Annotated in this window: 52 protein-coding genes, 2 tRNA genes and 2 pseudogenes (2 of these 56 running past the window's edge); 38 read left to right on the top strand and 18 right to left on the bottom strand. The window is 58.2% G+C overall.

Annotation, left to right across the window (positions count from 1 at the left end):
- Positions 1-91, top strand: partial view of a transcription elongation factor GreA gene (gene greA, locus MXF20_RS08460; RefSeq protein WP_021507709.1) — the end only. Its footprint begins 386 nt before the window's first position; 91 of the gene's 477 nt are visible here — the last part of the coding sequence; the start codon falls outside the window, past its left edge; its stop codon occupies positions 89-91.
- A gap of 128 nt (positions 92-219) precedes the next feature.
- On the opposite strand, the gene yhbY is transcribed toward greA, so the two are convergent.
- Entirely contained in the window at positions 220-513 is a 294-nt protein-coding gene (gene yhbY / locus MXF20_RS08455) for a ribosome assembly RNA-binding protein YhbY (RefSeq protein WP_325968777.1), read from the bottom strand.
- Positions 514-639: 126 nt separating this feature from the next.
- Between yhbY and rlmE the strand changes: the two genes are divergently transcribed.
- From rlmE to MXF20_RS08375, 17 genes are all read left to right on the top strand, one after another.
- Positions 640-1,269: a 23S rRNA (uridine(2552)-2'-O)-methyltransferase RlmE gene (rlmE, locus tag MXF20_RS08450; RefSeq protein ID WP_325968776.1), complete on the top strand. Its 630-nt coding sequence runs from the start codon at positions 640-642 to the stop codon at positions 1,267-1,269.
- 174 nt (positions 1,270-1,443) lie between these two features.
- Positions 1,444-3,372 carry an ATP-dependent zinc metalloprotease FtsH gene (ftsH, locus tag MXF20_RS08445; RefSeq protein WP_021507707.1) on the top strand — a complete coding sequence of 643 codons (1,929 nt, stop codon included), beginning with the start codon at positions 1,444-1,446 and terminating at the stop codon, positions 3,370-3,372.
- Between the two features lie 85 nt (positions 3,373-3,457).
- Positions 3,458-4,291 (top strand): dihydropteroate synthase, encoded by an 834-nt coding sequence (folP, locus tag MXF20_RS08440; protein ID WP_325968774.1) that lies wholly within the window; start codon positions 3,458-3,460, stop codon positions 4,289-4,291.
- A 4-nt stretch (positions 4,292-4,295) separates the two neighbouring features.
- Entirely contained in the window at positions 4,296-5,630 is a 1,335-nt protein-coding gene (gene glmM / locus MXF20_RS08435; protein WP_325968773.1) for a phosphoglucosamine mutase, read from the top strand.
- Positions 5,631-5,847: 217 nt separating this feature from the next.
- Positions 5,848-6,183 (top strand): preprotein translocase subunit SecG, encoded by a 336-nt coding sequence (secG, locus tag MXF20_RS08430; protein ID WP_010617340.1) that lies wholly within the window; start codon positions 5,848-5,850, stop codon positions 6,181-6,183.
- A 46-nt stretch (positions 6,184-6,229) separates the two neighbouring features.
- Positions 6,230-6,316: transfer RNA gene (locus tag MXF20_RS08425), tRNA-Leu, on the top strand.
- 59 nt (positions 6,317-6,375) lie between these two features.
- Positions 6,376-6,452 (top strand) — tRNA-Met (locus MXF20_RS08420).
- A gap of 212 nt (positions 6,453-6,664) precedes the next feature.
- Positions 6,665-7,117, top strand: coding sequence for a ribosome maturation factor RimP (gene rimP, locus MXF20_RS08415; RefSeq protein WP_031279732.1), 453 nt, complete (start codon positions 6,665-6,667; stop codon positions 7,115-7,117).
- A 24-nt stretch (positions 7,118-7,141) separates the two neighbouring features.
- Positions 7,142-8,629, top strand: coding sequence for a transcription termination factor NusA (nusA, locus tag MXF20_RS08410; RefSeq protein WP_325968771.1), 1,488 nt, complete (start codon positions 7,142-7,144; stop codon positions 8,627-8,629).
- A 17-nt stretch (positions 8,630-8,646) separates the two neighbouring features.
- Positions 8,647-11,337, top strand: a complete 2,691-nt coding sequence (infB, locus tag MXF20_RS08405) for a translation initiation factor IF-2 (protein ID WP_021507702.1) — start codon at positions 8,647-8,649, stop codon at positions 11,335-11,337.
- A gap of 64 nt (positions 11,338-11,401) precedes the next feature.
- Positions 11,402-11,809 carry a 30S ribosome-binding factor RbfA gene (gene rbfA / locus MXF20_RS08400; RefSeq protein WP_325968770.1) on the top strand — a complete coding sequence of 136 codons (408 nt, stop codon included), beginning with the start codon at positions 11,402-11,404 and terminating at the stop codon, positions 11,807-11,809.
- Complete coding sequence (truB, locus tag MXF20_RS08395; protein ID WP_325968768.1) at positions 11,809-12,753, top strand: tRNA pseudouridine(55) synthase TruB; 945 nt, start codon at positions 11,809-11,811, stop codon at positions 12,751-12,753. The genes rbfA and truB overlap by 1 nt, the downstream gene beginning before the upstream one ends.
- Before the next feature lie 132 nt (positions 12,754-12,885).
- On the top strand, positions 12,886-13,155 hold the full coding sequence (rpsO, locus tag MXF20_RS08390) for a 30S ribosomal protein S15 (RefSeq protein ID WP_010615981.1): 270 nt from the start codon (positions 12,886-12,888) through the stop codon (positions 13,153-13,155).
- 307 nt (positions 13,156-13,462) lie between these two features.
- A complete protein-coding gene (pnp, locus tag MXF20_RS08385) occupies positions 13,463-15,595 on the top strand; it encodes a polyribonucleotide nucleotidyltransferase (protein ID WP_325968766.1) in 2,133 nt (710 codons plus the stop codon).
- 190 nt (positions 15,596-15,785) lie between these two features.
- The gene (nlpI, locus tag MXF20_RS08380; RefSeq protein ID WP_021507697.1) at positions 15,786-16,670 is read left to right on the top strand and encodes a lipoprotein NlpI; all 885 of its coding nucleotides are present in this window, start codon (positions 15,786-15,788) and stop codon (positions 16,668-16,670) included.
- 105 nt (positions 16,671-16,775) lie between these two features.
- Entirely contained in the window at positions 16,776-16,832 is a 57-nt protein-coding gene (gene yrbN / locus MXF20_RS23420; RefSeq protein ID WP_098053093.1) for a protein YrbN, read from the top strand.
- A gap of 16 nt (positions 16,833-16,848) precedes the next feature.
- Entirely contained in the window at positions 16,849-18,735 is a 1,887-nt protein-coding gene (locus MXF20_RS08375; protein WP_325968764.1) for a DEAD/DEAH family ATP-dependent RNA helicase, read from the top strand.
- A gap of 65 nt (positions 18,736-18,800) precedes the next feature.
- Here the strand turns inward: MXF20_RS08375 and MXF20_RS08370 are convergent, their stop codons facing one another.
- Positions 18,801-19,547, bottom strand: a complete 747-nt coding sequence (locus tag MXF20_RS08370; protein WP_021507695.1) for an SDR family NAD(P)-dependent oxidoreductase — start codon at positions 19,545-19,547, stop codon at positions 18,801-18,803.
- A gap of 181 nt (positions 19,548-19,728) precedes the next feature.
- Here MXF20_RS08370 and MXF20_RS08365 point away from each other — a divergent pair, with 181 nt between their 5' ends.
- Positions 19,729-20,643, top strand: coding sequence for an AraC family transcriptional regulator (locus MXF20_RS08365; protein WP_325968763.1), 915 nt, complete (start codon positions 19,729-19,731; stop codon positions 20,641-20,643).
- 3 nt (positions 20,644-20,646) lie between these two features.
- Here MXF20_RS08365 and MXF20_RS08360 read toward each other — a convergent pair whose 3' ends face one another.
- The 3 genes from MXF20_RS08360 to ubiU form a co-directional block, all read right to left on the bottom strand.
- Positions 20,647-21,657 (bottom strand): luciferase-like monooxygenase, encoded by a 1,011-nt coding sequence (locus MXF20_RS08360; protein WP_021507693.1) that lies wholly within the window; start codon positions 21,655-21,657, stop codon positions 20,647-20,649.
- A gap of 116 nt (positions 21,658-21,773) precedes the next feature.
- Entirely contained in the window at positions 21,774-22,658 is an 885-nt protein-coding gene (locus tag MXF20_RS08355; RefSeq protein ID WP_325968762.1) for a U32 family peptidase, read from the bottom strand.
- A gap of 9 nt (positions 22,659-22,667) precedes the next feature.
- On the bottom strand, positions 22,668-23,663 hold the full coding sequence (ubiU, locus tag MXF20_RS08350; protein ID WP_325968759.1) for a ubiquinone anaerobic biosynthesis protein UbiU: 996 nt from the start codon (positions 23,661-23,663) through the stop codon (positions 22,668-22,670).
- Positions 23,664-23,867: 204 nt separating this feature from the next.
- Between ubiU and ubiT the strand changes: the two genes are divergently transcribed.
- Entirely contained in the window at positions 23,868-24,392 is a 525-nt protein-coding gene (ubiT, locus tag MXF20_RS08345; protein ID WP_325968758.1) for a ubiquinone anaerobic biosynthesis accessory factor UbiT, read from the top strand.
- On the top strand, positions 24,386-24,892 hold the full coding sequence (locus MXF20_RS08340; RefSeq protein WP_325968757.1) for an N-acetyltransferase: 507 nt from the start codon (positions 24,386-24,388) through the stop codon (positions 24,890-24,892). Before ubiT ends, MXF20_RS08340 begins: the two co-directional genes overlap by 7 nt.
- Here the strand turns inward: MXF20_RS08340 and MXF20_RS08335 are convergent.
- The gene (locus MXF20_RS08335; RefSeq protein WP_325968756.1) at positions 24,876-25,163 is read right to left on the bottom strand and encodes a GIY-YIG nuclease family protein; all 288 of its coding nucleotides are present in this window, start codon (positions 25,161-25,163) and stop codon (positions 24,876-24,878) included. The genes MXF20_RS08340 and MXF20_RS08335 overlap by 17 nt on opposite strands.
- Positions 25,164-25,240: 77 nt before the next feature.
- Here MXF20_RS08335 and MXF20_RS08330 point away from each other — a divergent pair, with 77 nt between their 5' ends.
- On the top strand, positions 25,241-25,654 hold the full coding sequence (locus MXF20_RS08330; protein WP_325968754.1) for a YhbP family protein: 414 nt from the start codon (positions 25,241-25,243) through the stop codon (positions 25,652-25,654).
- Positions 25,655-25,688: 34 nt separating this feature from the next.
- Here the strand turns inward: MXF20_RS08330 and MXF20_RS08325 are convergent, their stop codons facing one another.
- A complete protein-coding gene (locus MXF20_RS08325; protein ID WP_021507686.1) occupies positions 25,689-26,210 on the bottom strand; it encodes a type 1 glutamine amidotransferase domain-containing protein in 522 nt (173 codons plus the stop codon).
- A 236-nt stretch (positions 26,211-26,446) separates the two neighbouring features.
- Between MXF20_RS08325 and MXF20_RS08320 the strand changes: the two genes are divergently transcribed.
- Complete coding sequence (locus MXF20_RS08320; RefSeq protein WP_325968751.1) at positions 26,447-27,481, top strand: permease; 1,035 nt, start codon at positions 26,447-26,449, stop codon at positions 27,479-27,481.
- Here MXF20_RS08320 and nrdG read toward each other — a convergent pair.
- Together nrdG and nrdD are read right to left on the bottom strand one after the other, a co-directional pair.
- Positions 27,476-27,940 (bottom strand): annotated as a pseudogene (nrdG, locus tag MXF20_RS08315) (anaerobic ribonucleoside-triphosphate reductase-activating protein); the annotation flags it as partial. The gene MXF20_RS08320 and the pseudogene nrdG sit on opposite strands and share 6 nt — an antisense overlap.
- On the bottom strand, positions 27,937-30,075 hold the full coding sequence (gene nrdD / locus MXF20_RS08310) for an anaerobic ribonucleoside-triphosphate reductase (protein ID WP_325968749.1): 2,139 nt from the start codon (positions 30,073-30,075) through the stop codon (positions 27,937-27,939). The pseudogene nrdG and the gene nrdD, both read right to left, overlap by 4 nt.
- A 276-nt stretch (positions 30,076-30,351) precedes the next feature.
- Here nrdD and MXF20_RS08305 point away from each other — a divergent pair, with 276 nt between their 5' ends.
- Positions 30,352-32,736, top strand: a complete 2,385-nt coding sequence (locus MXF20_RS08305) for a beta-N-acetylhexosaminidase (RefSeq protein WP_325968748.1) — start codon at positions 30,352-30,354, stop codon at positions 32,734-32,736.
- Between the two features lie 91 nt (positions 32,737-32,827).
- On the opposite strand, the gene ridA is transcribed toward MXF20_RS08305, so the two are convergent.
- The 4 genes from ridA to argF all read right to left on the bottom strand — a co-directional run bounded on the left by ridA (position 32,828) and on the right by argF (position 35,953).
- Positions 32,828-33,214 carry a 2-iminobutanoate/2-iminopropanoate deaminase gene (gene ridA, locus MXF20_RS08300; RefSeq protein WP_010615965.1) on the bottom strand — a complete coding sequence of 129 codons (387 nt, stop codon included), beginning with the start codon at positions 33,212-33,214 and terminating at the stop codon, positions 32,828-32,830.
- A 78-nt stretch (positions 33,215-33,292) separates the two neighbouring features.
- Positions 33,293-33,757, bottom strand: coding sequence for an aspartate carbamoyltransferase regulatory subunit (gene pyrI / locus MXF20_RS08295; RefSeq protein WP_325968747.1), 465 nt, complete (start codon positions 33,755-33,757; stop codon positions 33,293-33,295).
- A gap of 11 nt (positions 33,758-33,768) precedes the next feature.
- Entirely contained in the window at positions 33,769-34,704 is a 936-nt protein-coding gene (pyrB, locus tag MXF20_RS08290) for an aspartate carbamoyltransferase (protein WP_021507680.1), read from the bottom strand.
- A gap of 241 nt (positions 34,705-34,945) precedes the next feature.
- Positions 34,946-35,953 (bottom strand): ornithine carbamoyltransferase, encoded by a 1,008-nt coding sequence (gene argF / locus MXF20_RS08285; RefSeq protein WP_325968746.1) that lies wholly within the window; start codon positions 35,951-35,953, stop codon positions 34,946-34,948.
- A gap of 162 nt (positions 35,954-36,115) precedes the next feature.
- Here argF and rraB point away from each other — a divergent pair, with 162 nt between their 5' ends.
- Positions 36,116-36,535 (top strand): ribonuclease E inhibitor RraB, encoded by a 420-nt coding sequence (gene rraB / locus MXF20_RS08280; RefSeq protein WP_010615961.1) that lies wholly within the window; start codon positions 36,116-36,118, stop codon positions 36,533-36,535.
- A 56-nt stretch (positions 36,536-36,591) separates the two neighbouring features.
- Positions 36,592-37,353: a tRNA isopentenyl-2-thiomethyl-A-37 hydroxylase MiaE gene (gene miaE / locus MXF20_RS08275; protein WP_325968744.1), complete on the top strand. Its 762-nt coding sequence runs from the start codon at positions 36,592-36,594 to the stop codon at positions 37,351-37,353.
- Positions 37,354-37,515: 162 nt separating this feature from the next.
- Here the strand turns inward: miaE and MXF20_RS08270 are convergent, their stop codons facing one another.
- Positions 37,516-37,998, bottom strand: a complete 483-nt coding sequence (locus MXF20_RS08270) for a YlaC family protein (protein WP_021507677.1) — start codon at positions 37,996-37,998, stop codon at positions 37,516-37,518.
- A gap of 102 nt (positions 37,999-38,100) precedes the next feature.
- Positions 38,101-39,813, bottom strand: a pseudogene (locus tag MXF20_RS08265) (flagellar biosynthesis protein FlhA); the annotation flags it as partial.
- On the opposite strand from MXF20_RS08265, the gene MXF20_RS08260 reads away from it, so the two are divergent.
- From MXF20_RS08260 to MXF20_RS08235, 6 genes are all read left to right on the top strand, one after another.
- A complete protein-coding gene (locus tag MXF20_RS08260; protein ID WP_325968742.1) occupies positions 39,812-40,597 on the top strand; it encodes an OmpA family protein in 786 nt (261 codons plus the stop codon). The pseudogene MXF20_RS08265 and the gene MXF20_RS08260 sit on opposite strands and share 2 nt — an antisense overlap.
- 257 nt (positions 40,598-40,854) lie before the next feature.
- Complete coding sequence (locus tag MXF20_RS08255) at positions 40,855-41,457, top strand: hypothetical protein (RefSeq protein WP_325968741.1); 603 nt, start codon at positions 40,855-40,857, stop codon at positions 41,455-41,457.
- Positions 41,458-41,582: 125 nt separating this feature from the next.
- Positions 41,583-43,022 carry a circularly permuted type 2 ATP-grasp protein gene (locus MXF20_RS08250; RefSeq protein ID WP_325968740.1) on the top strand — a complete coding sequence of 480 codons (1,440 nt, stop codon included), beginning with the start codon at positions 41,583-41,585 and terminating at the stop codon, positions 43,020-43,022.
- Positions 43,016-43,945: an alpha-E domain-containing protein gene (locus tag MXF20_RS08245; RefSeq protein ID WP_325968739.1), complete on the top strand. Its 930-nt coding sequence runs from the start codon at positions 43,016-43,018 to the stop codon at positions 43,943-43,945. The genes MXF20_RS08250 and MXF20_RS08245 overlap by 7 nt, the downstream gene beginning before the upstream one ends.
- Positions 43,942-44,742 carry a transglutaminase family protein gene (locus MXF20_RS08240; RefSeq protein WP_325968737.1) on the top strand — a complete coding sequence of 267 codons (801 nt, stop codon included), beginning with the start codon at positions 43,942-43,944 and terminating at the stop codon, positions 44,740-44,742. The genes MXF20_RS08245 and MXF20_RS08240 overlap by 4 nt, the downstream gene beginning before the upstream one ends.
- A 17-nt stretch (positions 44,743-44,759) precedes the next feature.
- Complete coding sequence (locus MXF20_RS08235) at positions 44,760-45,464, top strand: proteasome-type protease (RefSeq protein ID WP_325968736.1); 705 nt, start codon at positions 44,760-44,762, stop codon at positions 45,462-45,464.
- A 44-nt stretch (positions 45,465-45,508) separates the two neighbouring features.
- Here MXF20_RS08235 and MXF20_RS08230 read toward each other — a convergent pair whose 3' ends face one another.
- Positions 45,509-46,129: a response regulator transcription factor gene (locus MXF20_RS08230; protein ID WP_325968734.1), complete on the bottom strand. Its 621-nt coding sequence runs from the start codon at positions 46,127-46,129 to the stop codon at positions 45,509-45,511.
- 273 nt (positions 46,130-46,402) lie between these two features.
- On the opposite strand from MXF20_RS08230, the gene MXF20_RS08225 reads away from it, so the two are divergent.
- Positions 46,403-48,106, top strand: coding sequence for a lysophospholipid acyltransferase family protein (locus MXF20_RS08225; RefSeq protein ID WP_325968732.1), 1,704 nt, complete (start codon positions 46,403-46,405; stop codon positions 48,104-48,106).
- A 255-nt stretch (positions 48,107-48,361) separates the two neighbouring features.
- Positions 48,362-51,205: a bifunctional diguanylate cyclase/phosphodiesterase gene (locus MXF20_RS08220; protein WP_325968730.1), complete on the top strand. Its 2,844-nt coding sequence runs from the start codon at positions 48,362-48,364 to the stop codon at positions 51,203-51,205.
- A 64-nt stretch (positions 51,206-51,269) separates the two neighbouring features.
- On the opposite strand, the gene ftnA is transcribed toward MXF20_RS08220, so the two are convergent.
- Positions 51,270-51,776, bottom strand: coding sequence for a non-heme ferritin (gene ftnA / locus MXF20_RS08215; protein ID WP_325968728.1), 507 nt, complete (start codon positions 51,774-51,776; stop codon positions 51,270-51,272).
- 458 nt (positions 51,777-52,234) lie between these two features.
- Here ftnA and MXF20_RS08210 point away from each other — a divergent pair, with 458 nt between their 5' ends.
- The 3 genes from MXF20_RS08210 to MXF20_RS08200 are packed head-to-tail and all read left to right on the top strand — an operon-like array spanning position 52,235 to position 54,480.
- On the top strand, positions 52,235-52,903 hold the full coding sequence (locus tag MXF20_RS08210; RefSeq protein ID WP_325968726.1) for a nucleoside recognition domain-containing protein: 669 nt from the start codon (positions 52,235-52,237) through the stop codon (positions 52,901-52,903).
- The gene (locus MXF20_RS08205; RefSeq protein ID WP_021507664.1) at positions 52,893-53,366 is read left to right on the top strand and encodes a YjiG family protein; all 474 of its coding nucleotides are present in this window, start codon (positions 52,893-52,895) and stop codon (positions 53,364-53,366) included. Before MXF20_RS08210 ends, MXF20_RS08205 begins: the two co-directional genes overlap by 11 nt.
- A 10-nt stretch (positions 53,367-53,376) precedes the next feature.
- Positions 53,377-54,480 carry a M20 peptidase aminoacylase family protein gene (locus MXF20_RS08200; protein ID WP_325968725.1) on the top strand — a complete coding sequence of 368 codons (1,104 nt, stop codon included), beginning with the start codon at positions 53,377-53,379 and terminating at the stop codon, positions 54,478-54,480.
- A 6-nt stretch (positions 54,481-54,486) separates the two neighbouring features.
- Here the strand turns inward: MXF20_RS08200 and MXF20_RS08195 are convergent, their stop codons facing one another.
- The gene (locus MXF20_RS08195; protein WP_325968724.1) at positions 54,487-55,101 is read right to left on the bottom strand and encodes a hypothetical protein; all 615 of its coding nucleotides are present in this window, start codon (positions 55,099-55,101) and stop codon (positions 54,487-54,489) included.
- Positions 55,102-55,415: 314 nt separating this feature from the next.
- On the opposite strand from MXF20_RS08195, the gene prfC reads away from it, so the two are divergent.
- On the top strand, positions 55,416-56,482 hold the 5' portion of the coding sequence (prfC, locus tag MXF20_RS08190) for a peptide chain release factor 3 (protein ID WP_325968723.1). 523 nt of this gene lie beyond the right edge of the window; 1,067 of the gene's 1,590 nt are visible here — the first part of the coding sequence; it begins with the start codon at positions 55,416-55,418; the stop codon falls past the right edge of the window.

Raw genomic sequence — 56,482 nt, 5'->3', positions numbered from 1 at the left:
TCTGGTGGGCAAAGAGGCCGATGACGTGGCTATCGTGAAAACCCCGGGCGGCGATGTGGAATATGAAGTACTGAAAGTGGAATACATCTAAGATATTGCTACGCTTTGAAATGCGCAGCTGCATATTGTAAAGAAAGGAAAAAGGCCGCGCTGCGGCCTTTTATCCCATGCAGGAGCATGGCACTTTCTCTGCCCGTTGCATTTACCGTAACGGTACGCTTAACGTGGCAGAGTAATTTTGCGCTCTTTGGCAGGGCGATACAGCACCAGCACGTTGCCGATAACCTGAACGTTGCTTGCTTTGGTTTCACGCACGATAGCATCGACGATCAGCTGCTTGGTTTCACGATCTTCCGAGGCAATTTTCACCTTGATCAATTCGTGATGTTCGAGCGCCAGTTCGATCTCGGCGAGCACGCCTTCGGTCAGGCCATTGCCGCCCAGCATGACAACGGGCTTCAGTGGATGGGCAAGGCCTTTCAGGTGCTGTTTTTGTTTGGTACTCAGATTCATCGTATTTTTTGCTTACTCAGGGATTGAAAACGGTTCATTCTACCGCCATCTCGGGTATATCGCCAAATCAACGCGACCCATTGCGTGCTGATTTATCGCTACGATGACGATTTAACTGGAAATATTATGACGGGTAAAAAGCGTTCGGCCAGTTCCAGTCGCTGGCTTCAGGAACACTTTAGCGATAAATATGTGCAACAGGCACAGAAAAAAGGGTTGCGCTCGCGCGCCTGGTTTAAACTGGATGAAATTCAGCAGGGTGACAAGCTGTTCAGACCCGGCATGACCGTGGTTGACCTGGGCGCGGCGCCCGGCGGCTGGTCGCAATATGTGGTACAACAGATTGGTTCCGGCGGCCGTATTATTGCCTGCGATCTGCTGCCGATGGATCCGATTGTCGGCGTCGACTTTTTGCAGGGCGATTTTCGCGATGAAGCGGTGTTGAAAGCGTTGCTGGAGCGCGTGGGCGACCAGAAAGTGCAGGTGGTGATGTCGGACATGGCGCCGAACATGAGCGGTACGCCTGCGGTCGATATTCCGCGTTCCATGTATTTAGTTGAACTGGCGTTAGAAATGTGTCGGGATGTACTGGCACCTGGCGGCAGTTTTGTAGTGAAAGTGTTTCAGGGAGATGGCTTCGATGAATACCTGCGGGAAATTCGCTCCCTGTTTACGAAAGTGAAAATTCGTAAGCCGGACGCTTCGCGATCACGTTCGCGCGAAGTGTACATTGTGGCGACAGGGCGCAAACTGTAGCCCTTGATATCGGGATCAAAGCAAGGCGAAACGGCGTTTAATCTGATGCGTAATTCTGAGTTTCAGGCTAAACAGGCAAAATCATCAGCGCCGCGATTCCAGGCATCAAGGATATATAGTACCCTACGCTGTCTGTTAACACCGTTGTAATATGAGGTTAATCCCTTGAGTGACATGGCGAAAAACCTGATTCTCTGGTTAGTCATCGCGGTCGTGCTGATGTCAGTATTCCAGAGCTTTGGGCCCAGCGAGTCGAATGGCCGTAGGGTTGATTATTCAACCTTCCTGTCGGAAGTGAACCAGGATCAGGTCCGCGAGGCACGTATTAACGGGCGTGAAATTAACGTAACCAAAAAAGACAGTAATAAATACACGACCTACATTCCTGTCAACGATCCCAAGTTACTCGATAACCTGTTGACCAAAAACGTCAAAGTTGTGGGTGAACCACCGGAAGAGCCGAGCCTGCTGGCTTCCATCTTCATCTCCTGGTTCCCAATGCTGCTGCTGATTGGCGTGTGGATCTTCTTTATGCGGCAGATGCAGGGCGGCGGCGGCAAGGGCGCGATGTCCTTTGGCAAGAGCAAAGCCCGCATGCTGACCGAAGATCAGATCAAGACCACCTTTGCTGACGTTGCAGGCTGCGACGAAGCGAAAGAAGAGGTGGGTGAGCTGGTTGAATACCTGCGTGAGCCGAGCCGTTTCCAGAAACTGGGCGGTAAAATTCCGAAAGGCGTACTGATGGTGGGCCCTCCGGGTACTGGTAAAACGCTGCTGGCGAAAGCGATCGCCGGTGAAGCAAAAGTGCCGTTCTTTACCATCTCCGGTTCGGACTTCGTGGAAATGTTCGTTGGTGTCGGTGCATCTCGCGTGCGCGACATGTTTGAGCAGGCGAAGAAAGCCGCACCGTGCATCATCTTTATCGATGAGATCGATGCGGTCGGTCGTCAGCGTGGCGCCGGTTTAGGCGGTGGTCACGACGAACGTGAGCAGACGCTGAACCAGATGCTGGTGGAGATGGATGGCTTCGAAGGCAATGAAGGCATCATCGTTATCGCCGCGACCAACCGTCCGGACGTGCTGGATCCGGCGCTGCTGCGTCCAGGCCGTTTTGACCGCCAGGTGGTGGTAGGGCTGCCAGACGTACGTGGCCGCGAACAGATTCTGAAAGTGCATATGCGTCGCGTGCCGCTGGCAACCGACATTGATGCCGCGATTATCGCACGTGGTACGCCGGGCTTCTCCGGTGCGGACCTGGCGAACCTGGTCAACGAAGCGGCGCTGTTTGCTGCGCGTGGCAACAAGCGCGTGGTGTCGATGGTCGAGTTCGAGAAAGCGAAAGACAAAATCATGATGGGTGCGGAACGTCGCTCCATGGTGATGACGGAAGCGCAGAAAGAATCCACCGCGTATCACGAAGCGGGCCATGCGATTATTGGTCGCCTGGTGCCGGAACACGATCCGGTGCACAAAGTGACGATTATCCCGCGCGGCCGTGCGCTGGGTGTGACCTTCTTCCTGCCTGAAGGCGACGCGATCAGCGCCAGCCGTCAGAAGCTGGAGAGCCAGATTTCGACGCTGTACGGCGGTCGTCTGGCAGAAGAGATCATCTACGGTGCAGAACACGTTTCTACCGGTGCCTCGAACGACATCAAAGTGGCGACCAACCTGGCGCGCAACATGGTGACGCAGTGGGGCTTCTCGGAAAAACTCGGTCCGCTGCTGTATGCGGAAGAGGACGGTGAAGTGTTCCTCGGTCGTTCGGTGGCGAAAGCCAAACATATGTCGGACGAAACCGCGCGCATCATCGACCAGGAAGTTAAACACCTGATCGACAGCAACTATCAGCGTGCTCGCCGTATTCTGGGTGAGAACATGGACATCCTTCACGCGATGAAAGACGCGCTGATGAAGTATGAAACCATTGATGCACCGCAGATCGACGACCTGATGGCTCGCCGCGAAGTGCGTCCGCCAGCGGGCTGGGAAGATCCAGGCAGCAACAATTCTGACAGCAACGGTACGCCTAAGGCGCCACGTCCGGTTGATGAACCGCGTACGCCAAACCCGGGCAACACCATGTCAGAACAGTTCGATAAATAACAGGCTTGTTGATGAGCAAAAACCCCGGCTGGTCCGGGGTTTTTTACATTCCGATATCCAGTGATTCCTCAGGGAGATTTTCGCCATGAAGTTGTACGCCCGTGATACCCATCTCGATCTGTCGTTTCCCCATGTGATGGGAATTTTAAATGTCACGCCGGACTCCTTTTCTGATGGCGGAACGCACAACACGCTGGTCGATGCGCTCACGCACACTAACAAGATGGTGAATGCCGGTGCCACGATTATCGATGTGGGCGGCGAATCAACGCGTCCCGGTGCCGATGAAGTTTCAGTGGAAGAGGAGCTGGAGCGGGTGATTCCGGTGGTGGAAGCCATCGCGCAGCGCTTTGAAGTGTGGATTTCGGTGGATACCTCAAAAGCAGAAGTGATCCGCGAAGCCGCGCGAGTGGGCGCTCACATCATTAACGATATTCGTTCGTTGTCCGAGCCGGGCGCATTACAGGCCGCCGCTGACACCGGCCTGCCGGTGTGTCTGATGCACATGCAGGGCGAACCGCGCACCATGCAGCAGGCACCTGAGTATCAGGACATCGTAAGCGAAGTGGACGCTTACTTCGCCGCACAGATTGCCCGCTGTGAAGCGGCCGGCATCAAAAAAGAGCGTCTGCTGCTCGACCCGGGCTTCGGTTTCGGTAAGAATCTCAGCCACAACTATGAGCTGCTGGCGCATCTCAGCGATTTCCACCATCACGGACTGCCGCTACTGGTGGGCATGTCGCGTAAATCAATGATTGGCCAGCTGTTAAACGTCGGCCCTGCGCAGCGCCTGACTGGCAGCCTGAGCTGCGCGGTGATTGCCGCTATGCAGGGCGCACAGATTATTCGCGTGCATGACGTTAAAGAAACTGTCGAAGCGATGCGCATCGTCGAGGCGACACGGAGAGCAAAAGGATAAAGGCATGAGCGATCGTAAATATTTCGGTACGGATGGGATTCGCGGCAAAGTGGGTGAAGCGCCCATCACCCCGGACTTTGTTTTAAAGCTGGGTTTTGCGGCCGGCAAAGTGCTGGCCCGTTCCGGTTCGCGCAAGGTATTGATTGGTAAAGATACGCGTATCTCCGGCTACATGCTGGAATCAGCGCTGGAAGCCGGTCTGGCCGCGGCGGGGCTGTCTGCCGCCTTCACCGGCCCGATGCCGACGCCGGCGATTGCTTACCTGACGCGCACCTTCCGCGCCGAAGCGGGCATTGTGATCTCGGCGTCGCACAACCCGTTTGACGACAACGGCATCAAATTCTTCTCGGCCGAAGGCACCAAGCTGCCGGACGATGTGGAAGCCGCCATTGAGCTGGAGCTGGAGAAGCCGCTGACCTGCGTGGAATCCGCTGAGCTGGGCCGCGCCAGCCGCATCGTTGATGCCGCCGGGCGCTACATCGAGTTCTGCAAAGGCACTTTCCCCAGCGAGCTGAGCCTGAACGGACTGAAGATTGTGGTGGATTGCGCCAACGGCGCGACCTATCACATCGCGCCGAATGTGCTGCGCGAACTGGGCGCGAAAGTGATTGCCATCGGCGTGCAGCCGGACGGCATGAACATCAACAAAGAGTGTGGCGCCACCGATTTACGCCAGCTGCAGCAGCGCGTACTGGATGAAAAAGCCGATCTCGGCCTGGCCTATGACGGCGACGGCGACCGCATCATGATGGTGGATCACCTTGGCCAGAAGGTGGATGGCGACCAGATTCTCTACATCATTGCGCGTGAAGCGCTGCGTCAGGGCCAGCTGCGTGGCGGCGTGGTCGGCACGCTGATGAGCAACATGGGGCTGGAGCTGGCGCTGAAACAGCTGGGGATTCCGTTTACCCGCGCCAAAGTGGGCGACCGCTACGTGCTGGAAAAAATGCAGGAGAAAGGCTGGCGCATGGGCGCGGAGAACTCCGGGCACGTGATTCTGCTGGATAAAATCAGCACCGGCGACGGCATCGTAGCAAGTTTGCAAGTGCTCACTGCGATTGTGCGCAACCACATGAGCCTGCACGATCTGTGCAGCGGTATGAAGATGCTGCCACAGGTGCTGGTCAATGTGCGCTTTAGCGGCAGCCACGACCCGCTGGAGAGCGACAGCGTCAAAGCAATGGCTGCCGACGTGGAAAAAACGCTGGCCGGACGCGGGCGCGTGCTGCTGCGTAAGTCCGGTACCGAGCCGCTGATTCGCGTGATGGTGGAAGGCGAGGATGAAGCGCAGGTGACCGAGCTGGCGCACAAAATTGCTGATGCGGTAAAAGCGGTTTAAGCGCATTGCAGGCGGACAGTTTGCCGCTTTCCGCCTGTAAAATCACCGGGATGGCGCTTTTTTCCGCAATCGCAAAACTTCGTGTAAATTGCGCTTGCAGAGGTATGCGCCTTTGGTTAGTATTCACACCCGCTTCTGATGGGTGATGACGAGACTCCCCGTCAATATTGGTTGAAGCTTTAACTGTGCGGATAACGCGCAAGGAAACAGGTTGATTATGTACGAAGCTCTGTTAGTTGTTTTCCTTATTGTAGCGATTGGCCTCGTAGGTCTGATCATGCTGCAGCAAGGCAAAGGCGCTGATATGGGAGCCTCATTCGGTGCAGGCGCTTCTGGTACGCTGTTCGGTTCAACCGGGTCTGGCAACTTCATGACTCGCATGACCGCGGTACTGGCTACGCTGTTCTTCATTATCAGTCTGATTCTGGGCAACCTGAACAGTAACAAGACTTCAAAAGGAAGCGAGTGGGAAAACCTCAGCGCGCCAGCTCAGTCTCAACAGCAGACTCAGCCAGCTAAACCGGCTACGCCGGGCAATGATATCCCGCAGTAAGATCGTCAGCGCTAAAGCGACATCGTATCGTCGCAGTCAGTGAAGTGCCGAGGTGGTGGAATTGGTAGACACGCTACCTTGAGGTGGTAGTGCCCGATTGGGCTTACGGGTTCAAGTCCCGTCCTCGGTACCAAATCTCAGTATAACTTGCATTTTTCGCAAGATCGGCGTAACATTCGCCACGTTTTCGGACGCGGGGTGGAGCAGCCTGGTAGCTCGTCGGGCTCATAACCCGAAGGTCGTCGGTTCAAATCCGGCCCCCGCAACCACTTTCCCTTAGAGTTCTTTTTCAAATATACTGTATGCATCGACGGACGCATCCGCAGTCAGTTTTGAAAAAAATTCTGCTGGATGGTGTGCCGAAGCCGCATCGCGGCATACAGGGTCCAGTCACAAAAAGCCCCGAATTTTCGGGGTTTTTTGTTATCAGGAAATCGTAACACTGGGCTTTAGGCCCTTTTTTTATGTCTTGGGGGTGGGCTTGTCCACATTAGAGCAAAAATTGACAGAGTTGATCTCTGCTCCGGTAGAAGCGCTTGGCTACGAATTGGTCGGTATCGAGTTCATTCGTGGTCGCACATCAACCTTGCGCATCTATATTGATAGTGAAGAGGGTATCAATGTTGATGATTGCGCCGATGTTAGCCACCAGGTCAGCGCTGTAATGGATGTGGAAGATCCTATTACGGTGGCTTACAACCTTGAAGTTTCCTCACCGGGTCTCGATCGCCCTCTGTTCACGGCGGAGCACTATGCGCGCTTCGCCGGTGAAGAGGTGAGCCTGGTACTGCGTATGGCCGTGCAGAACCGCCGTAAATGGCAGGGCATCATCAAGTCTGTCGAAGGCGAGATGATCACGGTAACCGTTGAGGGTAACGATGAAGTGTTCGCGCTGAGCAACATTCAGAAAGCGAACCTGGTCCCCCACTTTTAAAAGTCCGGATTGAGGCTAACCAGGATGAACAAAGAGATCTTAGCTGTAGTAGAAGCCGTTTCTAACGAAAAAGCCCTGCCGCGTGAGAAAATCTTCGAAGCGCTGGAGAGCGCTTTGGCCACAGCGACCAAGAAGAAGTATGAGCAGGAAATCGACGTGCGCGTCAGCATTGACCGTCGCAGCGGCGATTTCGATACCTTCCGTCGCTGGGTGGTTGTAGACGAAGTCACGCAGCCAACGCGCGAGATCACGCTGGAAGCAGCACGCTTTGAAGATGAAGCCTTCAATCTGGGCGACTATGTTGAAGATCAGATCGAATCTGTCACCTTCGACCGTATCACCACGCAGACCGCGAAACAGGTTATCGTCCAGAAGGTACGTGAAGCCGAGCGCGCAATGGTGGTCGATCAGTTCCGCGAGCAGGAAGGCGAAATCATCACTGGCGTGGTGAAGAAAGTGAACCGCGACAATATTTCACTGGATCTCGGCAACAACGCCGAAGCGGTGATTGTGCGTGAAGACATGCTGCCGCGTGAAAACTTCCGCCCGGGCGACCGTATTCGCGGCGTGCTGTATGCCGTGCGTCCGGAAGCGCGTGGTGCGCAACTGTTCGTTACCCGCTCCAAACCGGAGATGCTGATCGAACTGTTCCGCATTGAAGTGCCGGAGATTGGCGAAGAAGTTATCGAGATCAAAGCGGCAGCGCGCGATCCGGGTTCACGCGCCAAAATCGCGGTGAAAACCAACGATAAACGTATCGATCCGGTCGGTGCCTGCGTCGGTATGCGCGGTGCGCGCGTGCAGGCGGTGTCCAGCGAGCTGGGCGGCGAACGTATTGATATCGTGCTGTGGGACGACAACCCGGCACAGTTCGTGATTAACGCCATGGCACCTGCCGATGTGGCGTCAATTGTGGTGGATGAAGACAATCACACCATGGATATCGCTGTTGAAGCCGGCAATCTGGCTCAGGCGATCGGCCGTAACGGCCAAAACGTGCGTCTGGCATCTCAGCTGAGCGGCTGGGAGCTGAACGTGATGACCGTCGATGATCTGCAGGCGAAGCATCAGGCTGAAGCCCATGCAGCGATCGATATGTTCACTAAACATCTCGACATCGACGAAGAGTTCGCCACCGTTCTGGTGGAAGAGGGCTTCTCTTCGCTGGAAGAATTGGCGTACGTGCCAATCAACGAGCTGCTGGAAATCGACGGCCTCGATGAAGAGACCATTGAAGCCCTGCGTGAACGAGCAAAAAATGCGTTAACCACCCTGGCATTAGCGAAAGAAGAGAGCCTTGGTAATCAGGAACCTGCTGAGGACCTGCTGAATCTTGAAGGCCTGGATCGTGCGCTGGCGTATCGCCTGGCGTCAAAAGGCGTTTGCACGCTGGAAGATCTCGCTGAGCAAGGTGTTGACGATCTGACAGATATTGAAGGGCTGGATGATGAGAAAGCCGGTGCGCTGATTATGGCCGCACGTAATATCTGCTGGTTCGGCGATGACGCGTAATAACAGGAAGGAACAGCATGACAGATGTAACCGTAAAATCGCTGGCCGCCGAAATTCAGACTCCGGTCGATCGCCTGGTACAGCAATTTGCTGATGCAGGGATCCGTAAGTCTGAAAACGACGCCGTATCCCAGCAAGAGAAAGAGACCTTACTGTCCCACCTGAATCGTGAGCACGGTCAGACCGGTTCAGGCAAACTGACGTTGCAGCGCAAAACGCGCAGCACCTTGAATATTCCAGGCACCGGGGGTAAAAGTAAGTCGGTGCAAATCGAAGTCCGCAAAAAGCGCACATACGTGAAAGGTGATGCCGACGCTGAGCAAGCTCAGGCGGAAGCAGAAGCCGAGGCGCAGCGTGAAGCGGAAGAGCAGGCGCGTCGCGAGGCTGAAGAACAAGCCCGTCGCGAAGCTGAACAAAAAGCGCAACGTGAAGCCGAAGAGAAAGCCAAGCGCGAAGCCGCTGACAAGGCTAAGCGTGAAGCAGCGGAAAATGAGAAAGTGACTAATCAACCTACCGACGAAATGACCAAGGCTGCGCAATCTGACAAAGCCCGTCGTGAAGCCGAAGCCGCCGAACTGAAGCGTAAAGCGGAAGAAGAAGCGCGCCGTAAGCTGGAAGAAAATGCGCGCCGCGCGGCGGAAGAAGCCCGTCGTCTGGCCGAAGAGAAAGCCGCTGAATGGGAAAAACCAGAGGAAGAAGATAAGGGCGACTACCACGTCACCACTTCAACTCATGCCCGTCAGGCAGAAGACGAAAACGATCGCGAAGTCGAAGGCGGTCGTGGTCGCACCCGCACCACCAAGGCAGCGCGTCCGGCCAAAAAAGGCAACAAGCACTCTGAAGCCAAAACTGACCGTGAAGAAGCGCGTGCTCAGGTACGCGGCGGCAAAGGTGGCAAACACCGTAAACCAAGCACGCTGCAGCAGGGCTTCAACAAACCTGCTCAGGCGGTGAACCGTGACGTCATCATCGGCGAAACCATCACCGTTGCCGAACTGGCCAACAAAATGGCGGTGAAAGGCTCGCTGGTTATTAAAGCGATGATGAAGATGGGTGCTATGGCGACCATCAACCAGGTGATCGACCAGGAAACCGCCCAGCTGGTGGCTGAAGAGATGGGTCACAAAGTGATCCTGCGCCGCGAGAACGAGCTGGAAGAAGCGGTAATGGACGATCGTGATACCGATGCTGCGCAGGAAAGTCGTGCGCCGGTCGTGACCATCATGGGTCACGTTGACCACGGTAAAACCTCGCTGCTGGACTACATCCGCTCCACCAAAGTCGCCTCCGGCGAAGCGGGCGGGATTACTCAGCACATCGGTGCGTATCACGTTGAAACCGATAACGGCATGATCACCTTCCTCGACACCCCGGGCCACGCCGCGTTTACCGCGATGCGTGCACGTGGTGCGCAGGCCACGGATATCGTTATCCTGGTGGTGGCGGCGGACGATGGCGTGATGCCGCAGACTGTCGAAGCGATCCAGCATGCGAAAGCCGCCGGTGTGCCGGTGGTTGTAGCGGTGAACAAGATCGATAAGCCAGAAGCCGATCCGGACCGCGTGAAGAACGAGCTGACCCAGTACGGAATCATTCCGGAAGAGTGGGGCGGCGAGAACATGTTCGTTAACGTCTCAGCGAAAGCCGGTACCGGCATCGACGACCTGCTGAACGCAATTCTGCTGCAGGCGGAAGTGCTGGAACTGACCGCAATTCGTCAGGGTATGGCGAGCGGCGTGGTGATCGAATCGTTCCTCGACAAAGGTCGTGGTCCGGTAGCCACCGTGCTGGTGCGTGAAGGTACGCTGAACAAAGGCGATATCGTGCTGTGCGGCTTCGAATACGGCCGTGTGCGTGCGATGCGTGACGAGCTGGGTCGCGAAGTGCTGGAAGCGGGTCCATCGATTCCGGTGGAAATCCTCGGTCTGTCCGGTGTGCCGGCAGCGGGTGACGAAGCGACCGTAGTACGTGACGAGAAGAAAGCGCGTGAAGTGGCACTGTATCGTCAGGGCAAATTCCGCGAAGTCAAACTGGCGCGTCAGCAGAAGTCCAAGCTGGAAAACATGTTTGCCAACATGACCGAAGGCGAAGTGTCCGAGCTGAACATCGTTCTGAAGTCCGACGTACAGGGTTCGGTGGAAGCGATCTCCGACTCGCTGCTGAAACTCTCCACCGACGAAGTGAAGGTGAAGATTATCGGTTCTGGCGTGGGCGGTATCACCGAGACCGACGCTACCCTGGCCGCTGCGTCCAACGCGATCATCCTCGGCTTCAACGTGCGTGCTGATGCCTCTGCGCGCCGCGTGATTGATGCTGAAAACGTTGACCTGCGCTACTACTCCGTCATCTATAACCTGATTGACGAAGTGAAAGCGGCGATGAGCGGCATGCTGGCACCGGAGTTCAAACAGCAGATTATCGGTCTGGCCGAAGTCCGTGACGTGTTCAAGTCACCGAAATTTGGCGCGATTGCCGGCTGTATGGTCACCGAAGGCAACATCAAACGTCACAACCCAATCCGCGTACTGCGCGACAACGTGGTTATCTACGAAGGCGAGCTGGAATCTCTGCGTCGCTTCAAAGATGACGTCAACGAAGTGCGTAACGGCATGGAGTGTGGTATCGGCGTGAAGAACTACAACGACGTTCGCGTTGGCGATATGATCGAAGTGTTCGAAGTGATTGAAGTTAAACGCACCATCGAGTAATTGCTGGTCGATGTGATGCAATTTGGGAGGCCACTGGCCTCCCGAATTATTTGGGAGAAATAGTATGGCGAAAGAGTTTGGTCGCCCGCAGCGCGTGGCGCAGGAGTTGCAGAAAGAGATTGCGATCATCCTGCAGCGCGAAATTAAAGACCCGCGTCTGGGCATGATGGTTACCGTTTCTGGCGTTGAGGTGTCACGCGATCTGGCGTACGCCAAAGTGTTCGTGACCTTCCTGAACGATCAGGATGAAGAAGCGGTGAAAAACGGCCTCAAAGCGCTGAAAGAAGCGTCTGGCTATATGCGTATTCTGCTCGGCAAAGCGATGCGTCTGCGCATCGTGCCGGAGCTGACCTTCTTCTACGATAACTCGCTGATTGAAGGCATGCGCATGTCGAATCTGGTCTCTAACGTGATCAGAAACGATGCTGAGCGACGCGGTGAAAGCCCGGCGGAAGACGACAAGGAGGACTGATGAGTCGTCCTCGTCGCCGTGGTCGCGATGTCCACGGTGTTTTCCTGCTGGATAAACATCAGGGCGCATCCTCCAACGATGTGCTGCAAAAAGTCAAACGCCTGTTTCATGCTAACAAGGCGGGCCATACCGGTGCGCTCGATCCACTGGCCACCGGTATGCTGCCGATTTGCCTCGGCGAAGCCACCAAGTTTTCCCAGTACCTGCTGGATTCGGACAAGCGTTACCGCGTGATTGCCCGCCTGGGCCAGCGCACTGACACCTCCGATGCCGATGGCAATATTGTCGAGACGCGGCCGGTCACCTTCAGCCAGGCGGAGCTTGACGCGGCGCTGGACAGTTTTCGCGGCGAGACGCTGCAGGTGCCAACCATGTTCTCGGCGCTCAAGTATCAGGGCCGCAAGCTGTATGAATACGCGCGTGAAGGCATCACCGTCCCGCGCGACGCGCGCCCGATTACCGTGTTTGAGCTGCAGTTTATTCGCTGGCAGGGCGACGAGCTGGAGCTGGAAATTCACGTTTCCAAAGGCACCTACATTCGCACCATCATTGACGATTTGGGTGAGAAGCTCGGCTGTGGCGCACATGTGATTATGCTGCGCCGCTTGCAGGTGGCGCGCTATCCGATTGCGCGCATGATGACGCTGGAACAGCTGCAGGCGCTGGCGGCGCAGGTTAATGCGGCGGAAACGCCGGATTACGCGCCACTTGATGCTCTGCTGCTGCCGATGGACAGCCCGGCAGAAGCGTTTCCGCTGGTCAATCTGTCCTCCACGGTCGCGGCCAGCTTCAAACAGGGCATGCCGGTACAGGCGGTTAATGCGCCAGCCAGCGGCCTGGTGCGCGTGACCGAAGGCGAGCAGCAGAAATTTATCGGTATGGCGGAGATCGCCGCTGATGGCCGCGTGGCACCGCGTCGTCTGGTGGTGGAGTTTACCGACTGACCGCAGATTAACGCGGGTCGTTACGGCGCATTTGCGTTGCTACCGGGCGAAGAGTAGAATAGCGCGGCTTTAAAAGCGGGCTGCTGAATTAGAGATCGGCACCCATACATTCATTTTTTACTGGAGTTTATTATGTCTCTAAGCGTAGAAGCTAAAGCAGAGATCGTTGCTAAATACGGTCGTGGCGCTAACGACAGCGGTTCAACTGAAGTTCAGGTTGCTCTGCTGACTGCTCAGATTAACCACCTGCAGGGTCACTTCTCTGAGCACAAGAAAGACCACCACAGCCGTCGCGGTCTGCTGCGCATGGTATCCCAGCGTCGTAAGCTGCTGGACTACCTGAAGCGTAAAGACGTTGCACGTTACACCAGCCTGATCGAAAGCCTGGGTCTGCGTCGCTAAGTCTGAAGAATCTGATCAACGATGTAGCGCATGCAGTATGCAAAAACCCGCATCTGACGATCAGATTTGTGCGAGTTTCGCGAAAAGGGGGCCTTTATGGCCCCTTTTTTCGAGCAATCGGCAGCAATCCGGACCAAACTCATGTATTGTTGCTGAGAGTGATCTTTGCTTGCAGAGGTTCGCGCGGCTAATGAGAGGCTTTACCGCAGGGGCGGTTAAGGTTGTCATTAGTCGCGAGGATGCAACTAAAGATCGGTAATCCCCGGCGGGCCGCGCAGGCTTTGCCACGAATTTAAGGACTTAAATTTTGCTGAACCCGATCGTACGCAAATTCCAATATGGTCAGCATACCGTCACGCTGGAAACCGGCATGATGGCACGCCAGGCCACCGCAGCCGTAATGGTAAGCATGGACGACACCGCGGTATTCGTTACCGTTGTGGGCCAGAAAAAAGCCAAAGCCGGTCAGGACTTCTTCCCTCTGACAGTTAACTACCAGGAACGTACCTACGCCGCTGGCCGTATCCCGGGCAGCTTCTTCCGTCGTGAAGGTCGTCCAAGCGAAGGCGAAACCCTGATCGCGCGTCTGATTGACCGCCCTGTGCGTCCGCTGTTCCCGGAAGGTTTCGTGAACGAAGTGCAGGTTATCGCGACTGTTGTGTCCGTGAACCCGCAGGTTAATCCGGACATCGTTGCGATGATCGGTGCTTCTGCTGCGCTGTCACTGTCTGGCATTCCGTTCAATGGCCCAATCGGTGCGGCACGCGTCGGTTACATCAACGATCAGTACGTGCTCAACCCAACCGCAGATGAGATCAAACAGTCTCGCCTGGATCTGGTGGTTGCCGGTACGCAGAATGCGGTACTGATGGTGGAATCTGAAGCGGAAATCCTGACCGAAGATCAGATGCTGGGCGCTGTGGTGTTCGGCCACGACCAGCAGCAGGTTGTCATTGAGAACATCAATGCGCTGGTCGCTGAAGCCGGCAAACCACGCTGGGACTGGCAGCCAGAAGCCGCCAACGATGCGCTGATCGCACGCGTTGCAGCCCTGGCCGAAGCGCGCATCAGCGATGCTTACCGCATCACGGATAAGCAGGAGCGTTATGCGCAGGTTGGCGTGATCAAAGACGAAACCATCGCAGCCCTGCTGGCCGAAGACGAAACGCTGGATGATGCCGAAATCGGTGACATCGTACACAGCCTGGAAAAGAACGTGGTGCGTACCCGTATCCTGAACGGCGAACCGCGTATCGACGGCCGTGAAAAAGATATGATCCGTGGTCTGGACGTGCGCACTGGCGTACTGCCGCGTACCCACGGTTCTGCACTGTTTACCCGTGGTGAAACGCAGGCGCTGGTTGCTGCTACTCTCGGTACTGCGCGCGACGCACAGAACCTTGATGAGCTGATGGGTGAGCGTACTGACAGCTTCCTGTTCCACTACAACTTCCCTCCGTACTCTGTGGGCGAAACCGGCATGGTTGGCTCACCGAAGCGTCGTGAAATCGGTCACGGCCGTCTGGCGAAGCGTGGCGTGCTGGCCGTAATGCCAAAACAGGACGAGTTCCCGTACACCGTACGCGTCGTGTCAGAAATCACCGAATCGAACGGTTCTTCTTCTATGGCTTCCGTGTGTGGTGCATCGCTGGCACTGATGGATGCCGGTGTACCGATCAAAGCAGCCGTAGCCGGTATCGCGATGGGTCTGGTCAAAGAAGACGAGAAGTTCGTGGTGCTGTCTGACATCCTCGGCGACGAAGATCACCTCGGCGACATGGACTTCAAAGTAGCCGGTAGCCGTGACGGTATCACCGCGCTGCAGATGGACATCAAAATCGAAGGTATCACCCGCGAAATCATGCAGGTGGCACTGAACCAGGCTAAGGGTGCGCGTCTGCACATCCTGAGCGTGATGGAACAGGCGATCAGCACGCCGCGTCAGGAGATCTCCGAGTTCGCGCCGCGCATCTACACCATCAAGATCAACTCTGACAAGATCAAAGACGTCATCGGTAAAGGCGGCTCGGTTATCCGTGCGCTGACCGAAGAGACCGGCACCACCATCGAGATTGAAGATGATGGCACCGTGAAGATCGCTGCGACCGACGGCCTGAAAGCCAAAGAGGCGATTCGTCGCATCGAAGAGATCACCGCCGAGATCGAAGTGGGCCGTATCTACTCAGGTAAAGTGACCCGTATCGTTGATTTCGGTGCCTTCGTGGCAATCGGCGGCGGTAAAGAAGGTCTGGTACACATTTCTCAGATCGCCGACAAGCGCGTAGAGAAAGTGACCGACTACCTGCAGATGGGCCAGGAAGTGCCAGTTAAAGTGATGGAAGTGGATCGTCAGGGCCGCGTCCGTCTCAGCATCAAAGAAGCGACAGAGCAGAAGCCAGCAGAAGAAACCGCTGCGGTGAGTGCACCTGACGCTGAGTAAGCGTTTTCCTGATTAGCCGCTCCCTGCCAGCTGGCGGGGAGCGGTGTTTGTATACCCGAAATGCGTCGCGCGCTGGTCAGCGCACCAGTTAGCTGAAGCAGGACGGGTATCATCGCGAGGGCGGGAACCCTTGTGCATAGCAGGCGGATGACAGGATGGTTATCCCAATGTTTGTATTCGGGAGTGGGAAATGAAGCCTTTTTTGCGCTGGTGTTTTGTTGCGACAGCTATCACGCTGGCAGGATGCAGCAACTCCAATTGGCGTAAGAACGAAGTTCTGGCGGTACCTTTGCAGCCCACACTGCAGCAAGAGGTCATTCTGGCGCGAATGGAACAAATTCTTGCCAGTCGGGCCCTGACCGATGATGAACGCGCACAGCTGTTATATGAGCGCGGAGTGTTGTATGATAGTTTGGGTCTGAGGGCTTTAGCGCGAAACGATTTCTCGCAAGCGTTGTCTATAAGACCGGATATGCCGGAAGTGTTTAACTATCTCGGCATTTACTTAACGCAGGCAGGCAATTTTGATGCTGCCTATGAAGCGTTTGATTCTGTACTTGAGCTTGATCCAACTTACAACTATGCGCATTTAAACCGTGGTATCGCCCTCTATTACGGCGGTCGATACAAGTTAGCGCAAGATGATCTGCTGGCGTTTTATCAAGACGATCCTAACGATCCGTTCCGCAGCCTGTGGCTCTACCTCGTTGAACGCGAGATGGATGCTGACAAAGCGAAAGTAACGCTTCAACAACGTTACGACAAAGCGGCTAAGGACCAATGGGGATGGAATATTGTCGAGTTCTACCTGGGCGACATCAGTGAAAAAACATTGATGGAACGTCTCAAGGCGGACGCAACGGATAACACCTCGCTCGCTGAACATCTCAGTGAAACCAACTTCTATTTAGGTAAGTACTACCTAAGTCTGGGGGAGAAGGACGACGCGAAAGCGTTGTTCAAACTGGCGGTGGCCAACAACGTCAATAACTTTGTTGAACACCGATACGCATTGTTGGAACTGGCGCAACTCGGCCAGACACAAGACGATTTATCAGAATCTGACCAGCAATAGCTGACGAACTTTTATTGCCTGATTTACCCGTAAAGTCATCGCCTGAACAGGTGAGGGCTTTTCTGTTCGTCAAAACTTCTAATTTGAGCCGGTTCACACTTTTTGATGAAAATGACTGAAAGTTTTCACGACGAGTTATGTAGACTGGCCGCCGCAATCTAAGAGGCACGTGTACTACATGACTGATATTCAAACCACTTTTGCTGATCTGGGCCTGAACGCCGACATCCTCGAATCACTGAACGGTATGGGCTACGTTAAGCCATCGCCAATCCAGGCTGAGTGTATTCCTCACCTGCTGGCGGGCCGTGATGTGCTGGGTATGGCGCAGACCGGTAGTGGTAAAACAGCAGCGTTCTCGCTGCCGCTGCTGAACAACGTTGATCCTTCTGTCCGCGCACCGCAAATCCTGGTGCTGGCACCGACCCGCGAACTGGCGGTTCAGGTTGCTGAAGCGATGACAGAATTCTCTAAACATATGCGCGGCATTAACGTCGTGGCCCTGTACGGTGGCCAGCGTTATGACGTGCAGCTGCGCGCGCTGCGCCAGGGTCCACAGATCGTGGTCGGTACGCCGGGCCGCCTGCTGGATCACCTGAAACGCGGTACCCTTGACCTGTCTAACCTGCGTGGTCTGGTACTGGACGAAGCCGATGAAATGCTGCGTATGGGCTTCATCGAAGACGTAGAAACCATCATGGCGCAGATCCCGGAAGGTCATCAGACCGCGCTGTTCTCCGCGACGATGCCGGAAGCGATTCGCCGTATCACTAAGCGTTTCATGAAGGATCCGCAGGAAGTGCGAATCCAGTCCAGCATCACTACGCGCCCGGACATTTCTCAGTCTTACTGGACCGCTTACGGCCGTAAGTCTGACGCGCTGGTTCGCTTCCTCGAAGCAGAAGACTTCGATGCTGCCATCATCTTCGTGCGCACCAAAAATGCCACGCTGGAAGTGGCAGAGACGCTGGAGCGTAACGGCTACAACAGCGCCGCGCTGAACGGCGACATGAACCAGGCACTGCGTGAGCAGACGCTGGAGCGCCTGAAAGACGGTCGTCTGGACATCCTGATCGCCACCGACGTTGCGGCCCGTGGTCTCGACGTTGAGCGTATTAGCCTGGTAGTTAACTACGATATCCCGATGGATGCCGAATCGTATGTGCACCGTATCGGCCGTACCGGTCGTGCGGGTCGTGCCGGCCGAGCGCTGCTGTTCGTTGAGAACCGCGAGCGTCGTCTGCTGCGCAACATCGAGCGCACCATGAAGCTGACCATTCCGGAAGTTGAGCTGCCTAACGCCGAGCTGCTGAGCCAGCGTCGTCTGGCGCAGTTCGCCGCGAAAGTACAGCAGCAGCTGGAAAGCAGCGATCTGGATCAGTACCGTGCGCTGCTGGCAAAAATGCAGCCAGAAGAAGAGCTGGATATGGAAACGCTGGCCGCGGCACTGCTGAAAATGGCGCAGGGCGAACGTCCACTGATTCTGCCACCGGATGCACCGCGTCCACAGCGTCGTGAATTCCGTGACCGTGATGAGCGTGGCGGTGACCGTCCACGTCGTGACAGCCGCGAAGGTGGCGATCGTCCACGTCGCGAACGTCGTGACGTTGGCGAAATGCAGCTGTACCGCATTGAAGTGGGCCGTGATGACGGTGTTGAAGTGCGTCATATCGTGGGCGCAATTGCTAACGAAGGCGACATCAGCAGCCGTTACATCGGTAACATCAAGCTGTTTGGTACTCACTCCACTATCGAGCTGCCAAAAGGCATGCCGGGTGAGGTTCTGCAGCACTTCACGCGTACGCGTATTCTCAACAAGCCGATGAATATGCAGCTGCTGGGCGATGCACAGCCACACGAGCGCACCGAGCGTCGTAGCGGCGGTCGTGACTTCGGCGGTGAGCGTCGTGGTAACCGTGAGGGTGGCAACCGTGAAGGTGGCGCACCGCGTCGCTTCTCCGAGCGTCGCGAAGGCGGTCGTGAAGGCGGACGTTTCAGCCGTGAAGGTGGCCGTGGCCCACGTCGCGACGAAGGCGCTGCTGCACCACGTCGCCGTGATGCATAAGCGTTAATCGCTTAAAATAAAAAAGGACGCGCAAGCGTCCTTTTTTTATATCTGTAATGCGGGCTTTACACGCCGCCGGCAATCAGCACGCGCTCACCGGTGACATAAGCCGACTCCTCCGACGCCAGGAACAGCGCCACCTGCGCCACATCTTCCGGCAGACCAAAGCGCCCCAGCGGTGTGGCGGCAATCAGCTGCGCTTTAAATTCCGCATTCATTTTTTTCGCTGCCAGCAAACCTTCGGTCAGGATAATCCCTGGCGCCAGCGCGTTAACGCGAATATTGCGCGGGCCCAGCTCACGTGCCAGTCCCTGGGTTAAGGTATCGATTGCGCCTTTGGTCGCTGACCACAGTACCGAACCGGGCAGGCTGCGCTGGCTGTTCAGGGCGCTGAGGTTAATGATGCAGCCGCCGCGCGCCGGGAAATGCTGCGCTGCCTGCTGGCACACCAGCAGCGTACCCAGCAGATTCACGTTGAGCTGCTGCTGCATGTCGCTGACGCTGAGGCTGGCGAAGTCGCCATGATGAAACATGCCGGCGTTGTTAACCACGATATCCGGCGCGCCAAACTGCGCAATGCTGCTGGCGAACAGGCGCTGCACGTCAGCTTCGCGTGAAATATCGGCCTGCACGGCGATGGCGTCGCTACCCAGCGCGCAGATATCGGTCACCACATCTGCCGCGCCGGCTTCATCCTGACGATAATTCACCACCACCCGGGCGCCAGCCGCGGCGAAAGTCATGGCGATGGCGGCGCCAATGCCTTTCGACGCGCCCGTCACCAGCGCAATTTTGCCTTCAAGTGCTTGCATTGTGTCTCTCCACCTGAGATTTCGGGTGAGTAAAGCATGCGCTGTTGCCGCTTTATGCGGTAGCGCAATCCTGCAAGCTTTTTGCACGATCCTGCAAATCTGTGGCGCAGGGACTAGGCGCAATCGTAGCGACAGGTAAGAATGGGGATTCAGTGATTTTTCATCGCGGAGTGCATAACGCATGATTCATCAGGAACAGTGGAAGCAGCTGGTGGCGATGATTGCCCGTCACGCGCAGCAGGATGGGCGCACCGCCAGCGCGATTGATTTTCTCTCTTTCGGCCGTAGCTCGCGCCCCACCAGTCTGGCGCACATTGCCAGCTGGGCGGGTTTTGCGCTGATGGCACAGGGGCAGAAAGCCCTGCGCATGGGCGATGATGTGATGCATTACGGGCCGGGCGATCTGCTGCTGGTCACCATGGACATGCCGGTGCAGTCCTGCGTGGTGCTGGCGACGCCAGAGAAACCCAGTCTTGGCGTCGGCATCACCATCAACGAAGCGCGCCTGCTGCGCTATCTGGAGCATTTCCCGCCGCAGCAGATTGGCAGCGCTGCTACCGAACGCAGCATTACCGTCCACAAAGTCGCGCCACCGCTGGTGGATGCGGTGATACGGCTGGTGGCGCTGCTGGATCAGCCGCAGGATATCGCCGCGCTGGCGCCGCTGATTGAGCAGGAGATTTTCTATCGCCTGCTGACCGGGCCGGAAGGGCCGCGCATTCTCAACATGGCGCTGACCGAGCGCCCGGGCAACAAAGTGGCGCGCGCGGCGCGCTGGCTGCGTGAAAACTTTCATCAGCCGCTGAAGGTGGATCAACTGGCCAGCAGCGTTGGCATGAGCATTTCATCGCTGCACCATCATTTCAAGGCGGTTACGGCGATGACACCGATGCAGTATCAGAAGCAGTTGCGGCTCAACGAAGCGCGCCGGCTGATGATGATTGAGAAGCTGGATGCCGGGACGGCGGGCTATCGGGTGGGCTATCAGAGCGCCTCGCAGTTCAGCCGGGAGTACAGCCGTTTTTACGGTCAGTCACCGGCGCGCGATGTGCGCAAGATGGCGGTGGGGCCGGAAGAACTCGCCCCACCGCAGTAAGGCTTACAGCGTGCGCGCGGCTTCCATCGCCAGCGCGAACGAACGCAGGCGCGCCTGCGGATCGTAAATCTGGCCGTTAACCATGATCTCATCCGCCTGGGTTTCGCGCAGCAGCGCGGCGAGGCCGTGACGCACTTTATCTTTATCGCCCACCACTGACATGCTCAGCGCCTGCTGCACGCCATACTGTTCGGACGGCGACCACAGGTTATCCATGTTCTCCACCGGGGCCGGCAGCGGGCCGGGCTTGCCGCGACGCAGATTAATGAACTGCTGCTGCATCGAGGTGAACAGGAAGCGCGCATCACGATCGCTGTCTGCTGCCACCACGTTGACGCACACCATGGCGTACGGTTTTGCCAGCCGCGCAGAGGGCTGGAATTTTTCGCGATACAGATGCAGCGCCTGCAGCAGCAGGTCAGGCGCGAAGTGCGAAGCAAAGGCAAACGGCAGGCCGAGCTGCGCCGCCAGCTGCGCGCTGTACAGGCTGGACCCCAGCAGCCACACCGGAATTTTCAGCCCGAGGCCGGGCACCGGCTGCACCGGCGGATGCTCGCCCTCTTCGGCATCGAACCAGCGGATCAGATCGGCCACATCTTCCGGGAAGCTGTCGGCCTGGGCGCTCGAAAGATGACGGCGCAGCGCCAGCATGGTGCGCTGATCGGAGCCGGGCGCGCGGCCCAGTCCGAGATCGATACGGCCAGGGTAGAGGGATTCCAGGGTGCCAAACTGTTCGGCAATCACCAGCGGTGCGTGGTTGGGCAGCATGATCCCGCCGGAGCCGAGGCGCAGCGTTTCGGTGTTAGCGGCGAGATAGCCAATCAGCACCGACGTTGCGGCGCTGGCGATGCCGGTCATGTTGTGGTGTTCGGCCAGCCAGTAGCGATGAAAGCCAAGGGCTTCAGCCTGACGCGCCAGCGCCAGCGAATTATGGAAGGCATCGCGCGCAGACGAGCCTTGCGGAATGGGGGCCAGATCCAGCACGGACAGGCGAACAGTTTTCTTCTCAGACATGGGTACTCCAGCAAAGGATGGCGCAGGTGATAAGTAAACCTGCACCAGTCAGTATTACGCATCATTACCCATATTAAAACTGCTAATAACGGCAGGAATATAGCCGGAATGTGCCTTTAACCGCCGCTATCCAGCGCCATTCCGGCCAGGCGGCGCCAGTAACCGTTGCTGTCGCTGCCGCGCGCCATCATTAGCGGCGCTTCACCCGCTTCGTTAGCGCGGAAGCGATCGATCTGCGTCAGCGTGCTCGCATCCTGCGGCGACAGACGCACAATATCGATCCAGCCGTGCATACCGGCGAGGTCATTGCCGAGGTTGTAACAGTAGCCGCTCATGGTCTGAATGCCGTTCAGGACAAATACCTGCTGGCCCTCCTGCGACAGCACGCGGCGCCCGGTGGGATAATCAATACAGCAGGTCTGGCAATCATCTTTGGCACGGTTTTCGGAACGCGCGGTAAAACAGCGCGCCGACAGCGCCAGCGGCAGATGGCCATAGCCGAGCACTTCAACCTCAAACCGGTCGCGCAGGCCAGCGTCATGGCACTGCTGCAACAGCTGAATCAGCCAGTCACGTGACATCTCCACCGGCATGCACCAGCGCGTCATGCCCTCCTGCAGCAGCAGCTGGAGCGTCTGGGCGTTATACACATTCAGGGTGGGACCCGCGACAAACGGCAGCTTGCGCTCTGCGGCCATGTTCACGGTGCCGATGTCGTTGGCTTCCAGCAAAAACTCCCCGTTTTCCACATAGCGGCGCAGCTCTTTGACTTCCGAAGGCGACTGCAGCAGCGCCAGCGTGCTCAGCACCACCTGTTTGCCGCTGGCCGCCAGCGTGCGGCCCATCTCCATCCACTGGCTGAAAGACGTGGCGCGGCGTTTGCTGCACACCGCTTCGCCGAGGTAAATAATCTCTGCGCTGCTCTCTGCGGCGCGCTGGTAAAACTGTTCCAGCGTGGCGGTAGGCCAGTACCACAGCACCGGGCCGATGGCGTATTTCATACGGTCTCCTTATTGCCAGTCGCGGTGATAGGCACCGAGCGTGGTCTGGCTGCCTTCGGAAAGCTCACCGAGCGCGCGCATCCACGGATCCTGCACCGTGAACTGTTGCGGATCGGCCATACAGCGATCGATCGCCTGACGCCACACTTTAGCCACCTGTGCCACATAGGCCGGGCTGCGCTGACGTCCTTCAATTTTCACCGACGCAATATTGGCGCGGAGCAGCTCCGGCAGCAGCGCCAGGGTATTCAGGCTGGTGGGCTCTTCCAGCACGTGATAGCGCTGGTTGTCCACTTCGTAGCGCCCTTTGCACAGCGTCGGATAGCCCGCGCTCTCATCGGCGGCGTAGCGATCAATCAGTACTTCGTTCAGACGCGACTCCATGCCCTGGGCCGTCTGCTGCCAGCGCACAAATTTAGCCGGTGAACAGGCACCCGCGCTGTTCGGCGACTCACCGGTCAGCCACGACGAGAGATAGCAGCGGCCTTCGGCCATGATGCACAGGCTGCCAAAGGCGAACACTTCAAGCGGCACCGGCGTTTCGCGCGCCAGCTGCTTCACCTGATGCATCGACAGCACGCGCGGCAGCACTACGCGGCTCAGCTGAAAGTGACGATGATAAAACTGAATGGCCTGCAGATTGGTGGCGGACGCCTGCACTGACAGGTGGCGTTCAAGCTGCGGATAGCGTCTGGCGGCGTACTCCAGCGTGGCGATATCGGCCAGAATCAGCGCATCAGCACCGTTCTGCGCGGCGACGTCAATGGCGCTTTGCCAGCGGTTGAGACCGTCGGGATGGGCGAACGTATTGATCGCCACGTGCAACTTACGCCGGTGCTGATGCAGGAAGCGCGCGGCTTCTGCCAGTTTCTTATCGGTAAAATTGAGGCCAGCAAAGTGGCGGGCGTTGGTGTCATCTTTCAGGCCGACATACACCGCATCAGCGCCGTGCTCCACCGCCGATTTCAGCGCAGGTAAATTCCCCGCCGGACACAGCAGTTCCATACAATTTCCTCCCCGGATTCTGAACGCCGTTGAGTGTAGGGAAGCGCAGGCGCAGCAATGTTGATTTAAGGCAGTGAAAGCGGCATTGATGGGGCGGAATGGAGAATTTTCGCACAGACGCGGGGCGATTTCCTTGATCCCGGTTGAGGCGAAAGCCGACGGATGTGGCAATATAGATAAAATTTTCTCAAGGGAGTGCAGCTTATGTTCGCGCGCTTACGCGGCCTGTTAATTGAAAAAGGGCCGGAATTCCTCGCCTTACCGGTGTCGCTGACGCCATTCGCCGTGAAGAAAACGGTTTTGCAACAACTCCTAAACTGGCAATTTCGTCATGCTTTGGCTGAAGGTGAGTTAGACTTTCTGCAAGGGCGCTATCTCGGCATTGAGATCGCGGACGTCAATCTGCGCTGGATCACCACGCTGCAGGACGGGCGCCTGACCGTTTCGCGCGACGCCGCAGCAGATGTCTGGTTTCGTGGCGAAGCTAACGATCTGCTGCTGGTGGCAGCACGCAAAGCCGACCCCGATATGTTGTTCTTTCAGCGCCGTCTGGTGATTGAAGGCGACACGGAGCTGGGACTGGAGGTGAAGAATCTGATGGATGCCATTGAACTGGATGCCATGCCCACGCCATTGCGCACCGGGTTGCTGCAGCTGGCTGCCTTAGTTGAGGCAGGAATGAAACAGGATGCGAAGGCCGCTGAGGCGCGCGCGGGGATCTCATGTTGATTCGTACTGAAATTGGTGTAGACGCAGCGGGCATCGATAGCCTGCTAAAGCGCAGTTTTGCCACCGCGGCGGAAGCGGAACTGGTGCAGCAGCTGCGTGAAGACGGTTTACTGACGCTGGGCGTGGTGGCCACCGATGATGAAGGCCAGGTGCTGGGTTATGCTGCCTTCAGTCCGGTAACTCTGCAGGGCGAAGATCGTAACTGGGTGGCGCTGGCGCCGCTGGCGGTCGATGCCTCCGTGCGCAGCCAGGGCATTGCCAAGCAACTGGTATACGAAGGGCTCGATTCGCTCAACGAATTCAGTTACAGCGCGGTGGTGGTACTGGGCGATCCGCAGTTCTACAATCCGCTCGGCTTTGCCCCGGCGGCGCGTCACGGCTTACACTGCCGCTGGCCCGGCAGCGAGGCGGCGTTTCAGGTGTATAAACTCGCCGACGACGCGTTCGACGGTGCGGAAGGGCTGGTGGACTTTGCGGCACCCTTCAATCACGCTGACTAAACCACGTGGATAAACAGACCGGCTGCTGGGCAACCAGCAGCAGTTTCTGCGCCCGGCTTAGCTGTTTAACCTGATACTCCAGCCGGGAAGCCGCGGCGCGATCGCCGGCCTCGCAGTGAAACACCAGCGTCAGCGGACCTTTGCCGCGTAGCGCGCGGGCACCGCGACCCAGCTGGTGCTGCTGCAGGCGACGGTCGACGTCAGTGGTGATGCCGGTATAAAGCATCCCGGCGGCGGTTTGCAGCATATACAGCTGCCAGCCCTGTTCCATTTACAAACCTCGTTCATGTGCTGGCGGGCAGTGTAACGCGCCTGCGGCCGCATCGCTATCAACGCACGGAGTTGCTCTTGTCTGACCATTCTCATCTGATTCGCTATCTGAAAAAGCAGCACGTGCTGTCGCTGTGTGCCAGCGACGGTGATGCGCTATGGTGCGCCAACTGTTTCTACGTGTTCGATGAAGCGCGCATGGCGTTCTGGCTGATGACCGAAGCCGATACGCGTCACGGCGCGCTGATGGCGCGTGATCCACGCGTCGCCGGCACGGTGAACGGTCAGCCGAAAACGGTGTTGCTGATTAAAGGCGTGCAGTATAGCGGGCGTATTCAGCTGACTGATGAGGCGCAGGCGCTGAAGGCCTATCAGTCGCGCTTTCCGGTGGCAAAAAAAGTCACCGCGCCGCTGTGGGAAATTACGCTTGATGAGCTGAAAATGACCGATAACGCGCTGGGGTTTGGCAAAAAGATTGTCTGGCAGCGTTAGCCCGGCACGCGCAGAGGCGCACCGGGCGACCGCCTTACGCTGCGTTCAGAATGCGCAGGGATTCGCGGTTAAACGCGGGCAGGTCTTCAGGCGTGCGGCTGGTAACCAGCTTGTCATCATCCACCACCACCTCTTTATCGTAAAAGTCCGCGCCGGCATTACGCAGATCGATGGCGATAGCTTTCACGCAGGTCATTTTGCGACCGCGCACGCCGTTCGCGCTGATCAGCAGCTGCGGACCGTGACAGATGGCGAAAATCGGTTTGCCGCTGGCGACAAACTCTTTGGTAAAGGTGACAAAGCGATCGTCACCGCGCAGCGCGTCAGGCGAATGACCACCGGGCAGCAGCAGCGCGTCGAACTCGGCCGGGCTGACATGGTCAATATCCTTGTCGATTTTGACTTCGGCTTTGCCCTGTTTTCCCTTCACGGTTTTGCCCGCCTGCATCTCAATGGTGACCACTTCATGGCCCGCTTTGGTGAAGGCCTCGGCCGGTGAGGTAAACTCTGAGTCTTCAAATTCATCGGTAATCAGAACCGCTATTTTCTTGCTCATCTTTCTCCTCCTTGCTGGTCACGCACCAGCTGTGCGTGACACGTTTCAACAGACAAGTCTGGACCCTGAGCGCGGAAATGCAAGCCAGCCGGCGCATGACCGGCGGTTAAATTCTCGAGGCAGATCAAGTTTAAGCGCGACGATGCTGGCAGATGGACATAACCTGATTAACACTGTGGGATCTCCGCCGTACCCCCGGTGCGGCATACGTTATTCAGTTGAATACGGAACCGGATATGACCCAATTCGCCTCACCTGCACCGGCGGCCCGCTTCGCCTGGTGGAAACCGCTGCTGTTCCTCGCCGTGGTGCTTATCGGCTTGTGGTACGTCAAATGGCAGCCTTACTATGGCAAAGCCTTCACGGCGGCAGAAACCCATTCCATCGGCCGCTCGATCCTCGCCAGTGCCGCAGATTCGCCGTGGCGCGCTGCGCTGGATTACGCCATGGTCTATTTTCTCGCGGTATGGAAAGCGGCGGTGCTCGGTGTGGTGCTGGGCTCGCTGGTGCAGGTGCTGATCCCGCGCCGCTGGCTGCTGCGCCTGATGGGCAGCCGCCGCGTCGGGGCGGTGCTGGTCGGCACCGGTTTTGGCCTGCCGGGCATGATGTGCAGCTGCTGTGCCGCGCCGGTCACCGTCGGGCTGCGCCAGGCACAGGTGTCAGGCGGCGCCGCGATGGCGTTCTGGCTGGCGAATCCACTGCTGAATCCGGCAACGCTGGTATTTATGGGCTTCGTGCTCGGCTGGCAGTTTACCGCTATCCGGCTGGTAGCGGGGCTGGTCATGGTGCTGGGCATTGCCATGCTGGTGCAGCGTAGCGTGCCGGCGTCCGCCGTCGCCGCGCCGCAGTTGCCTGACCTGCGTCATGAACGATTTGTGACGCGCTGGCTGCGCGTGATGTGGCGGCTGTTCTGCAACACCATTCCGCTGTATATCGTTGCGGTGCTGCTGCTCGGCGCCGCGCGCGTCTGGCTGTTTCCGCACGCGGACGGTGCGGTGGGCAATACGCTGTTCTGGGTGATGCTGATGGCCATCGCCGGCTGCCTGTTTGTCATTCCTACCGCCGCCGAAATCCCTATCGTGCAAACCATGATGCTGGCGGGCATGGGCGTCGCGCCGGCGCTGGCGCTGCTGGTGACGCTGCCTGCGGTCAGCCTGCCGTCGCTACTAATGCTGCATCGCGCGTTCCCGCCGCGCGCACTGTGGATCGCCTTCTGCGGCGTGGCCGTCAGCGGCATGCTGCTCGGCACACTCGCACTGTGGCTGGCGTAGATACCAGATAGTCTGATTGCGGCTGCCGCGCCACAGCAGCCGCGCATCTTTCTCCGCTTCGATGAAACGTCCATCAATCAGCACGTCGATTTCCGCAATCACTTCGCGCTGCGCTGCGTTCAGCTCCGCCAGGGTATAGCCGGTCCACAGCCAGATATCTTTGTCCGGACACTCGCGGCGCACGCGCTTCACCAGCCGGCGTATGTGCGGCACGTTGTGCGGATGCAGCGGATCGCCGCCGCTTAGCGACAGCCCCTGACGTGGAATGCGCCGATCCTGCAGATCGGCGATCAGCTGCTCCTCCATGGCCAGCGTAAACGGCACGCCGGAGTCAGGCCGCCAGGTGCTCTGGTTGTAGCAGCCGCGACACTGGTGTTCGCAGCCGGCGACAAACAGCGTGCAGCGCGTGCCGGGGCCATTCACGATATCCACATCGTAATAGCGATGGATGTGCATCATCCCAGCTGTCCGGTATCAAGGTGTTTGACGCGGCGCTGCACCTCTTCCTGCTTGCCGGCGTTGAACGGCCGCGCATCCGGGCTGCCAAGATAGCCACAGACGCGGCGCGTGACCGAGACGCGCGCCGGATCGTGATTGCCGCAGCTCGGACAGGTAAAGCCTTTGCTGGTACAGCTGAACTCGCCGCTGAAGCCGCACTCGTAGCACTCATCGATCGGCGTATTAGTGCCGTAATAGGGCACGCGGTCATAGCTGTAATCCCATACGTCTTCCAGCGCCCGCAGGTTATGCTGGATGTGGGGGTATTCGCCGTAGCAGATGAAGCCGCCGTTAGCGATGGCCGGGTAGGGTGCTTCAAAGTCGATTTTGTCGTACGGGTTGACCTTTTTCTCTACGTCGAGATGGAAGCTGTTGGTGTAATAGCCCTTGTCGGTCACGCCCGGCACCACGCCAAATTCGGCGGCATCCAGCCGACAGAAGCGGTCACACAGGTTTTCACTGGGCGTACTGTACAGGCTGAAGCCGTAGCCGGTTTCCGCCTTCCACGCATCCACCGCCTGGCGCAGACGCGTCACAATCGCCACACCGGTTGCGCGCAGGTGCGCGGCATCATACGGATGCACGGTATTACCGCTCAATGCGTTAAGCGTTTCATGCAGGCCGATATAGCCCAGCGAGATCGACGCGCGGCCGTTGCGGAAGATTTTGCCCACTTCGTCGTCGGCGTTGAGCCGCACGCCGCAGGCGCCTTCCATGTAAAGAATCGGCGCGACGCGCGCTTTGGTTTTTTCCAGCCGGGCAATGCGCGTCATCAGCGCCCGCTTCGCCAGCGCCAGGCGCGCATCCAGCAGCGTCCAGAAGCGCGCTTCGTCTCCCTCGGCTTCTAACGCAATGCGCGGCAGGTTGAGGCTGATTACGCCGATGTTGTTGCGGCCTTCATGAATCTGCTCGCCATTTTCCTCGTAAACGCCGAGAAAGCTGCGGCAGCCCATCGGCGTTTTGAACGAGCCGGTGACGTCCACCACTTTGTCGTAGTTGAGGATATCCGGGTACATGCGCTTGCTGGCACACTCCAGCGCCAGCTGTTTGATGTCGTAATTGATGTCGCCGGCGCGGCGGTTGACGCCTTCGCGAATGGCAAACACCAGCTTAGGGAACACTGCGGTTTTATGGTTTTTGCCCAGCCCGGCAATGCGGTTACGCAGAATCGATTGCTGAATCAGGCGCGCCGCCCAGTCGGTGCCGAGGCCAAAGCCAAAGGTGACAAACGGCGTCTGGCCGTTGGCGGTGTGCAGTGTATTGACCTCATACTCCAGCGACTGAAACGCGTCGTAGCACTCTTTCTCCGTGCGCGCACGTGCATAAGCTTCCACGTCGGCAATCTGCCATTCGGCGGCAATCTGGCGATGCTTGTCGAGGCTAAGGGTGACAAACGGCGCCAGCACTTCGTCGATGCGGTTGATGGTGGTGCCGCCGTAAATATGGCTGGCGACCTGCGCAATGATCTGTGCGGTCACCGCGGTGGCGGTGGCGATGGATTTCGGCGGTTCAATCTCGGCGTTACCCATTTTGAAGCCGTGCGTCAGCATGCCGCGCAGATCGATCAGCATGCAGTTAAACATCGGGAAGAAGGGCGAGTAGTCGAGATCGTGATAGTGGATCTCACCACGCTCGTGCGCCAGCACCACATCGCGCGGCAGCAACTGCTGCTGGGCATAATGTTTGGCCACGATGCCGGCCAGCAGGTCGCGCTGCGTCGGGATCACTTTGCTGTCTTTGTTGGCGTTTTCGTTGAGCAGCGCCGCGTTGGTTTGTTCCACCAGGCCACGGATGGCATGGTGCAGCTTGCCGCGTTGCTCGCGCGCCAGATCGCGGTCGTGACGGTACTCGATATAGGCGCGCGCCAGCTGCGGCCAGCGGCCGCTCATCAGCGCCTCTTCCACGGCACACTGAATGTCGCGAATATCGACTTCGGCCTGCGTCGCCAGCTGGTCGCTCACCTGCTGAGCGACCGCCGCGCACCAGGCGGCATCGTCAATCTGAGCCGCCTGTGCCGCGGCCTGCACCGCCGCTTCAATACGCCGGGCATCAAACGGCACTCTGCAGCCGTCACGCTTAATCACCACCGTTGCCATCTTCCCTTTCTCCGCCGGAAACTACATGTAGATAATTTTAAGGAGTGTAATCGCAACATGTGGTGTTTCAGAGGAAATTAATCGCACCATTTTTGACCTGTCGCAAAGAAGCGCGGCCAGCGCCTGAAAGCCGTGCAACGCTCAGTGGCCGCTACACTGAAAGTTTTAAGCCGGGCAAACTTCAGCCGGTCGCAACTTGCTTTGCGTAGCGAAACAGGTTTAATGAGCATTTTGCGCCTTCTCTGGCCCGCCGTTTTGTTCACAAGGATGCCCACCATGCTTCTGCCCCGTACGCTGCTGGTCGTTTGCTGGACCCTGACATTCTCCGCGCTGGCCGCACCGGCGGGCGTTCTGCCGCTGATGCCGTGGCCACAGCAGGTGACGCAGCCCGCTGGCGGTGGCGCATTCAACCTGACGCCGCAATTTGCGTTGCACATCACCGGCGATCACCTCGACGGTGCCGAAGCGCGCTGGCGCGCCCGCATCGCGCGGCAAACCGGCTGGCCGCTGCTGCCCGCCAGCCCGGCCAGCGACCGTCCGGCCATTCAGATCCAGATTGCCGACGCGGTCGATCCGCTGCCGCAGCCGGACAGCGATGAAAGCTACCGGTTGCAGGTCAGCAGCAGCGGCGTACTGCTGCAGGCGCGCACCCGGTTTGGCGCGATGCGCGGCATGGAAACCCTGCTGCAGCTGATCGCCAACACCGCCAGCGGCACGCAAATTCCCTTTGTCACCATCGACGATCGCCCGCGCTTCCCGTGGCGCGGCGTGCTGATCGACCCGGTGCGTCACTTTCTGCCGCTGGATACCCTCAAGCGGCAGATTGACGGTATCGCCGCGGCGCGCATGAACGTGTTTCACTGGCACCTGACCGACGATCAGGGCTGGCGCTTTGCTTCCAGCCATTATCCGCAGCTGCAGCAGCAGGCCAGCGATGGCCTGTTCTACAGCCAGCAGCAGATGCGTGAACTGGTGCGCTATGCCACCCAGCGCGGCGTGCGCGTGGTGCCGGAAATCGACCTGCCCGGTCACGCTTCGGCCCTTGCCGTAGCGATGCCGGAGCTGATGAGCGCGCCGGGTCCGTATGCCATGCAGCGCGGCTGGGGCGTTTTCAAACCGCTGCTCGATCCCAGCAATGAAGCGGTGTTTCGCTTTATCGACACGCTGATCGGCGAAGTCGCGGCGATCTTTCCCGATCCTTATATTCACATCGGCGGAGATGAAGTCGATGCCAGCCAGTGGAACGAATCACCAAAGATTCAGCAGTTTATGCGCGACCACGGCCTGCAGGACGCGCATGCGCTGCAGGCGTGGTTCAACCAGCGGGTTGAGAAGATTCTTGCCGCACATCAGCGCCGCATGCTCGGCTGGGATGAGGTGTACCATCCCGATCTGCCGAAAAATATCGTGATTCAGTCGTGGCAGGGGCAGGACGCGCTGAGCGAGGTGGTCAAACAAGGGTATCGCGGCATTCTCTCCACCGGCTTTTATCTCGACCAGCCGCAAAGCGCCGCGTATCACTATCGCAACGAACCCTGGCCGCAGGGGCTGAACGGCGTCGATCAGCTGCGCGCCGATGAACAGGCGCAGAGCTGGCAGTTCACTATGCCGCGTCTGAAAGGCAGCGCAGTGCAGGGCAGTTTTACCCTGATTGCGGGCAAAAACGGCTGGCGCGGCTTTATTGATTTCAGCGGCAAAGCGCGGCGCCAGGTCAGCGACATTCGCTGGCTGTCGCCAACGCAGCTGACCTTTAGCGTCGACAGCTGGATGGGACCGTTTCAGCCGGTGGTGACGCTGACGCGTGACAGCCTGACCGGCTATGTGCTGGTGGGCAACGTGCGCTATCCGACCACAGGCAGCAGGCTGGCGCAGATGCCGGCCGGTATTGCGCCCGTGCTGCCCACGCCCGCGGAGCTGCAGCAGAACCTCCTGGGTGGCGAAGCCGCGCTGTGGGCGGAGAACGTCAATAGCCGGGTGATTGATACGCGATTGTGGCCGCGCGCCTTTGTGGTGGCGGAGCGGCTGTGGTCGGCGCAGGATGTGACCGACAGCGAGAATATGTACCAGCGGCTCAGCGCTGTCGATCGCTGGAGCACGGTGTCGGTCGGTCTGCAGCAGCATCAGCAGGCGGAAGTGCAGATGATGCGGCTGGCCAACAGCAGCGACATTACGCCGCTGCGCGTGCTGGCCGAAGTGCTGGAGCCGGCGCAGTATTACACCCGTCAGCATCTCAAGTTTCAGGCCGGGCACTATGACTACTTTGAGCCGCTGAACCGGCTGGCGGACGTATTGCCGGTCGAGAGCGAGCCGGTGCGGCAGCTGGATAAGCAGGTGGATGCGCTGATCGCCAATCGCGGTAATCACGCCGCCGCCAGCGCCATACGCCGTCAGCTGCAGCGCTGGCAGAGCAACAGCGATGCGGTGATGCCGCTGGTGCTGGGCAATTATCAGCTGAAAGCGCTGCAGCCGCAGGTGCGACAGGTAGCGGAGCTGAGCCGGATGGGGCAGGATCTGGTGAATGCGCTGGAGCGCAACCAGGCTTATGGCGCAGGCGAAGTGGCGCAGATGCACGCGCAGCTGGATGCGGCGGCGCAGGTGCAGGATGAAACCGTGCTGGCGCTGGTGCGACCGCTGGAGAAACTGCTGCGATCGTCGAGATAGGGAAGATTGGCAGTTACGAACTATGCCAGGTCGTCATTGATGACGACCTGGCGATCGCTCCCTGCATGCTGGGTGATTGATGACAGCGAAATCAGCGACGTACCGCGATGGCTTCGATCTCAATCTTCACGTCTTTCGGCAGGCGCGCCACTTCCACGCAGGAGCGCGCCGGGAAGCTGGCCTGATGCTCGGTGAAAAACGCTTCATAGGTGGCGTTGACCGTGGCGAAATCGTTCAGGTCTTTAACGAACACGGTGGTCTTTACAATGTCGCCCACCTGCAGGCCGGCGGCCAGCACAATCGCCTTCACATTCTCCAGTGACTGACGTGCCTGCGCGGCGATATCGTCGGGAACCGCGCCGGTGGCCGGATCGACCGGGATCTGGCCTGAGGTGATGATCATGCTGCCGAGATCCACGCCCTGGACGTACGGACCAATCGCTGCCGGGGCTTTTTCAGTACTGATTTCGCGAGACATTGTTTCTCCTTAGGCATGCGCGGCGAACCCTTGCCCGCCGCGAAAATGTTCGCCCCATTATAGGGAGGAAACCGGCGATTACCAGTGACCGAGCACCACGTGGCGTGCGAACTCTTTCTCACAGTATTTGCACTTCAGGTGCACATCGTCATCGCGCTGTTTTACCGCAAAGCTGGAGAACACCGGCTCGCTGCGGCTGATGCAGTTGCCGTTCGGGCAGGTCAGCACGCGCTCAATGCGTTCCGGCAGCGTCGGGGCGATCTTCGCCACCACTTCATACTCATCAATGCGATTCACCGTGGCGTGCGGCGCGTACACCGCCAGCTGATTGACCTGATCGTCGGTCAGAAAGGTGTTTTCGATCTTGATCAAATCTTTGCGCCCCATTTCGCCGGACGGCAGATTAAGGCCGATGGTGATGCGCTGATCGGTTTCGGTGAGGCGGAACAGCGACAGCAACTTAAAGCCGACCTGCGCCGGAATATGGTCGATCACCGTGCCGCGTTTGATGGCTTCAACCTGCAGTTTGTTATCGTGGGTCATCGCTCTGCTCCTTACAGTGCCAGTTCGCTATTCAGTACCAGCGCCAGCAGGGCCTGGCGGGCGTAGATGCCGTTGCCGGCCTGCTGGAAATACCAGGCGTGCGGCGTGCTGTCGACATCGGTGGTGATCTCATCAATGCGCGGCAGCGGATGCAGCACCTTCATGTTATCGCGCGCACCGGCCAGATCGGCCGCCCGCAGAATAAACTGCGCTTTGACGTTGGCATACTCTGAGGGATCGAGACGCTCTTTCTGTACGCGCGTCATGTAGAGAATATCCAGCTGCGGCATCACTTCTTCAATGCTGTCGTGGCGTGACCAGGCAATGTTCTGTTCATCCAGCATATCGGTGATGTAGGACGGCATCGCCAGCGCATCCGGTGCGATGAAGTAGAAGCGGTTGCCGCTGAATTTCGCCAGCGCCTGGGTCAGCGAATGCACGGTGCGGCCATACTTCAGGTCGCCGACCATCGCCACGTTGAGGTTGTCGAGGCGGCTCTGCGTTTCGCGAATGGTAAACAGATCGAGCAGCGTCTGCGTCGGATGCTGGTTGGCGCCGTCACCGGCGTTAAGAATCGGCACGCCGCCCGAGAACTCCGTGGCCAGGCGCGCCGCGCCTTCCTGTGGATGGCGCATCACGATGGCATCCACATAGGTGCCAATCACCGAGATAGTATCGGCGAGGGTTTCGCCTTTCTTGCCCAGCGAGGTGTTGCTGCCGTCGGCAAAACCGACCACCGACGCGCCCAGCCGGTGCATCGCGGTTTCAAACGACAGGCGGGTGCGCGTTGAGGCCTCAAAGAAGCAGCTGGCGATAACGTTGTGTTTCAGCAGCTCCGGCTGCGGATGGGCTTTCAGCTGGGCGGCGGTGTGCAGCACCAGCTCCAGCTCATCGCGGTTGAGATCGTTGATGGAAATAATGTGCTTGCGATATAGCGGGTTGGCCATAGCTCTCTCCTCTGCGCTGCCGGATTGCAGACAAAAAAAAGCCCCTTTACAGGGGCTTTCTGGCGATCGATGAATGACGGAAAGAAACAGGTGCGCCGCCTGCATTCAGGCGTACGGGAGCGGCAAATTGTGCGCTGCGCTTTTGCATGTTTCCTCCGGCAAATTGTGGCGCATTATACGCATTCACAGAGCCGCATCAAGCAGAAATCACGCGCGAGGTAAACGTTTGCGCTGCGCAGGCTTAGCGCTGGCCCAGCGTTGCCACCATCACCGCTTTGATGGTGTGCATGCGGTTTTCCGCCTGGTCAAACACGATGCTGTGGTCCGATTCAAACACGTCGTTGCTCACTTCCATGCCGTCGTGCAGGCCATACTGTTCCGCCATCTGGCGTCCGAGCGTGGTCTGGTCATCATGAAACGCCGGCAGGCAGTGCAGGAATTTCACCTGCGGATTGCCGGTCAGCGCCAGCATCGCGCTGTTCACCTGGTAAGGACGCAGCAGGGCGATGCGCTCTTCCCACACCGATTTTGCTTCGCCCATCGACACCCAGACATCGGTGTAGATGAAATCGGCACCCTGTACGCCTTCGGCAATCTCTTCTGTCAGGGTGATTTTGCCGCCGGTGTGCTGCGCTGCCGCGCGGCACTGCGCCACCAGTTCCTCTTCTGGCCAGCAGCCTTTCGGCGCTACCAGCCGCAGATCCAGCCCCACCAGCGCCGCCGCTTCCAGCATGCTGTTGCCCATGTTGTTGCGCGCATCACCGACGTACACCAGCGTCATCTCGCTCAGCGCTTTGCCCGGCAAATGCTCCTGCATAGTCAGCAGATCAGCCAGCAGCTGGGTTGGATGAAACTCGGTGGTCAGGCCATTCCACACCGGCACGCCGGCATGTTCAGCCAGCGTTTCCACCAGCGCCTGACCGTAGCCGCGATACTGAATGCCGTCATACATACGTCCCAGCACGCGTGCGGTATCTCTCATCGACTCTTTATGGCCGATCTGGCTGCCGCTCGGGCCAAGATAGGTCACGTTAGCGCCCTGATCGTAAGCGGCAACTTCGAAAGAGCATCGGGTACGGGTCGAGTCTTTTTCGAAGATGAGCGCGATGTTTTTGCCTTTCAGGTACTGGGTTTCGCTGGCGTTTTTCTTTGCCTGTTTTAATTCACTGGCGAGTGATAACAGACCGGTGATTTCGGCTGGGGTAAAATCCAGCAATCTCAGGAAATGTCTCGAATACAGCTGACTCATACTGCGCTCCGCATTACATCAATAATGAATTAAAATTCAATCTAACCGTATGAATATGCATTTTCAACCCCAGCGATAAGAAACTTTCTGTTTTGTGTAGTGGCGCGCGAGGCAGTGTGGGAAAATAATTGCATTCACTGCCACCATTTTGAGGACACGCCCATGGCATACGAAGCATTGCTGGAAGAACAGCGCGAAGAGACGCGCCTGATCATTGAAGAGTTGCTGGAAGACGGCAGCGATCCGGATGCGCTTTACACCATCGAGCATCATCTCTCCTGCAACAACTTCGACTCGCTGGAGAAGGCCGCGGTTGACGCGTTCAAGCTGGGCTATGAAGTCACCGAGCCGGAAGAGCTGGAGCTGGAAGACGGCAGCACCGTGATGTGCGTCGACATCCTGAGCGAATCGGCGCTGAAGCCGGAACTGATTGACGCGCAGGTCGAGCAGCTGGTGAATCTGGTCGGGAAATACAACGTCGATTACGACGGCTGGGGCACCTACTTTGAAGATCCGGATGCCGAAGATGAAGACGACGGCGAAGAGATCGACGACGAAGACGATGACGGTGTGCGTCACTAAGCCCTGACGGGCGGCACATGCCGCCCGGTAATTTTCCTGCCAGCAAAGAACCTCCGATGAATTACGCTTCGCTATTAGACCCCATTCACCAGTTTTTACAGTGCCGCACGCCGCAGGCGTGGATTGATGAAGCGCGTAAGCCGGAAAATCTCACGCTGCTGCTCACCGATCACATGGTGTGCGAGTTAAAGGCGGCGCAGACCGCAGTGTGGCTGATTCGCAAATACGTCGCGGATAAACCCAGCGGCGACGCAATTCTGGCGTGGCTGCAGCCGTATGAAGATTTTATTTTCGGCGAGAATCACGACAGCGATTTCATCAACGCCCACAAAAATCTGAGTAAAAGCATCATTGTGCGCAATGAACTGCCGTGGGCCGATGAAATGGTGGAAAAGATGGTGCTGCTGATTAAAGAGGAGCTGCACCATTTTTATCAGGTGTGGGAAATCATGCAGGCGCGCGGTTTGCCCTATCGCAAGATTACCGCCAGCCGCTACGCCAAAGGGCTGCTGCGTGAAGTGACCACCCATGAGCCGGATACGCTGGTGGATAAACTGATTTGCGGGGCGTACATCGAAGCACGTTCCTGCGAGCGCTTCGCCAGCCTGGCACCGTATCTCGATGCGCCGCTGGAGAAGTTTTACATCTCGCTGCTGCGTTCTGAAGCGCGCCACTATCAGGATTACCTGACGCTGGCGGCACAGATTTCACCGAAGGATATCGCGCCGCGCGTGCGGGCGATTGGTGCAGCGGAAGCGCGTTTAATCAGCGAGCCGGACGCTGAGCTGCGTTTTCACAGCGGCGTGCCGGCGTTTTGATTTGGTGCACGCGGCGAAACTTCCTGATCCAGCCTTCAGGCGTTGTCTTACTAACCGCCTTATCTTTGCATACCTTCCGTGTAAAGACGCTGGGGATAGTAATTAAGCAGTGAGTCATTAAGGGCTTATCAATACCATGGAAGCAGGAATGAATTTGCCCGATCAGATCTTCGCGGCGCGCTGATGGCCCCAGGTCAGGTAATAGACATCATAAAAATCCACTTCCCCTTTCTGCTGCATCAGGCGATCGATGCCGCTGCGCACGCGCTCGGGCGTACCCGGATTCTCCAGGATCTTGTCCAGCGCCTGCTGTGAGACCGGCTGCACGTAATACCACTCGCCGTTGTAGCACACGCGCAGATCCAGCGTATCGATGTCCTCGAAGCGGTATTTCGGGTTGATGTCCAGCAGCATCAGAAAACTCATCACCAGCACGAACACCGTGGCGAACCAGAAGGCTGGCCAGCCGAGCATCTCAGTCGAGAAAATCAGCGCCACGCACAGGCCGTAGCACAGGTACATCACGCCCCACAGCCCCGGATGGGTTTTCAGGAAGTTAAAGCTAAAACGCGGCAGATTATCGCGCCGCTCTTCGCGGTTGAGCGTGTCGATTTCATCGATCAGAATTTGTTTAATCGCGTCCATTATTCACCTCTGAATATCACTGCCTGCCAGTAAACCACATAACAGTGAAGGGCGGCAGAGACAGATCAGCGGTGTTTTTTTATAACAGTTCTCCGCAACGCATCATGACACCTGCCCGACAATCTGCAGATTGGCGTCGTCCGGCACCTCGTTATACGACAGCACATTTAGCCCGCTGGCGAACAGCCGGGCGTAGCGCGCAATCAGCGGCCGCAGCTGCGGTGTCACCAGCAGCACCTGCGTCAGGTTCTGCGCTTTCAGCTGCTCCATCATCACCGGCAGCGTGCTTTGCAACTGGGTGAGTATGTTGGGGTCGACCGGGAAGCTGTCCAGCGCCACTTTGCCGCCCTGCTGCGCCTGATTGAGCGCTGCCAGCAGCAGGTTTTCCAGGCTGTTATCCAGCGTATAGGCCGACAGCGGTTTGTTGTCCGGCGCAATCGCCGCCACCATGGCGCGACGCAGCGCGTAACGCACGTCGGAGGTCAGCAGGATCGGATCTTTGGTGATCGCCACGCTCTCAAGCAGCGTGGTGGCGATGGTGGTGATGTCCTTGAGCGACACCTGATCGTTGAGCAGCAGACGATACACCTTGAGCTGCAGACTGTAGTTCACTGCCGCGTTGAGATCCTCCGACAGCTTCGGCGCCACGCTCGCCAGCCGCTGATGCAGCTGGGTAATATCATCGTAGTTGAACAGTTCGGGCAGGTTTTCGCGCACCACTTTGTTGACGTGGGTAGCCACCACGCTGGCGCAGTCGACCACCTGATACCCCAGATTCAGCGCTTTGGCTTTCTGCTCCGGCAGGATCCAGGTCACTGCCATGCCGTAGGCGGGATCGGTATCCAGCAGGCCGTCGATCTCACCGTATTGATCCGGCGTCGGTAGCGCCATGAGGCGGTCGGCGTGGACTTCGCCCACGGCAGTGCGGACGCCGTTGATCTTAATCGCGTACTGCGACGGTTTTAAGTGGAAATCCTCACGCAGGGCGATCTCCGGCAGCAGCACGCCGCTGGTTTCTGACACCACCTGACGCACGCCGCGCATACGCTGGGTCAGCGGTGCGCCTTTGCCTTTATCCACCAGCGTGACCAGCTTGTAGCCCAGGTTAAGGCCGATCGGCTCAACCAGCGGAATATTGTCCCAGCTGATGGTCGGCTGTTCGTCTGGCTGCGCCAGCGCCTGATTGATGGCTTCCATATCGACATGGCTTTGCGTCGGCTTCTGCACCACGCGGCTCTGGCGCCACGCGGCAAACAGCAGCAGAGCGGTGAAGGCGAGAAACACCATGTGCGGCATGCCGGGCACAATTGCCAGCACAAACATCACGCCCGCGGCGGTATACAGCGTGGCCGGTTTCGCCAGCAGCTGCGACTTCACCTCCTCGCCCATGTCAGCGCCGTCGCTGATGCGCGTCACGATGATCGCCGCCGCCGTCGACAGCAGCAGCGACGGAATCTGTGCCACCAGACCGTCACCGATGGTCAGCAGCACATACTGTTCGAACGCCTGGCCGGCCGGTAAACCATGTTTAAACACGCCGATCAGAATACCGCCGAGCACGTTGATCAGCAGGATCATGATGCCGGCAACGGCGTCACCGCGCACAAACTTGGAGGCACCGTCCATCGCGCCGTAGAAGTCCGCCTCGTTGGCCACATCCTGACGCCGCACGCGCGCCTGTTCCTGATTGATCAGCCCGGCGTTGAGATCGGCGTCGATCGCCATCTGTTTGCCCGGCAGCGCGTCGAGGGTAAAGCGCGCTGACACCTCAGAAATACGCTCGGCCCCTTTGGTCACCACCACAAAGTTGATCATGGGTGCGGTCACCGAAGACGAGCGTAAAGAGATCGTCGCGCAGCTCAACGGCACCTCGGTGTTTAACGGCTCCGGCTTTAATCCGTTCGATGTCGAAACCGGGCGCGGCTCCGCCATCATTGGTGAAACGCTGGCGATTGCGCCGCCGACCGAGGGCGCCACCGTCAGTGATACCAGCGCGGACAACAGTGACAGCAACAGCAACGCTAACCTGCCGCAGGAAGATCTGGACAGCGTGCTGTCGCGCTCGGACGCCGAGCTGGCGCAGCTGCGTCAGCAGATCCAGAGCATCATTAACAGCTATCACGCCCAGAACCTGCTGACGCTGGAAACCCTGCCGCAGGGGCTGCGTATCCTGATCCAGGATGACCAGGATCGCATGATGTTTCCGCGCGGCAGCGCGGTGCTGACGCCGTTTTATCAGCGCCTGCTGACCGAACTCGGCCCGGTTTTTAACCGCATCGACAACAAAATCATGATCAGCGGCCACACCGACGCCGCGCAGTACAGCGGTAACGCCGCTTACAACAACTGGAATCTCTCCGGTGACCGTGCGCTGGCGGCGCGGCGCGCGCTGGAGCGCGGCGGTCTGGAGAGCGCGCGCGTGCTGCAGGTGAATGCCATGTCATCACGCATGCCGCTGGACAAAAGCGATCCGCTCAGCGCGCGCAACCGCCGCATTGAAATCATGGTGCTCACCGAGGCGGCAGCCGAGACGCTGTTTCAGTTTTATGGTCGCGAAGGGGAGAACGTGGTGAAACCCATCGCTGACCGCCTGCGATAACCTGTCAGTGCCTTTGAATCAACTGTTGATTCTACCGGTGGCGAAATCCACCGGTTTTTTTTGCCTGTTTTTTGCCGTGTTAAAGGCTGCGTAAGCGAGACGCGTCCCGGCATGCCACGAAATGTTAAATATGTTAATAAGTAATTTGGCTTTAGTAAGCTAAATCATTCTTTTATGTGAATTTTGCCGGTGTGCGCACATTGCATTGCCCTATGGCTTTGCCACAATTAAGCAACGTGGCTAACCGGAGAAAGAGTATGTCTGCCCAACCTTCCAGCCTGCTGTTACTGATGTCTTTCGCCGCCGGTACCTTTTCCGCGGGATCGTCAGGTAACCCGCAGCATCTGATGTTATCGCTGCCGTCCGGCGGCGTGCCCAATAATCCGCTGCCGCTGATCATCTGGCCGTGCGTAGTGCCGGAAGACGAAGAAGACAGCGCGGCGTGGTTTGAAAAAACCTTTAGCGCCAGCGGCTGGCCTGCGGCGTGGCGCGCGCCGATTTTTCCTTACACCCATTATCATCCTAATACCCATGAGGTGCTGGGCGTCGGCGCGGGCTGGGCAGAAGTGCTGTTTGGCGGCGACAGCGGTCGCATGGTGACGCTGCGTGAAGGCGATGCGGTGCTGATCCCGGCAGGCGTAGGTCATAAGCAGGTGTTTGCCTCTGACGACTTTTTCACCGTTGGCGCCTATCCTGAAGGAATGTCACCGGAAACCGTGCGCGACGAACCCTCCCGGCTGCGTGCGTCAAAAGAGCTGATCCAGCGCGTACCGCTGCCGGATCGCGATCCCTTTACCGGTGGCGAAGGAGCCATGACCGAAATCTGGCTGCCAGTGGCGCAGCAGCTGATGCACCAGTAAGGTGCAAGGCAACGATTATCCGGCGCGGCTCCGCTTTCGGGGCGCGCGTGCCGTTGCGGCGGCGTGCCTCTGGCACACTTTGTGCAGGAGAGAAGTCAGGTCCTCTGACAAGCGCCGGGTAAATCATGAAAGCACGCGACCAGATAGCATCAACGTTCTACGATGAGATGTTGCAGAGCGACGGTCAGCACCGCGCTCACTATCAGCATTACTGGGAATGGTTACAACAGGCGGACAAAGAGGCGGTGGCGCGCAAACGTGAAGAAGCAGAACTGCTGTTTCATCGCGTCGGCATCACCTTTAACGTCTACGGTGACGACGGCGGCGCCGAACGGCTGATCCCGTTCGACAGCGTGCCGCGCATCATTCCGGCCAGCGAGTGGGCGATGCTGGAACGCGGCATCCGCCAGCGCGTTCAGGCGCTCAACGCCTTCCTGCACGATATCTACCATCAGCAATACATCCTCAAGGCTGGCATCGTGCCGGCGGAGCAGGTGCTGGTTAACGATCAGTATCAGCCCTGTATGCAGGGGGTCGATCTGCATCGCCAGATCTACGCGCACATTACCGGCGTCGATATGGTACGCAACAGCGACGGCGACTATTACGTGCTGGAGGATAATCTGCGCACGCCGTCCGGCGTCTCCTACATGCTGGAAAACCGCAAAATGATGATGCGCCTCTATCCGGAGCTGTTTGCCGCGCAGCACATCGCGCCGGTTGAGCGCTATCCGTCGCACCTGCTGCAGACGCTGCGCGAAAGCTCGCCGGTAAACGATCCGGTGGTGGTAGTGCTGACGCCGGGACGCTTCAACAGCGCCTACTTTGAGCACAGCTTCCTTGCCCAGCAGATGGGCGTGGAGCTGGTGGAGAGCGCCGATCTGTTCGTCAAAGATGGCGCGGTGTTAATGCGCACCACCGCCGGGCCGTGCAAAGTCGATGTGATCTATCGCCGCGTGGATGATGCGTTTCTCGATCCGCTCGCCTTCCGGCCGGACTCCATGCTCGGCGTACCGGGCTTATTGTCGGTATACCGATCCGGCAACGTGGTGCTGGCCAATGCGATCGGCACCGGCGTGGCCGATGACAAGTCGATCTACCCGTACGTCCCGGAGATGATCCGTTACTACCTTGATGAAGATCCGATCCTCAACAACGTGCCCACCTGGCAATGCCGCAAACCGCAGGATCTCAGCTATGTGCTGGCCAATCTGGCGCAGATGGTGGTGAAAGAGGTGCACGGTGCCGGCGGGTACGGCATGTTGATCGGCCCGGTCGCCAGCCAGCAGGAGCTGAGCGAGTTTCGTGAGCGGCTGCTGGCGCGGCCGGATAATTACATCGCGCAGGATACGCTGTCGCTCTCCACCTGCCCGACGTTTATCGACAACGGGCTGGCGCCGCGTCATATCGATCTGCGGCCCTTTGCGCTGTGCGGTGCCGATATCCGGCTGGTGCCGGGCGGCCTGACGCGCGTGGCGCTGACCGAAGGCTCGCTGGTGGTGAACTCGTCGCAGGGCGGCGGCACTAAGGACACCTGGGTGCTGGAGGATGACACATCATGCTAAGTCGCACGGCCAGTGGCCTTTACTGGATGGCGCGCTATCTCGAGCGCGCAGAACAACTTGCCCGGGTGCTGGATGTGACCCATCGTCTGTCGCTGATGCCGGTGCGCAACCGCCAGGGCGACGAACTGCTGCTGCCGCTCAACCTCACCGGTACGCGCCAGCTGTTTGAAACCCTCAACGGGCGCTGCACCATGCCGCAGCTGTTTAACTTTTTCGCGCTGGATGAGCGCAATCCCTGCAGTATTTTCAGCTGCTGGCAGGCGGCGTGGAACAATGCGCACGCGGTGCGCGGCAGCCTCTCATCCGAAGTGTGGGAAAGTATTAACTCGACGTGGATCGAGATGCGCAGCACGCGCCGCCGCGGTATCTCGCCGGCCAGCGCCGACAGCTTCTTCGACTGGGTCAAAGAGCGCTCGCATCTGTTTCGCGGCGCGATGTCGGGCACGCTGCTGCGCGGTGATGCGCTGCGCTTTATCCGTCTCGGCACGCTGATGGAGCGCAGCGACGGCACCGCGCGGCTGCTGAGCGTTAACCAGCAGCTGCTGGAGCAGCACCCTGACACGGTGCGGGAGTATTACTGCCTCGACAGCCTGCTGCGCGCGGTATCGGCGCGTGAAGCCTACAACGCCATTTTCAAGCAGCAGCTGATGCCGCCGCTGGTCAACGAAATGCTGATCCTGCGCAGCGAGAGCCCGCGCTCGCTGCACTCCTGTATTGAAGAGATCGTCCTCCAGCTCGAGCAGATCGGCAGCAGCGGCGAAGATCGCCCGCGCTATCTCAGTACCGTCCTGCTGGCGGAGATGCGCTTCAGCACCTGGGAAAGCCTGACGCGCGACGGCCTGCAGCCGTGGCTGAACCGGTTTCTTGAAAATATCAACGCGCTGGCGGAGAGCATCAACCATACCTATCTGGAGGCGAAATGAGACTGAACATTGAGCACAAAACCTGGTACGCCTATGAGCAGCAGGTGAAACTCAGCACCCAGTATCTGCGCCTGACGCCGCAGAACTCGGTGCACCAGCAGATTCTGTCGTGGCAGCTCGATCTGCCGTGTGAGGCGACGCGCACGCTGGATGCCTACGGCAACGTGCTGCACGTGCTGACGCTGGACAGGCCGCATCAGCTGCTGGAGATTGCCGCGCGCGGCGTGGTCGAGATTCTGGATGTCAGCGAGCTGGCGCCGGATCCGCAGTCGACGCTGTCACCGCTGGTGTTTTTGCGCGCTACGCCGCTGACCCAGCCGGATGCGGCGATCCGCGACTTCGCCCAGCGCTACTGGCAGGCGGAAAAACCGCTCGCCAGCCTGGAGAAGCTGATGGACGAGCTGCTGCTGAAGATGCCGTACCGGCCCGGCAGCACTGCGGTGAGCGACAGTGCGGCGAAAGTGTTTGCCGCCGGCAGCGGCGTTTGCCAGGATCACAGCCACGTGTTTCTCGCCTGCTGTCGCAGCCTGGGGATCCCGGCGCGCTACGTCAGTGGTTATCTGTACACTGATAACGTCGAACACGTTGCCACCCACGCCTGGGTTGAGGCCTGGCTGGATGGCAGTTGGCACAGCTTTGATATCACCAATAATACGCGCAGCACGCGCCAGCACTTGCGGCTGGCGGTGGGCGTCGACTATCTCGATGCCTGTCCGGTGCGCGGCATTCGGCTCGGCGGCGGCGGTGAAGATATGCTGGCGGTGGCTGCGGTGCAACAGGTGCACGGGCAGCAGTAATCGGAACAGGCGTAACTATGACTTATTGTGTGGCAATGCGTTTATCGGCCGGGATGATTTTTGTCTCGGATTCACGCACCAATGCGGGCGTGGATCACATCTCCTCGTTCCGCAAACTGCATGTGTTTCAGGTGGATGATGAGCGCACGCTGGTGCTGCAAAGCGCCGGCAATCTGGCGACCACCCAGAGCGTGATGAGCCTGCTGCGGCGCAACAGCAACGACAGTGAACAACCCAACCTGCTCAACGGGCGCTCGCTGTACGACATTGCGCTGCTGGTGGGCGCTACGCTGCGTGAAGTGATCGCGCGCGACGGCGAGGAGTTTGGCGGTACGCTACTGCTCGGCGGGCAGATTCGCGGCGAAGAGCCGCGGCTGTTTCAGATCTATCCGCAGGGCAACTTTATCGAAGCCAGCGTTGATACGCCGTACTTTCAGATTGGCGAAAGCAAATACGGTAAGCCGATTATTGACCGCGTGCTGCGTTACGAGACGCCGCTCAGCCAGGCGATGCAGTGCGCGCTGATCTCCATGGATTCGACGCTGGCGAGTAACATCTCGGTCGGCCTGCCGCTCGACGTGATGATTTACCACAGCGACAGCTTCTGCGACAGCGAGCAGTACCACATTACCGAGCAGCATCCTTACTTTTCCCAGATCCGCCAGCTGTGGAGCAAAGGGCTGCTGAGCGTGTTTTCTCAGCTGCCGCCGCTCAAGCTCTGACCTGCTGCCCGGTCGTCAACCTGGCGCACCGGGCCGGGCGTGTCTTACACCAGCTCATTGGCGCGCGCCGCCGTATTAATTCCGCTAATCCCTTTCAGGCCGAGCTTGCGCAGGATTTTAATTTTATACGTGCTGATGGTTTTACTGCTCAGCTGTAATTGCGACGCGATCTCTTTATTACTCATGCCGGAAGCCAGTTTCACCAGCACAATCAATTCGCGGCGCGTCAGGCTCATCAATTTTTCGCTCTCAATCAACTCTGCGGCATCTGCTGCGCTGTGGGTGATGGGATAAAAACGTTTTCCGCGCTCAACCTCTTTAATTGCTGTCAATAAAGTTTCCAAATCGCCGCGTTTACATACATAGCCTTCTACCCCGAGTTGCAGACAACAGCGTTGATAAAACAGGCTTTCTGAGGCGGTAAAAACAATAATTTTCTGCTGCGGCAAAATACGTTTAATGTCGGCAATCAGCGGAATACCGGCGCGGCCGGGCATGGTCAGATCGAGCAGCACCACATCTGGCTGCGCATGATGTAATTCGCTAATCAGTAAATCGCCTTTGTTGGCAATGCCCGCAATCGAATAGTCATAAGCGTGCAGCAGTGCCTGAATACCCGCACAGATTAACGGGTGGTCATCAACAATAAATACCGAATGAATCATATGTGTAGTCCGAAAATAAACAAAAAAAGAACGCAAGGAATAAACACCGATGAAAATTCATTAGCAGAGGTGTGACCAGATTAATTCATGGGTCTTAAGAATAAGATTTAAGTCCTGTCTGGAAAATTCTCATTTAAGGCAAAGTTGACTTTTTCATGCGCCAGAACAAAGCGCGTTAATACTTTTTCCGATCTGCTATGCCATGGTCATAAATCTGAAAACAAGCCGTTTTAACGTCAGGGGAATAAACCGCTGCGTATAAAAAGGTGCACCATGTTTTCCGTTGATCAGCTTCTCAATACTTACTGGCCAGGCCAGCAACCGGCGCACTGGCAGAAAAGCCTGCTGAAGTGGGCGGTGCGTGAACAGGAGTTTCAGGACTTTGCGCAGCGCTATCCGCATCTGAAAGGGGTGGATATGGTGGAGCAGGTGCTGGAGCACCTGGATGTGCGCTGTGAACTCAGCGAGCGCGACCTCGAACAGATCCCGACGCACGGGCCGGTGGTGATCGTCGCCAATCATCCGCTCGGCGCGCTGGACGGCCTGGCGCTGCTGGCCGCGGTGTCGCAGGTGCGGCGCGATGTCAAAATCGTCGCCAACCGTATGCTGATGATGCTGGAGCCCATCAACAACCTGATGCTGCCAGTGGATAACATGGGCAACCGCACCAGCCGCGAACAGCTGACCCGCATGCAGCAGCATCTCGACAATCAGGGCGCGCTGATTATCTTCCCGGCGGGCGAAGTATCACGTCTGTCCAGCCGTGGCGTGCGCGACCGCCACTGGCACCATAGTTTTCTGCGCCTCGCCGCCCGCGCCCGCGCGCCGCTGGTGCCGGTGCACGTCGTCGGACGCAACAGCCTGGCGTTTTACGCTGCGGCGAAGGTGGCGGCACCGCTGGCGCTGCTGATGCTGGTGCGCGAAATGTTCCGCCAGCGCGGTACGCGCATCAAACTGCACATTGGCGAGCAGATCCCGTTTGCCAACTGGCACGATGGCCATACGCCGGGCAAAGAGCTGGCGAAGCGGCTGCGCAAACATCTCTACCGCATTGGCCAGGGGCGGCGCGGGCTGTTCCTCACCGAAGCCGCCATTGCCCGCCCGGAAGACCGCGCTGAGCTGAAAAAAGCGCTGCTGGAGAGCGAACGGCTCGGGACGCTGCCGGACGGCAAACAGATCTATTTGTGGCGGCGCAACGGTGCCAGCTGGGTGCCGCTGCTGCGCGAGCTGGGCCGGTTGCGCGAAATCGCTTTCCGCGCGGTGGGCGAGGGCAGCGGCCGGCGGCGCGATCTCGACAAGTATGACGATGATTATTACCACCTGATTTTGTGGGATGACGAAGCGCTGGAGATTGTCGGGGCTTACCGCTTTATTCCTGGCGCTGAGCAGCTGGCGCAGCGCGGGCTGTCGGGCATCTACAGCGACAGTCTGTTCCATTATGACGAGCGCATGCTGCCAATTATCAATCAGGGGCTGGAGCTGGGGCGCAGCTTTATTCAGCCGGCCTACTGGGGGAAACGCGGGCTGGATTATTTATGGATGGGCATTGGCGCTTACATTGCACGCTATCCGCAGACGCGCTACCTGTTTGGCCCGGTGTCGATTTCCGGCACCATGCCGCTGGCGGCGCGCGATCTGCTGGTGGCGTTTTACCGGCTCTACTTCCCGACCGATCTGCCGCTGGCCAAATCGCGCCGCCCTTATCCGGCGTCGCTGCCGGAAGTGCTGGCGCAGTTCACCGGCGATAACTATGCCGACGATTTGCGCCGTCTCAAACATTTGCTGGCCAATCTCGGTACGGCGATCCCGACGCTGTACAAGCAGTATTCGGAAGTGTGCGAGCCGGGCGGCGTGCAGTTTATCGACTTCGGCAGCGATCCGGATTTCAACAACTGCATTGATGGCCTGGTGCTGGTCGATCTGTCTCGCGTGAAACCCGCGCGTTATGAGCGCTATATCGGCATGCATTTAACCTGAACGCGCCAGATAACGTCAGTTAACCGCCACAAACGCACGCAGCCGGGGGTTCTCCGCGCTGCGTGCTGTCAACGTTGCGCAATAAGTATGCTATCCCACTGAACATTTTCTCGCCACTGCCGATAACCCTACTACCAACTTTTGTCTGCGGATGATTTGCGCTTGTAAGCGATGCGCTTTTGCGTTTAAGTCTGCCTGATAATTAAGAATTATCTTAATCGCGCATCGAGACCTGGCCAGCATAGGCGAACAACAATGAATAATAACTCTGACGTAATGTACCGGCTGCTGGTGCAGAGCGTGGTGGATTACGCCATCTATATGATCAAGCCCGATGGCACGGTGGCGAACTGGAACACCGGGGCGCAACGCGCCAAAGGCTATACCCCGGACGAGATTGTCGGGAAGAATTTTGCGCTGTTTTACAGTGAAGAGGATCGGCGCAACGGCGCGCCGCAGCGCGGTCTGGCGATTGCCACCGCCACCGGCCGCTATGAAACCGAAGGCTGGCGCTATCGCAAGGACGGCAGTGCCTTCTGGGCACACGTGGTGATTGACGCCATCCGCGATGAATACGGCGAACTGCTGGGCTTTGCCAAAATTACCCGCGACTGCACCGAACAGCAGGCGCAGCAACGTAAACAACAGGAACAGGAGCAGCGTTTCCGTTTATTAGTTGAAGGCGTAACGGACTACGCCATCTACATGCTCGACCTCGACGGCAATGTCGAAAACTGGAACGCCGGCGCGCAGCGCGCCAAAGGCTACGTGGCCGAAGAGATTGTCGGCCAGCACTTCTCGCGCTTCTACAGCGCCCAGGATCGCCTGAACCATATCCCGGAACGCAACCTCACCACCGCGTTTAAAACCGGTCGCTTTGAAGATGAGGGCTGGCGCTACCGCAAAGACGGCAGCGCGTTCTGGGCACACGTGATCATCGACGCGATTCGCGATGACGCCGGCAAACTGATCGGCTATGCCAAAATCACCCGCGACTGCACCGAACAGCAGGCGCTGCTGCGCAAGCAGCGCGAATACGAGAAAACCTTCCGCCTGTTAGTGGAAGGCGTGACGGATTACGCCATCTATATGCTGGATTTACAGGGCCGGGTGGTGAACTGGAACGCCGGCGCGCAGCGCGCCAAAGGCTACCAGGCCGACGAAATCGTGGGTCAGCACTTCTCAGTATTTTACGGCTCAACGGAACGCCAGGCGCGCACGCCGGATGCCAATCTCGGCATTGCGCTAAAAACCGGCCGCTTCGAGGATGAGGGCTGGCGCTACCGCAAAGACGGCTCGGCCTTCTGGGCGCATGTGGTGATTGATGCGATTCATGATGAAGAGGGCAAAATGATCGGCTTTGCCAAGATCACCCGCGACGTCACCGAGCGGCGCGAGCACGAGCAGCAGTTGCTGCGCGCGCGCGATCTGGCGCAGGCGCAGAGCGCCAAAATGTCGGAGCTATCGGGCTTCCTCGACACCATCATCAGCAACATTCCCTCCTGCGTGATCGTCGAAGACGCCATCAGCCGCGAAATCCTGATGGTCAATGACAAAGCCGAGCAGCTGTTTGGCTTCAGCAAGTCGCTGATTATGCATAAGCGGCCGCACGAATGTATGTCGGCGGAACTGAGTGATTATTTCAACAGCCTGGCGGATATCGCACTGCGCAGCGAAGGCATTCACGCGCGCGAGCAGCTGTTACTGACCGCCGGCGGTGAGCGGGTGCTACACACCCGCGCTACCACCATCAGCGGCAAAGACATGCGGCAGAATTACGTGATGCTGATTGTGGAAGATGTCACCGATCAGCGCGAAGCCGATGCGCGCATTCGTCACATGGCGCATCACGATAATCTTACCAGCCTGCCGAACCGCATCCTGTTTCGCCAGAAGCTCAGCGAAGCGCTGCGCGTCGATCAGCAGCAGGGGCAGATCAGCGCCACGCTGTGCCTCGATCTGGATAACTTCAAGAACGTGAACGATGCGCTGGGGCATCAGATCGGTGACGATCTGTTGCGCGTGGTGGCGAAGCGGTTGCGCAGCGTGCTGCGCGATCAGGACACGCTGGCACGTATCGGCGGCGATGAGTTTGCCATCGTGCTGCCCAACGTGCGCGGCGCCGATGAGGCCGCGGTTGTGGCGCAGCGCCTGATCGAAGCCATTCGTCCGCCGATCAATGTCGAAGGGCACAACCTGTCGGTCGGGCTGAGCGTCGGTATCGCGCTGACGTCACAGGCCACCAACACGCCGGAGCACATGCTGCGCTGCGCCGACATGGCGCTGTACGAAGCCAAACGCAACGGCCGCAACCGCTATGAGCACTTTACGCTGGAGATGGATAATGTGGCGCGCAGCCGCCGGGTGATCGAGAACGATCTGCGCGAGGCGATCACCGGACGGCAGCTCAAGCTCTATTATCAGCCAATCACCAACGAAACCGGCATCATTGGCTACGAGGCGCTGATGCGCTGGCATCATCCGATCAAAGGCTTGATCATGCCGAATGACTTCATTCCGATAGCCGAAGAGACCGGGCTGATCCACATGCTCGGTGCCTATGCGCTGTACGAAGCCTGCCGCGAGGCGCAGAGCTGGGAAACCGACCAGTCGGTGTCGGTGAATCTGTCGCCGCTGCAGTTCAAAAATAGCTCGCTGGTGTCGGTGGTGGAGGGCGCGCTGCGCGAATCCGGCCTGGCGCCGCATCGGCTGGAAGTCGAGATCACCGAATCGGTACTGCTGGATGACACGCTCGGCAATATCCGCACGCTGCAGAGCCTGAAAACGCTCGGCGTGCAGATTGCGCTCGATGACTTCGGCACCGGCTACTCGTCGCTCAGCTATCTGCGTTCGTTCCCGTTCGATAAGATCAAAATCGATAAGTCATTTATCAATGATATGGGCGACAGCCGCGAGGCGCTGGCGATCATCCGCGCGATTACCGGCATGAGTCGCAGCCTGGATATTCAGATCACGGCTGAAGGCGTAGAAAGCAATGAGCAGTTCGTCCGGCTGCGCGAAGAGGGCTGCACGCTGTTTCAGGGCTACCTGTTCGGCCGGCCACAGCCGTCGGAGCTCAGGCTGAAAGCGCTGGAGTGAGCATAAAAAAACGCCCGACAGGGTCGGGCGTTGTGCATGCTGCTGTGCGTAATCTTTATTATTTTTACTGGCCGTGGCCTTCGACGTTCATGCGGCCCAGATCTTTGTCCACCAGGAACAGACCCTCGCCTTTGTTGCCCACCAGCGCCAGCTTGTCCAGCACGGTTTTGAACAGCTTCTCTTCTTCGTGCTGCTCGGCAACGTACCACTGCAGGAAGTTGAAGGTTGAGTAATCCTGTGACATCAGCGCGGCATGCACCAGCTCGTTGATTTTGCTGGTGATCAGCTGCTCGTGCTTCAGCGCTTCTTCCAGTACATCATTCAGCGAGGTCCAGCTCACCGCCGGTGCGGCGATGCTGCCCAGCACCGGCAGCGAACCGGCATCGCTGACGTAATCGAACAGCTTCTGCATATGCTGCATCTCTTCGCGCGAGTGCATTTTCAGGAAGGAAGCGGCGCCTTCAAAGCCTTTGTCGCTGCACCAGGCGCTCATCTGCAGATAGAGATTGGCGGAGAAGAATTCGAGGTTGAGCTGATCGTTCAGGCGTGAGGTCATTTCAGCGGTTAACATGGCTGAGTCCTTTTTAATTTGTCAGGTGAAGTACGGCGAATTATGCATCAATCTATACTTTTTTGTGAAGGTTTTTTCGCAAAAAAGTTGAATTCATCTTATTGATTATAAATGGAATTATTCCGCTAGTTGAATGCGAAGAATTCTCAACTTTGACTAATTTTCATTCACAGTTCGCAGCACTGTTTTAGTGCATCGGTGCTGCCTGCTGGCGGTGCAGCGCCGGGCCGGCGGATGACTTCTTCGCCAGTTAGCGACACGCTAAAATAATCACTGGCGCGACCGGCAATAAACCTGGCACTGCGATATAAACGCCTGTTCCTGCTGCTAGTTGTTACTGAACATAATTAGCCATAACGAAATTAAAGAAAGTGCGCGTTGGCATAAATCCTGCTTGGAAATAAGTTCCGTATATTGCAACAACGTCTGGCAGGAAATGCATGTCAGCAGGAGAAAAGATGGCAGAAGAAAAAACAATCGCCGCGCCACACGCGGTTACGGCGAGCGCCGGAAATTATCTGGCGCTGATATTGGCAATCCTTTTTTTTTCCGGTTTGCTTTATAAAGTGGATGGCTTTAGCTGGCTGGGCGCGTTTGATTTCACCACGCTGGGCGGCAGTTTTGGCACCATCAAAGAGTCAGGCTCCACCTTTCTCGGTGCCGGTGGCATCAGCGCCAAAGCCGGCTTCCTGTTCGCGCTGTCGCTGGCACCGACCGTGATGCTGGCGCTGGGCGTGCTGGAGATTTTCACCCACTACGGCGCGATTCGCGCCGCCCACACGCTGCTGACGCCGTTGCTGAAACCGCTGATGGGCCTGCCGGGACGCTGCGGGCTGGCGCTGATTACCGATCTGCAAAGCACCGATGCCGGCGCGGCGCTCACCAAAGAGATGGCGGATCAGCAGCAAATCGGTAAAAAGGAACTGGTGGTGATGAGTGCCTGGCAATATTCCGGTGCCGGGCTGATTAATAACTATTTTGCTATTGGCTCGGCGCTATTTGCGTCCATGAGTGCGCCAATTATTATTCCGCTGCTGTTGATGTTTGTGCTGAAATTTGTCGGTGCTGCCTTTGTGCGTTTTGTGTTAAACAGTGTTTATAAGAAGGATTTTGCTGATGTCAAATAACGTACAAACGCGGGTCAATAATAATCCGTTTGATATTTTTATTGTCGGCGCGCGCAAAGGCTTCCATATTGCTATTCATAATCTGATGCCCAATGTGGTGATGGCCTACGTACTGGCGGAAGTGCTGAATCTGCTCGGCATCATGCAGTTTCTCGGCCACGCGTTTGCGCCGCTGATGGGGATTTTCGGTTTGCCCGGTGAGGCGATCACCGTGCTGCTGACCGCGTGGCTGTCATCTTCGGCCAGCGTTGGCGTGGCGGTGAGCCTGATGGCGAAAGGCCTGCTGAGCGGCACCGATATCACGATCCTCGCGCCGGCGATTTTTCTTATGGGGTCGCAGTTGCAGTACATGGGCCGCCTGCTGGGCGTCGCCGATGTGCCGAAAAAATACTGGCCGCTGCTGATGCTCACCAGCATTATCAACGCGGTTATCGCCATGTTTGTGATGCGTTTTTTTGTTTAGGAGCGAAACGGTGTCCAGAGTTCTCGATCACTATCACTTTCTGCATGAAATCCCCGAGCTGGGGTTTCAGGAAGTTAAAACCTCGGCCTACATCGCCGATCAGCTGGAACAGGCTGGCATTAAGGTCACGCGCGGCATCAACCAGACCACCGGCATTGTGGCGGAGATCGACAGCGGCGTGCCGGGCCCGGTGCTGGCGCTGCGCGCCGACATGGATGCGCTCGGGCATGTGATCGACGGCGTGGCCTGCGCCCGTCATACCTGCGGCCACGACGGCCACTCGTCGGTGGTGCTGACCGCCGCGCAGGAGTTGCTGCGGGAAGGCGCGATCAAAAAAGGGCGGCTGAAGCTGCTGTTCCAGCCGGCCGAAGAGCTGGGGGCCGGCGCGCTGGCGATGATTGAGGGCGGCGCGCTGGATGACGTGGAGATGATCCTTGGCTTCCATTTGCGCCCGCTGGAGGAGTGCCAGGTTGGACAGGCGACGCCTGCGGTGATCTATTCAGCGTGCAGCACGCTGGAGGCCACCATCAAAGGCGCGCCGGCCCATGCCGCACGACCGCATCTCGGCGTTAACGCGCTCGACGCGGCAGTACAGGCGGTGCAGGCGGTGAACAGCATTCATCTGGCACCGGGCCTCACCTGGAGCGTGAAAGCGACGCGCTTTCTGTGCGACGCCGGCGTGACCAACTCGGTGCCGGACGAGGCGCGCGTGGTGTGGGATCTGCGTTCGCAGGAGAACGCGCCGATGGAGCTGCTGAAAGAGAAAGTCAGCCTGGCGATTCAGCACAGCGTGGCCGCGCTGGGCGCCACCGCAGAGGTGGTGGTGCTGAAAGAGATGCCGGCGGCGGAAATCGATGCCGACGCCACCGCGCTGCTGAGCGCCGCAATTGTCGATGTGCTGGGTGAGCAGGGATTACTGGCGGCGAAAACCACGCCGGGCAGCGAGGATTTCTTCTACTACCCGGTGAAAAATCCGCAGGTGAAAGCCGGTTTCTGGGGGCTGGGAACCAATCTGGTGCCGGGGCTGCACCATCCGCAGATGCGCTTTGAGCTGAGTTCGCTGGAGATTGGCGTGAAGATCTTCAAGGCGGCGGTGGTGCGCATGCTGGGGTAAGTGGCCTCAGCGTTCGTCCGCGTCCACGGTCTGATTCCACACCATTTCATCCAGCAAAACCGAGCTGTGCTGGCTGGTTTCAATCACCAGCGCAACCGGCTTCATACCGGCGAACCAGAACACTTCGTGGCGCTTTTTGGTGGCGTTCAGGCGACGAAACGCCACGATGCGTCCGGCACGGTTATAGAAGCGCACTTCGGTAAAATACGGGTTCAGGCCGATATAGCTCAGCACCAAATCGTGCAGCGGCGGCAGATCAAATTTGACGAGGGTCTGCCGCTCAATCACCAGCGCGCACTTATCACTGTCGGCGTGATACGGCGCTAACGACACCGCACCCTGGCGGGCGGTGACTGACAGCGCGGCATCCAGCAGGTACGGATACTCCGGAACAAAATGCTGACCGGCAGAAAAACCGGGGCGCGGCGTCAGCAGATAATGCAGGTGCGCCGGCAGGCTGCTGCGCGAAAAATCAGTGCGGCCGCTGGCTGGCACGGCTGGGTTATCCGGCGCAGGCATCAGCAGCATTTCGCCGGGTTTGCGGTACATCTGCGCCGGCTGCGGCAGTGCGACGTGCCGGTGCGACGGGCTATAGGTATGTGGGTTTCGCTGTAGGGTCATTTTGCTGTCCTTGCCGGGGTGACGTTCCGGACAGGCATTCTCAGCCAGACATCGCTTAGTGTTTACAAGACATGTCCTGAACTGCGCGAGCATCGTCTCATCCTGCCGCAGATTCCCCCGCCTGCTGAAATATTGTATGCTATGCCGCCTCAATGCTGATGGGATAACCGGACTGCCGCCAATGTAGATCGCACACACCCTGCTGTGACCCGACGCCCATGCGTCGCCATTGGCACCGTTATCCGCCGGACTGGCTCCGGAATGATTTATTCGCAGCGCGCCGCTCGCGCGTTGCCCTGAAGAAGAATTCACTCATGTCTATTGCTCCCTTTTTAGAAGAAGTGGCGCGCCGTCGTACCTTTGCGATCATCTCGCACCCGGACGCCGGTAAAACCACAATCACCGAAAAAGTCCTGCTGTTCGGACAGGCGATCCAGACCGCCGGTACCGTCAAAGGTCGCGGCTCCAGCCAGCATGCCAAATCAGACTGGATGGAGATGGAAAAGCAGCGCGGTATCTCCATCACCACCTCAGTGATGCAGTTCCCGTATCGCGACAGCCTGGTCAACCTGCTGGATACCCCCGGGCACGAAGACTTCTCGGAAGATACCTACCGTACGCTGACGGCGGTGGACTGCTGTCTGATGGTGATCGACGCCGCCAAGGGCGTTGAGGATCGTACCCGCAAGCTGATGGAAGTGACCCGTCTGCGCGACACGCCGATCATCACCTTCATGAACAAACTGGACCGCGACATCCGCGATCCGATGGAACTGCTGGATGAAGTCGAGAGCGAGCTGAAAATCGCCTGTGCGCCGATCACCTGGCCGATTGGCTGCGGCAAGCTGTTCAAAGGCGTTTATCACCTCTACAACGATGAAACTTACCTGTATCAGAGCGGCAAAGGCCACACGATTCAGGAAGTGCGCGTAGTTAAAGGGCTGGCGAATCCGGAACTGGACGCGGCCGTCGGCGAAGAGCTGGCGCAGCAGCTGCGTGACGAGCTCGAGCTGGTACAGGGCGCATCGCACGAGTTCGACAAAGAGCTGTTCCTGAGCGGCGAAATCACCCCGGTGTTCTTCGGTACCGCGCTGGGCAACTTTGGCGTCGATCATATGCTGGATGGACTGGTTGCCTGGGCACCGGCACCGATGCCGCGCCAGACCGATACCCGCAAAGTCGAAGCCAACGAGGAGAAATTCAGCGGCTTCGTGTTTAAGATTCAGGCCAACATGGACCCGAAACACCGTGACCGCGTGGCCTTTATGCGCGTGGTGTCCGGCAAATATGAGAAGGGCATGAAACTGCGTCAGGTGCGCACTGGTAAAGATGTGGTGATCTCCGACGCGCTGACCTTCATGGCGGGCGACCGTTCGCACGT

Origin of the sequence: Pantoea dispersa (genome assembly GCF_035783935.1) — a bacterium.
GTDB classification, from domain to species: Bacteria; Pseudomonadota; Gammaproteobacteria; order Enterobacterales; family Enterobacteriaceae; genus Pantoea; species Pantoea dispersa_C.
The sequence above is the reverse complement of the archived record's forward strand: the minus strand, read 5'-3'. Positions and strand labels throughout refer to the sequence as shown.

Excerpts from the sequence above, each read along its gene's own strand:
- yhbY (WP_325968777.1), bottom strand. The coding sequence starts at position 513 with ATGAATCTGAGTACCAAACAAAAACAGCACCTGAAAGGCCTTGCCCAT.
- rlmE (WP_325968776.1), top strand. The coding sequence starts at position 640 with ATGACGGGTAAAAAGCGTTCGGCCAGTTCCAGTCGCTGGCTTCAGGAA.
- ftsH (WP_021507707.1), top strand. The coding sequence starts at position 1,444 with ATGGCGAAAAACCTGATTCTCTGGTTAGTCATCGCGGTCGTGCTGATG.
- folP (WP_325968774.1), top strand. The coding sequence starts at position 3,458 with ATGAAGTTGTACGCCCGTGATACCCATCTCGATCTGTCGTTTCCCCAT.
- glmM (WP_325968773.1), top strand. The coding sequence starts at position 4,296 with ATGAGCGATCGTAAATATTTCGGTACGGATGGGATTCGCGGCAAAGTG.
- secG (WP_010617340.1), top strand. The coding sequence starts at position 5,848 with ATGTACGAAGCTCTGTTAGTTGTTTTCCTTATTGTAGCGATTGGCCTC.
- nusA (WP_325968771.1), top strand. The coding sequence starts at position 7,142 with ATGAACAAAGAGATCTTAGCTGTAGTAGAAGCCGTTTCTAACGAAAAA.
- infB (WP_021507702.1), top strand. The coding sequence starts at position 8,647 with ATGACAGATGTAACCGTAAAATCGCTGGCCGCCGAAATTCAGACTCCG.
- rbfA (WP_325968770.1), top strand. The coding sequence starts at position 11,402 with ATGGCGAAAGAGTTTGGTCGCCCGCAGCGCGTGGCGCAGGAGTTGCAG.
- truB (WP_325968768.1), top strand. The coding sequence starts at position 11,809 with ATGAGTCGTCCTCGTCGCCGTGGTCGCGATGTCCACGGTGTTTTCCTG.
- rpsO (WP_010615981.1), top strand. The coding sequence starts at position 12,886 with ATGTCTCTAAGCGTAGAAGCTAAAGCAGAGATCGTTGCTAAATACGGT.
- nlpI (WP_021507697.1), top strand. The coding sequence starts at position 15,786 with ATGAAGCCTTTTTTGCGCTGGTGTTTTGTTGCGACAGCTATCACGCTG.
- MXF20_RS08375 (WP_325968764.1), top strand. The coding sequence starts at position 16,849 with ATGACTGATATTCAAACCACTTTTGCTGATCTGGGCCTGAACGCCGAC.
- MXF20_RS08370 (WP_021507695.1), bottom strand. The coding sequence starts at position 19,547 with ATGCAAGCACTTGAAGGCAAAATTGCGCTGGTGACGGGCGCGTCGAAA.
- MXF20_RS08365 (WP_325968763.1), top strand. The coding sequence starts at position 19,729 with ATGATTCATCAGGAACAGTGGAAGCAGCTGGTGGCGATGATTGCCCGT.
- MXF20_RS08360 (WP_021507693.1), bottom strand. The coding sequence starts at position 21,657 with ATGTCTGAGAAGAAAACTGTTCGCCTGTCCGTGCTGGATCTGGCCCCC.
- MXF20_RS08355 (WP_325968762.1), bottom strand. The coding sequence starts at position 22,658 with ATGAAATACGCCATCGGCCCGGTGCTGTGGTACTGGCCTACCGCCACG.
- ubiU (WP_325968759.1), bottom strand. The coding sequence starts at position 23,663 with ATGGAACTGCTGTGTCCGGCGGGGAATTTACCTGCGCTGAAATCGGCG.
- ubiT (WP_325968758.1), top strand. The coding sequence starts at position 23,868 with ATGTTCGCGCGCTTACGCGGCCTGTTAATTGAAAAAGGGCCGGAATTC.
- MXF20_RS08340 (WP_325968757.1), top strand. The coding sequence starts at position 24,386 with ATGTTGATTCGTACTGAAATTGGTGTAGACGCAGCGGGCATCGATAGC.
- MXF20_RS08335 (WP_325968756.1), bottom strand. The coding sequence starts at position 25,163 with ATGGAACAGGGCTGGCAGCTGTATATGCTGCAAACCGCCGCCGGGATG.
- MXF20_RS08325 (WP_021507686.1), bottom strand. The coding sequence starts at position 26,210 with ATGAGCAAGAAAATAGCGGTTCTGATTACCGATGAATTTGAAGACTCA.
- MXF20_RS08320 (WP_325968751.1), top strand. The coding sequence starts at position 26,447 with ATGACCCAATTCGCCTCACCTGCACCGGCGGCCCGCTTCGCCTGGTGG.
- nrdD (WP_325968749.1), bottom strand. The coding sequence starts at position 30,075 with ATGGCAACGGTGGTGATTAAGCGTGACGGCTGCAGAGTGCCGTTTGAT.
- MXF20_RS08305 (WP_325968748.1), top strand. The coding sequence starts at position 30,352 with ATGCTTCTGCCCCGTACGCTGCTGGTCGTTTGCTGGACCCTGACATTC.
- ridA (WP_010615965.1), bottom strand. The coding sequence starts at position 33,214 with ATGTCTCGCGAAATCAGTACTGAAAAAGCCCCGGCAGCGATTGGTCCG.
- pyrI (WP_325968747.1), bottom strand. The coding sequence starts at position 33,757 with ATGACCCACGATAACAAACTGCAGGTTGAAGCCATCAAACGCGGCACG.
- pyrB (WP_021507680.1), bottom strand. The coding sequence starts at position 34,704 with ATGGCCAACCCGCTATATCGCAAGCACATTATTTCCATCAACGATCTC.
- argF (WP_325968746.1), bottom strand. The coding sequence starts at position 35,953 with ATGAGTCAGCTGTATTCGAGACATTTCCTGAGATTGCTGGATTTTACC.
- rraB (WP_010615961.1), top strand. The coding sequence starts at position 36,116 with ATGGCATACGAAGCATTGCTGGAAGAACAGCGCGAAGAGACGCGCCTG.
- miaE (WP_325968744.1), top strand. The coding sequence starts at position 36,592 with ATGAATTACGCTTCGCTATTAGACCCCATTCACCAGTTTTTACAGTGC.
- MXF20_RS08270 (WP_021507677.1), bottom strand. The coding sequence starts at position 37,998 with ATGGACGCGATTAAACAAATTCTGATCGATGAAATCGACACGCTCAAC.
- MXF20_RS08260 (WP_325968742.1), top strand. The coding sequence starts at position 39,812 with ATGGGTGCGGTCACCGAAGACGAGCGTAAAGAGATCGTCGCGCAGCTC.
- MXF20_RS08255 (WP_325968741.1), top strand. The coding sequence starts at position 40,855 with ATGTCTGCCCAACCTTCCAGCCTGCTGTTACTGATGTCTTTCGCCGCC.
- MXF20_RS08250 (WP_325968740.1), top strand. The coding sequence starts at position 41,583 with ATGAAAGCACGCGACCAGATAGCATCAACGTTCTACGATGAGATGTTG.
- MXF20_RS08245 (WP_325968739.1), top strand. The coding sequence starts at position 43,016 with ATGCTAAGTCGCACGGCCAGTGGCCTTTACTGGATGGCGCGCTATCTC.
- MXF20_RS08240 (WP_325968737.1), top strand. The coding sequence starts at position 43,942 with ATGAGACTGAACATTGAGCACAAAACCTGGTACGCCTATGAGCAGCAG.
- MXF20_RS08235 (WP_325968736.1), top strand. The coding sequence starts at position 44,760 with ATGACTTATTGTGTGGCAATGCGTTTATCGGCCGGGATGATTTTTGTC.
- MXF20_RS08230 (WP_325968734.1), bottom strand. The coding sequence starts at position 46,129 with ATGATTCATTCGGTATTTATTGTTGATGACCACCCGTTAATCTGTGCG.
- MXF20_RS08225 (WP_325968732.1), top strand. The coding sequence starts at position 46,403 with ATGTTTTCCGTTGATCAGCTTCTCAATACTTACTGGCCAGGCCAGCAA.
- MXF20_RS08220 (WP_325968730.1), top strand. The coding sequence starts at position 48,362 with ATGAATAATAACTCTGACGTAATGTACCGGCTGCTGGTGCAGAGCGTG.
- ftnA (WP_325968728.1), bottom strand. The coding sequence starts at position 51,776 with ATGTTAACCGCTGAAATGACCTCACGCCTGAACGATCAGCTCAACCTC.
- MXF20_RS08210 (WP_325968726.1), top strand. The coding sequence starts at position 52,235 with ATGGCAGAAGAAAAAACAATCGCCGCGCCACACGCGGTTACGGCGAGC.
- MXF20_RS08205 (WP_021507664.1), top strand. The coding sequence starts at position 52,893 with ATGTCAAATAACGTACAAACGCGGGTCAATAATAATCCGTTTGATATT.
- MXF20_RS08195 (WP_325968724.1), bottom strand. The coding sequence starts at position 55,101 with ATGACCCTACAGCGAAACCCACATACCTATAGCCCGTCGCACCGGCAC.